At 46.0% G+C, this 57,671-nt stretch carries 54 protein-coding genes and 1 riboswitch (1 of these 55 running past the window's edge); of the genes, 44 read left to right on the top strand and 10 right to left on the bottom strand.

Annotated features, from left to right (window positions below; genetic code table 11):
- The 5 genes from FE296_RS09320 to FE296_RS09300 all read left to right on the top strand — a co-directional run.
- Positions 1 to 404: the 3' portion of an Lrp/AsnC family transcriptional regulator gene (locus tag FE296_RS09320; protein WP_024628343.1), read on the top strand. The gene continues 97 nt to the left of window position 1, outside the view; 404 of the gene's 501 nt are visible here — the last part of the coding sequence; its start codon lies beyond the left edge, outside the window; the stop codon is at positions 402 to 404.
- Positions 405 to 417: 13 nt separating this feature from the next.
- Positions 418 to 1,626 carry an aminotransferase class I/II-fold pyridoxal phosphate-dependent enzyme gene (locus FE296_RS09315; protein WP_150364811.1) on the top strand — a complete coding sequence of 403 codons (1,209 nt, stop codon included), beginning with the start codon at positions 418 to 420 and terminating at the stop codon, positions 1,624 to 1,626.
- A 188-nt stretch (positions 1,627 to 1,814) separates the two neighbouring features.
- Entirely contained in the window at positions 1,815 to 2,036 is a 222-nt protein-coding gene (locus tag FE296_RS09310; RefSeq protein ID WP_190945119.1) for an aspartyl-phosphate phosphatase Spo0E family protein, read from the top strand.
- A gap of 122 nt (positions 2,037 to 2,158) precedes the next feature.
- Entirely contained in the window at positions 2,159 to 2,710 is a 552-nt protein-coding gene (locus tag FE296_RS09305) for a type 2 periplasmic-binding domain-containing protein (RefSeq protein WP_124113700.1), read from the top strand.
- Positions 2,711 to 2,747: 37 nt separating this feature from the next.
- Positions 2,748 to 3,290 carry a bifunctional adenosylcobinamide kinase/adenosylcobinamide-phosphate guanylyltransferase gene (locus FE296_RS09300; RefSeq protein WP_076209196.1) on the top strand — a complete coding sequence of 181 codons (543 nt, stop codon included), beginning with the start codon at positions 2,748 to 2,750 and terminating at the stop codon, positions 3,288 to 3,290.
- A gap of 80 nt (positions 3,291 to 3,370) precedes the next feature.
- Here FE296_RS09300 and FE296_RS09295 read toward each other — a convergent pair whose 3' ends face one another.
- Positions 3,371 to 3,991, bottom strand: a complete 621-nt coding sequence (locus FE296_RS09295) for a DedA family protein (protein WP_124113701.1) — start codon at positions 3,989 to 3,991, stop codon at positions 3,371 to 3,373.
- Between the two features lie 148 nt (positions 3,992 to 4,139).
- On the opposite strand from FE296_RS09295, the gene FE296_RS09290 reads away from it, so the two are divergent.
- The 8 genes from FE296_RS09290 (at position 4,140) to FE296_RS09255 (ending at position 11,494) form a co-directional block, all read left to right on the top strand.
- Positions 4,140 to 4,715: a cob(I)yrinic acid a,c-diamide adenosyltransferase gene (locus tag FE296_RS09290; protein WP_150364810.1), complete on the top strand. Its 576-nt coding sequence runs from the start codon at positions 4,140 to 4,142 to the stop codon at positions 4,713 to 4,715.
- Positions 4,712 to 5,695, top strand: coding sequence for an RluA family pseudouridine synthase (locus FE296_RS09285; protein ID WP_150364809.1), 984 nt, complete (start codon positions 4,712 to 4,714; stop codon positions 5,693 to 5,695). Before FE296_RS09290 ends, FE296_RS09285 begins: the two co-directional genes overlap by 4 nt.
- Before the next feature lie 442 nt (positions 5,696 to 6,137).
- Positions 6,138 to 6,503, top strand: coding sequence for an arsenate reductase family protein (locus tag FE296_RS09280; RefSeq protein ID WP_150364808.1), 366 nt, complete (start codon positions 6,138 to 6,140; stop codon positions 6,501 to 6,503).
- Between the two features lie 138 nt (positions 6,504 to 6,641).
- Positions 6,642 to 7,535, top strand: coding sequence for a 5'-3' exonuclease (locus FE296_RS09275; RefSeq protein WP_017689620.1), 894 nt, complete (start codon positions 6,642 to 6,644; stop codon positions 7,533 to 7,535).
- 5 nt (positions 7,536 to 7,540) lie between these two features.
- Positions 7,541 to 8,647, top strand: coding sequence for a phosphodiester glycosidase family protein (locus FE296_RS09270; RefSeq protein ID WP_301291341.1), 1,107 nt, complete (start codon positions 7,541 to 7,543; stop codon positions 8,645 to 8,647).
- A gap of 30 nt (positions 8,648 to 8,677) precedes the next feature.
- On the top strand, positions 8,678 to 9,364 hold the full coding sequence (locus FE296_RS09265) for an MOSC domain-containing protein (protein ID WP_150364807.1): 687 nt from the start codon (positions 8,678 to 8,680) through the stop codon (positions 9,362 to 9,364).
- Positions 9,365 to 9,436: 72 nt separating this feature from the next.
- Positions 9,437 to 10,315, top strand: coding sequence for an ROK family protein (locus FE296_RS09260; protein ID WP_047842269.1), 879 nt, complete (start codon positions 9,437 to 9,439; stop codon positions 10,313 to 10,315).
- A gap of 177 nt (positions 10,316 to 10,492) precedes the next feature.
- On the top strand, positions 10,493 to 11,494 hold the full coding sequence (locus FE296_RS09255) for an HRDC domain-containing protein (RefSeq protein WP_047844208.1): 1,002 nt from the start codon (positions 10,493 to 10,495) through the stop codon (positions 11,492 to 11,494).
- Positions 11,495 to 11,564: 70 nt separating this feature from the next.
- Here FE296_RS09255 and corA read toward each other — a convergent pair whose 3' ends face one another.
- Positions 11,565 to 12,500, bottom strand: a complete 936-nt coding sequence (gene corA / locus FE296_RS09250) for a magnesium/cobalt transporter CorA (protein ID WP_062833460.1) — start codon at positions 12,498 to 12,500, stop codon at positions 11,565 to 11,567.
- A 450-nt stretch (positions 12,501 to 12,950) separates the two neighbouring features.
- Positions 12,951 to 13,074: riboswitch (SAM riboswitch) on the top strand.
- A 236-nt stretch (positions 13,075 to 13,310) separates the two neighbouring features.
- Here corA and metA point away from each other — a divergent pair.
- From metA to FE296_RS09220, 6 genes are all read left to right on the top strand, one after another.
- A complete protein-coding gene (gene metA, locus FE296_RS09245; RefSeq protein ID WP_036610071.1) occupies positions 13,311 to 14,228 on the top strand; it encodes a homoserine O-acetyltransferase MetA in 918 nt (305 codons plus the stop codon).
- 24 nt (positions 14,229 to 14,252) lie between these two features.
- On the top strand, positions 14,253 to 15,440 hold the full coding sequence (locus FE296_RS09240) for a PLP-dependent transferase (protein WP_076252424.1): 1,188 nt from the start codon (positions 14,253 to 14,255) through the stop codon (positions 15,438 to 15,440).
- On the top strand, positions 15,437 to 16,609 hold the full coding sequence (locus tag FE296_RS09235; protein WP_036669808.1) for a trans-sulfuration enzyme family protein: 1,173 nt from the start codon (positions 15,437 to 15,439) through the stop codon (positions 16,607 to 16,609). The genes FE296_RS09240 and FE296_RS09235 overlap by 4 nt, the downstream gene beginning before the upstream one ends.
- 241 nt (positions 16,610 to 16,850) lie before the next feature.
- On the top strand, positions 16,851 to 17,987 hold the full coding sequence (gene mqnC, locus FE296_RS09230) for a cyclic dehypoxanthinyl futalosine synthase (RefSeq protein ID WP_124113707.1): 1,137 nt from the start codon (positions 16,851 to 16,853) through the stop codon (positions 17,985 to 17,987).
- 231 nt (positions 17,988 to 18,218) lie between these two features.
- Positions 18,219 to 19,196, top strand: coding sequence for an aldo/keto reductase (locus tag FE296_RS09225; protein WP_150364806.1), 978 nt, complete (start codon positions 18,219 to 18,221; stop codon positions 19,194 to 19,196).
- Positions 19,193 to 20,206: a zinc-binding alcohol dehydrogenase family protein gene (locus tag FE296_RS09220; protein WP_150364805.1), complete on the top strand. Its 1,014-nt coding sequence runs from the start codon at positions 19,193 to 19,195 to the stop codon at positions 20,204 to 20,206. The genes FE296_RS09225 and FE296_RS09220 overlap by 4 nt, the downstream gene beginning before the upstream one ends.
- Before the next feature lie 83 nt (positions 20,207 to 20,289).
- Here the strand turns inward: FE296_RS09220 and FE296_RS09215 are convergent, their stop codons facing one another.
- From FE296_RS09215 to FE296_RS09200, 4 genes are all read right to left on the bottom strand, one after another.
- Positions 20,290 to 21,195 (bottom strand): YitT family protein, encoded by a 906-nt coding sequence (locus tag FE296_RS09215; RefSeq protein ID WP_124113710.1) that lies wholly within the window; start codon positions 21,193 to 21,195, stop codon positions 20,290 to 20,292.
- 113 nt (positions 21,196 to 21,308) lie between these two features.
- The gene (locus FE296_RS09210) at positions 21,309 to 22,547 is read right to left on the bottom strand and encodes a cation:proton antiporter (protein WP_076289901.1); all 1,239 of its coding nucleotides are present in this window, start codon (positions 22,545 to 22,547) and stop codon (positions 21,309 to 21,311) included.
- 4 nt (positions 22,548 to 22,551) lie between these two features.
- Entirely contained in the window at positions 22,552 to 23,046 is a 495-nt protein-coding gene (locus tag FE296_RS09205) for a cation:proton antiporter regulatory subunit (protein ID WP_036610059.1), read from the bottom strand.
- A 293-nt stretch (positions 23,047 to 23,339) separates the two neighbouring features.
- A complete protein-coding gene (locus FE296_RS09200) occupies positions 23,340 to 23,744 on the bottom strand; it encodes a hypothetical protein (RefSeq protein ID WP_150364804.1) in 405 nt (134 codons plus the stop codon).
- A gap of 180 nt (positions 23,745 to 23,924) precedes the next feature.
- On the opposite strand from FE296_RS09200, the gene FE296_RS09195 reads away from it, so the two are divergent.
- The 16 genes from FE296_RS09195 (at position 23,925) to FE296_RS09120 (ending at position 42,285) form a co-directional block, all read left to right on the top strand.
- Entirely contained in the window at positions 23,925 to 24,869 is a 945-nt protein-coding gene (locus FE296_RS09195) for a putative sporulation protein YtxC (protein WP_124113713.1), read from the top strand.
- 414 nt (positions 24,870 to 25,283) lie between these two features.
- Positions 25,284 to 27,221 (top strand): threonine--tRNA ligase, encoded by a 1,938-nt coding sequence (gene thrS, locus FE296_RS09190; protein WP_150364803.1) that lies wholly within the window; start codon positions 25,284 to 25,286, stop codon positions 27,219 to 27,221.
- Positions 27,222 to 27,649: 428 nt separating this feature from the next.
- Positions 27,650 to 28,189: a 3D domain-containing protein gene (locus FE296_RS09185; RefSeq protein WP_081595013.1), complete on the top strand. Its 540-nt coding sequence runs from the start codon at positions 27,650 to 27,652 to the stop codon at positions 28,187 to 28,189.
- A gap of 111 nt (positions 28,190 to 28,300) precedes the next feature.
- Positions 28,301 to 28,516, top strand: coding sequence for a hypothetical protein (locus tag FE296_RS09180; RefSeq protein WP_150364802.1), 216 nt, complete (start codon positions 28,301 to 28,303; stop codon positions 28,514 to 28,516).
- Between the two features lie 198 nt (positions 28,517 to 28,714).
- Positions 28,715 to 29,743, top strand: coding sequence for a cell wall-active antibiotics response protein LiaF (liaF, locus tag FE296_RS09175; protein WP_124113716.1), 1,029 nt, complete (start codon positions 28,715 to 28,717; stop codon positions 29,741 to 29,743).
- Positions 29,744 to 29,746: 3 nt separating this feature from the next.
- The gene (locus tag FE296_RS09170) at positions 29,747 to 30,772 is read left to right on the top strand and encodes a HAMP domain-containing sensor histidine kinase (RefSeq protein WP_124113717.1); all 1,026 of its coding nucleotides are present in this window, start codon (positions 29,747 to 29,749) and stop codon (positions 30,770 to 30,772) included.
- Positions 30,773 to 30,790: 18 nt separating this feature from the next.
- Positions 30,791 to 31,453: a response regulator gene (locus FE296_RS09165; RefSeq protein ID WP_124113718.1), complete on the top strand. Its 663-nt coding sequence runs from the start codon at positions 30,791 to 30,793 to the stop codon at positions 31,451 to 31,453.
- A 148-nt stretch (positions 31,454 to 31,601) separates the two neighbouring features.
- Positions 31,602 to 33,266, top strand: coding sequence for a S1C family serine protease (locus FE296_RS09160; protein ID WP_150364801.1), 1,665 nt, complete (start codon positions 31,602 to 31,604; stop codon positions 33,264 to 33,266).
- A 172-nt stretch (positions 33,267 to 33,438) separates the two neighbouring features.
- Positions 33,439 to 34,128 (top strand): response regulator transcription factor, encoded by a 690-nt coding sequence (locus tag FE296_RS09155; protein WP_091014684.1) that lies wholly within the window; start codon positions 33,439 to 33,441, stop codon positions 34,126 to 34,128.
- Position 34,129: 1 nt separating this feature from the next.
- Positions 34,130 to 35,590: a sensor histidine kinase gene (locus FE296_RS09150; protein ID WP_124113720.1), complete on the top strand. Its 1,461-nt coding sequence runs from the start codon at positions 34,130 to 34,132 to the stop codon at positions 35,588 to 35,590.
- 67 nt (positions 35,591 to 35,657) lie between these two features.
- Positions 35,658 to 36,611: a 4-hydroxy-3-methylbut-2-enyl diphosphate reductase gene (locus FE296_RS09145; protein WP_124115489.1), complete on the top strand. Its 954-nt coding sequence runs from the start codon at positions 35,658 to 35,660 to the stop codon at positions 36,609 to 36,611.
- Positions 36,612 to 36,901: 290 nt separating this feature from the next.
- Positions 36,902 to 37,966 carry a 3-deoxy-7-phosphoheptulonate synthase gene (gene aroF, locus FE296_RS09140; RefSeq protein ID WP_150364800.1) on the top strand — a complete coding sequence of 355 codons (1,065 nt, stop codon included), beginning with the start codon at positions 36,902 to 36,904 and terminating at the stop codon, positions 37,964 to 37,966.
- A gap of 413 nt (positions 37,967 to 38,379) precedes the next feature.
- Positions 38,380 to 39,804 (top strand): type I glutamate--ammonia ligase, encoded by a 1,425-nt coding sequence (glnA, locus tag FE296_RS09135; protein ID WP_074094318.1) that lies wholly within the window; start codon positions 38,380 to 38,382, stop codon positions 39,802 to 39,804.
- Between the two features lie 362 nt (positions 39,805 to 40,166).
- Entirely contained in the window at positions 40,167 to 41,255 is a 1,089-nt protein-coding gene (gene serC / locus FE296_RS09130; protein WP_150364799.1) for a 3-phosphoserine/phosphohydroxythreonine transaminase, read from the top strand.
- 140 nt (positions 41,256 to 41,395) lie between these two features.
- On the top strand, positions 41,396 to 41,863 hold the full coding sequence (gene trmL, locus FE296_RS09125) for a tRNA (uridine(34)/cytosine(34)/5-carboxymethylaminomethyluridine(34)-2'-O)-methyltransferase TrmL (protein ID WP_017689589.1): 468 nt from the start codon (positions 41,396 to 41,398) through the stop codon (positions 41,861 to 41,863).
- A 167-nt stretch (positions 41,864 to 42,030) separates the two neighbouring features.
- On the top strand, positions 42,031 to 42,285 hold the full coding sequence (locus FE296_RS09120; RefSeq protein ID WP_036610032.1) for an AbrB/MazE/SpoVT family DNA-binding domain-containing protein: 255 nt from the start codon (positions 42,031 to 42,033) through the stop codon (positions 42,283 to 42,285).
- A 101-nt stretch (positions 42,286 to 42,386) separates the two neighbouring features.
- Here FE296_RS09120 and FE296_RS09115 read toward each other — a convergent pair whose 3' ends face one another.
- Positions 42,387 to 43,304, bottom strand: coding sequence for a serine hydrolase domain-containing protein (locus tag FE296_RS09115; protein WP_150364798.1), 918 nt, complete (start codon positions 43,302 to 43,304; stop codon positions 42,387 to 42,389).
- A gap of 472 nt (positions 43,305 to 43,776) precedes the next feature.
- Between FE296_RS09115 and FE296_RS09110 the strand changes: the two genes are divergently transcribed.
- The 6 genes from FE296_RS09110 to FE296_RS09085 all read left to right on the top strand — a co-directional run bounded on the left by FE296_RS09110 (position 43,777) and on the right by FE296_RS09085 (position 51,440).
- Entirely contained in the window at positions 43,777 to 44,541 is a 765-nt protein-coding gene (locus tag FE296_RS09110) for an alpha/beta hydrolase (protein WP_076318319.1), read from the top strand.
- 11 nt (positions 44,542 to 44,552) lie between these two features.
- Entirely contained in the window at positions 44,553 to 45,512 is a 960-nt protein-coding gene (locus FE296_RS09105; protein WP_017689585.1) for an ABC transporter permease, read from the top strand.
- An 18-nt stretch (positions 45,513 to 45,530) separates the two neighbouring features.
- Positions 45,531 to 46,433, top strand: coding sequence for a carbohydrate ABC transporter permease (locus FE296_RS09100; RefSeq protein ID WP_150364797.1), 903 nt, complete (start codon positions 45,531 to 45,533; stop codon positions 46,431 to 46,433).
- A 53-nt stretch (positions 46,434 to 46,486) separates the two neighbouring features.
- The gene (locus FE296_RS09095; RefSeq protein WP_124113724.1) at positions 46,487 to 48,082 is read left to right on the top strand and encodes a type 2 periplasmic-binding domain-containing protein; all 1,596 of its coding nucleotides are present in this window, start codon (positions 46,487 to 46,489) and stop codon (positions 48,080 to 48,082) included.
- Between the two features lie 98 nt (positions 48,083 to 48,180).
- Positions 48,181 to 50,346, top strand: coding sequence for a beta-glucosidase BglX (gene bglX / locus FE296_RS09090; RefSeq protein ID WP_124113725.1), 2,166 nt, complete (start codon positions 48,181 to 48,183; stop codon positions 50,344 to 50,346).
- A gap of 77 nt (positions 50,347 to 50,423) precedes the next feature.
- Positions 50,424 to 51,440 carry a LacI family DNA-binding transcriptional regulator gene (locus tag FE296_RS09085; protein WP_150364796.1) on the top strand — a complete coding sequence of 339 codons (1,017 nt, stop codon included), beginning with the start codon at positions 50,424 to 50,426 and terminating at the stop codon, positions 51,438 to 51,440.
- Between the two features lie 298 nt (positions 51,441 to 51,738).
- On the opposite strand, the gene FE296_RS09080 is transcribed toward FE296_RS09085, so the two are convergent.
- Both FE296_RS09080 and FE296_RS09075 read right to left on the bottom strand, forming a co-directional pair.
- Positions 51,739 to 52,803, bottom strand: a complete 1,065-nt coding sequence (locus FE296_RS09080; protein ID WP_124113727.1) for a phosphodiester glycosidase family protein — start codon at positions 52,801 to 52,803, stop codon at positions 51,739 to 51,741.
- Positions 52,800 to 53,210 carry a uroporphyrinogen-III C-methyltransferase gene (locus FE296_RS09075; RefSeq protein ID WP_017689578.1) on the bottom strand — a complete coding sequence of 137 codons (411 nt, stop codon included), beginning with the start codon at positions 53,208 to 53,210 and terminating at the stop codon, positions 52,800 to 52,802. The genes FE296_RS09080 and FE296_RS09075 overlap by 4 nt, the downstream gene beginning before the upstream one ends.
- 439 nt (positions 53,211 to 53,649) lie before the next feature.
- On the opposite strand from FE296_RS09075, the gene FE296_RS09070 reads away from it, so the two are divergent.
- The 3 genes from FE296_RS09070 to FE296_RS09060 all read left to right on the top strand — a co-directional run bounded on the left by FE296_RS09070 (position 53,650) and on the right by FE296_RS09060 (position 56,484).
- Positions 53,650 to 54,306 (top strand): response regulator transcription factor, encoded by a 657-nt coding sequence (locus FE296_RS09070; protein WP_017689577.1) that lies wholly within the window; start codon positions 53,650 to 53,652, stop codon positions 54,304 to 54,306.
- Between the two features lie 136 nt (positions 54,307 to 54,442).
- A complete protein-coding gene (locus FE296_RS09065) occupies positions 54,443 to 55,666 on the top strand; it encodes an aminotransferase-like domain-containing protein (RefSeq protein ID WP_036610015.1) in 1,224 nt (407 codons plus the stop codon).
- Between the two features lie 191 nt (positions 55,667 to 55,857).
- Complete coding sequence (locus FE296_RS09060) at positions 55,858 to 56,484, top strand: FMN-dependent NADH-azoreductase (protein WP_053061505.1); 627 nt, start codon at positions 55,858 to 55,860, stop codon at positions 56,482 to 56,484.
- A gap of 108 nt (positions 56,485 to 56,592) precedes the next feature.
- Here the strand turns inward: FE296_RS09060 and FE296_RS09055 are convergent, their stop codons facing one another.
- Entirely contained in the window at positions 56,593 to 57,438 is an 846-nt protein-coding gene (locus FE296_RS09055; RefSeq protein ID WP_150364795.1) for a DUF2161 domain-containing phosphodiesterase, read from the bottom strand.
- Between the last annotated feature and the right edge of the window lie 233 nt (positions 57,439 to 57,671).

Here is a 57,671-nt window from a genome sequence, read left to right as displayed (position 1 = left end):
CGGAAGACAAGATTAAGAACGCCGTGGCACAGCTAGAACAAGACCACGTCATCGTAAAATACGCAACCGTCGTGAACTGGAGTAAAATAGATGATGAGAAAGTAACGGCCCTGATTGAGGTGCAGATCACGCCGGAGCGTGGTCGTGGTTTTGAAGGGATTGCCGAACGCATTTATCTCTATCCGCAAGTGAAGTCCGTATATCTCATGTCTGGTGCATACGATCTGCTCGTTGAAGTGGAAGGTGGCAACCTGCGTGAAGTCGCTAATTTTGTGTCGGAGAAACTTTCTCCGATAGACTCTGTACTTTCAACCAAAACGAATTTTATTCTTAAAAAATATAAACAGGACGGGATTATCTTTGAAGACCATCAGGAAGACAACCGTCTCATGATCTCGCCGTAAAGGAAGATGTGTCATGATAGTGAATGAACAGACAACCGGGAACAACAAGAAAATGACATCTTATCTGGCACCCCTCGTGCAGCAGATACCTCCATCCGGAATTCGCAAATTTTTTGATCTGGTTGGAGACAACAAGGATATTATCACATTGGGTGTGGGTGAACCTGATTTTGTTACACCTTGGCATATGCGTGAAGCTTGTGTATACTCGCTGGAAAGAGGTATGACCAGCTACACATCCAACGCAGGTATGCCGAAGTTGAGAGAAGCCATCAGTGAATATCTGGATACTCAGTTTGATACCAAATACGATCCCAAGGATGAGATTATTGTTACCGTGGGGGGCAGTGAAGCGATTGACTTGGCTTTGCGAGCATTAATCGTACCTGGCGACGAGATTCTCATTCCTGAACCTTCGTACGTGGCCTATTCACCAATTGCTTCAATCGGTGGCGGTATACCGGTTGGTGTTGAAACCTACGCGAAAGATCAGTTCAAGTTAACGGCCGAAGCTCTTGAAGCTGGCATCACACCGAAGTCGAAAGTGGTTATTCTGTGTTATCCGAGTAATCCAACAGGGGCCATCATGACCTATGAAGAGTGGCTGCCGATTGCTGAAGTGATCAAAAAGCATGATCTGATCGTGATTGCGGATGAAATATATGCTGAATTGACCTATACGCAAAAGCATGTCAGCTTTGCTGCTACTCCTGATATGAAGGAGCGGACCATTCTCGTAAGCGGATTTTCCAAAGCTTTTGCAATGACAGGCTGGCGGATTGGGTATATGTGTGGTCACCCTGAACTTATTGCAGCCATGCTTAAAATCCATCAGTATACGGTAATGTGTGCGCCGGCCATGGGCCAGGTTGCTGCACTTGAGGCATTGACGAATGGATTGGGTGAGAAAGACCGGATGGTAGAATCGTATAATCAACGCAGACGTTTGATTGTGCAGGGATTCCGAGATATTGGACTTGACTGTCACGAACCTCAGGGAGCATTCTATGCATTCCCGAGTATTCAAAAGACAGGCATGAGTTCCGACCTGTTTGCTGAGCGATTGTTAACGGAGAATAAAGTGGCTGCTGTTCCGGGCAATGTTTTTGGTCCTCAGGGTGAAGGCTTCTTGCGTTGTTCTTATGCTACTTCTGTAACCCAATTAAATGAAGCTTTGGAACGAATCGGAAACTTTGTTTACAAACTGCAAAAAGAGGGTTAATACTAAAGTAGAATCTTTTTACAAATGTGACATTTTTATTATTGGGAAAAAATAACTTTCTTTTACAAAATAATGTGATATAATTTCAATTTGAAATAAGTTTTCATAAATTTGGAAACCATTTTTCCAAGGAGGGGTTAGCTTTGTTTTGTGTTGAATATGATTTACCGACGAATCGTGGGCACTATCTGGCAGAAGGCGATCATGGCGACCGATGGTCGGTGAAACCCGATAACGCATCTTTGCATGACATTTCCTTGGAAGATGAAATTCATATGCTTCGTCTCAAGATGGAACAGATCTTCCTCGAAGAGAAATCATTCACATCCGATATTGTAATTGAAATCAGCAGTTTGCTGGATTTAAAGATTAATGAATATATGAAGGCTAACCCGATTAAAGGAAAATAACGTTTATGCTGGAGTGAAACGTTTCATTAATCGAATTCGAAAGGGAGACCTGAGAGGGTCTTCTTTTTTTGCGTGGAACAATTGTGATATATTGGACATAGGAGACTAAAGGGGGAACTGGAATGAAGAGATTTTGGGGGCTTACTGCGATCATTTCTGTTATTTTTTTGTTGGCTGGTTGTGGGGGTAAGGATGGATTTTCCGTTTTTATCATTGATAACCAAGGAAATCCATCTGTGATCTCGGAGCAGTTGCAGGCCAATCTGCAACAGAAACTTGGCGAGGAGCCCAAGGTGGAAGTGATCACCAGTGCGATGTATGATGTTCAGAAAATTATGGTAGAGTACGCGGCTGGGGGACATGATATCTTCATATTGCCTGAATCCGACATGAAACAATACGGAAGTAATGGTTCCAATGTTCCGCTGGATGATACCTTTGATCCCAAGAAGTATGAACGTGGTGTGTTTGAAGGTGGGGTCTTAGTGGAGCAAGGTGAAGGAGATGGAGGTTCAGATCTCAAGCAAGAATCACATCTTTACGGCATTCCACTCGAGGATATGAAAATGTTTAAAGATGTAGAATATGCTGCGAGCAATTTGTTCGCCACCATTCCAGTGTCATCTTCCAATGTCGAAGAATCCAAAAAAGTGCTGAAGGCGCTGACAGAGTAAAGAAAATTCAGAATGGCTATGGAAGGAGGGAAGCGGATTGCTGATTACGGTCACAGGCGGCATAGGTAGTGGTAAAACCCGGTTTGCCCTCAAGTACGCAGCCGGAATTAGCCGGGAGGGTGTATATTTATCCACCGGTGATCATGATCCCGTTATTCCCGAATTGCCATCCGCTCATTATCGTGCCATTCATGCCGGGAACGGTCAGCATCTGACAGAGGTGATCACCCAGATTAATCGGGAATCCAATCTGTTTTTGGCGGATCAGCGAATTGTAATTGTAGACAGTCTGACCTCCTGGATGGCTGCCGGTTTCAGGGCAACAGAGGATCTGGATCATCAGCGTTCAGAGACACAGCTTTTGCTTGATGCTTTATTGTCTTATCAGGGGAAGTTGCTTGTGATTACCAATGAAATGCATGGCACATTGCATCCTACCGAAGAAGAACGAATATTTACAGCGAGAATGGCTTCGGTTAACCGGATGCTGCAGATACATGCTGAAAAGATGTACATGCTTGTATCTGGTCTGGCTATCGATCTTAAGAGTCAGGGCATGCGAAATGAAGATGAACGATAGCGAGATGACATAAACGGGTGACATAAAGAAGCCTCCTTAACCACGAATTGGTGGCGAGGAGGCTTTATTTATTTATTTATTTATTCTTTTGATTTCTGCTTTTTGCTACGTCTGATCCACCAGATGATACATCCGATGACAATGATGGCGAGAATGACATACACTACAATGGAATAGACGTCCATAAAGTGCAAAATACTCTCCCATGATGCGCCAAGCGCAGCACCAACGCAGACCAGAATGACATTCCAGATCAATGTACCAATGGTTGTAAAGAGAAGGAATAAACCAAATTTCATATTGGACATGCCTGCGGGAATGGAGATAAGACTACGGACGAGGGGAACCATTCGGCAGAATAATACGGTCCACATGCCATATTTGTCAAACCATGCATCGACACGGTGGATATCCTCTTTTTTAATGCGCAGAACATGTCCCCAGCGTTCCACAATTTTCTCAAGGCGTTCGACGTCAATGAGTAGTCCAATACCATACAGGAGAACAGCACCAAGGACGGAGCCAATAGTTGCGGCGATAATAACTCCTGGAAGAGTGAGACTGGTATAGGTGGTCATGAATCCGCCAAACGGCAAGATGATTTCGGATGGAATCGGGGGAAATACGTTCTCAAGAGCAATAATGAGTGCAATGCCTATGTAGCCGTATTGTTCCATGAAATCGGTTATCCAGTTTTGCATAATCGTCTCCTTTACTTTTGGTTTCCTTCGATTTGTCGTATACTCGGCAGAGCACACCAATTCTTATATACGTGTAAAGCGATAGACGGGTTTCTGAAAAAATGGCATTCCCGTATTCATTATTATATTACCAATTGGAGGGATAACGATGGGCATATATACACGAACAGGTGACGAAGGACAGACTTCGGTCATCGGTGGACGCGTCATCAAGGATGATGACCGAGTTGAGGCTTATGGCACGATTGATGAGTTAAACTGTTTTGTAGGCCAGGCGATCAGCCTTATTGACTCTGCTCAAGGGAAATTTGAAGATCTGCGTGAGCATCTGCTGGAAGTTCAGCAGGAACTGTTTGATTGCGGGTCGGATCTGGCCTTTGTGAAGATAAGTGAGACCAAATATAAGGTGAGAGATGAAATGGTCACACGTTTGGAACAATGGATCGACCAGTATGATGCAGAGAATCCAAAAGTGGAACGATTCCTTATTCCAGGTGGCAGTCAGCTGTCTTCTGCTCTTCATGTGTGCCGTACTGTATGTCGTCGCGCAGAGCGTCGCACGGTAACACTTGGACAACATACAGATATTAATCCGTCTGTACGACGGTATCTAAACCGACTGTCTGATTACTTCTTCGTGGTCGCACGGACGGCCAACGCGAGACAACAGGTGGCGGATATTGAATATGTGCGGAGCAAAAAAGTCTTCCGCCGCAAAGAATGAGCCAATATTATTCGCCGATTGTCTACACGGTGACCGAACAAGAAGATGGCTGGCTGCTGAAGACCGTGCTTCAGCGCCGGTTGCTGGTGTCGCGTAAGCTTTTGTCTAAAATTAAGCTGACTGAGCAAGGTGTCATGCTTAATGGAGAGCGCGTGTGCATTAGCGTCAAGGTAGCTGCGGGTGATGTCGTTGAAGTTCGGATGGAGCAAGAGGAATCGGATGATATTTTGCCTGAACCTATTCCCTTTACCGTTCTGTATGAAGATGAGCACTTGCTTATTGTCAACAAGGATGCGGGCATCATCGTTCATCCGACACATGGACATTACACGGGTACTTTGGCAAATGGCGTTGTCCATTACTGGAAATCCAAGGGCGAGCGCTTCCGGTTCAGACCGATTCATCGACTTGATCAGGAAACGTCAGGTGTGCTGGCCATAGCCAAGAACCCTTATGTGCATCAGCATGTGTCCGAACAGATGATTGCAGGAACAGTGGATAAGAAATATATTGCACTTGTGCACGGCAGCCCTGTCCCCGAACAGGGGTCAGTAGATGGCCCGATTGATCGCGATCCTGAAGAGCCACACCGCCGAATCGTTACACCTGATGGCTACGCTGCAAGAACGCTGTACACAACCTTAACACGCTGGGCAGAAGGCAGCGCCAGTGCGATAAGTCTCAAGCTGGAAAGTGGCAGAACCCATCAGATCAGGGTACATATGACGTCCATCGGCTGTCCATTAATCGGTGATCGAATGTACAAGACACTACCTGTCCACGAGATCGATGAGCAGACCATGGCTGTCCGGGAAGTACGGGACAGCTGGATCGAACGTCAAGCCTTACACGCCTGCGAATTGACGTTTGAGCATCCAATTCTACAGGAACGCATGACGTTCCATGCCCCTTTGCCAGCAGATATGGCCGCGCTAGAGAATCGTTTGAATGATGAGGCAGCTCCAAGAGAAGAACTGTAGGAAGCCTGCAACGAGGCTCTTAGATTTCCTTAGATACGCCCTCTGTGTAGTAGGTGTCGTAGTTTTTTGTACGGTCCATCCTGCTAGGCCCGTTCTGCTTAAGTTTCAACGCTAGTAAGCTATTCCATTGTGAGGGATGCTTCCTGCACCCGAACAGTATGCCGTAGGCTAATCTTTATGGTTTAATGTATTGATGTTTACCCATTTCATGTTAAATATTTCATGAATTCAAATCCCAAAAGCTTTTAAGGATATAAAAGCTGTAAGACTTTGACCCAAAAAATATAGCGAATGTGTGTTTTGAACATATTCGCAAAAAATCAGTAAAATTACATGGCGATGGTATCGATTTGGAGCGACTTTTGGATTTGCGAAGCAAACCAAGGGAAGCGAGAAGTCGAGACCGGAGCCACACGAAACCGGAGCATTTGGAGGTAAATAAATGAGCAACTTAAAAGTATATCAGTATGCCAAATGCGGCACATGCCGCAAAGCTGTAAAATGGCTTGAAGCGCAAGGACATGAGCTGGAGTTAATCCCTATTTTTGACTCACCGCCATCAGAATCTGAACTAACAGAACTCATCCAAAAGAGTGGACTGGAAGTGAAAAAGTTCTTTAATACGAGCGGGGAAGTGTACAAAGAACAACAATTGAAGGACAAGCTTCCGGGCATGTCCGCTGATGAACAGATTTGTTTGTTGGCTTCCAATGGTCGGCTGATCAAACGTCCGATCGTTACGGATGGAGAAAAGGTGACGGTTGGATTCAAGGAAGAAACGTACGAGCAGGAATGGAACAACGCATAAACACGCTGAATATCAGCCTTGAATTGTTCAAAATTCAGGGCTTTTTTGGCTGAACGATGGTTGGCGGAACTATGCTATAATGATAGAATTAGTTTCGTATTTTATATGCTAGATTTAGATAGGAGAGAACAAATTCAAGTGAATCAACGTAATGAACCTACTTTGTTGCTGGTAGACGGTATGGCGGTGTTGTTCCGTGCTTTTTATGCGACATCTGCAAGCGGATATATCAGACGTACAAAGGCAGGATTGCCTACCAACGCAGTCTACGGATTTATCCGTTATTTCTGGGATGCGGTTCAGACTTTTGGACCAAGTCATGTCGTGTGTTGTTGGGATATGGGCGGTAAGACGTTCCGCGGTGAAGAATATGCAGCCTACAAAGGCAACCGGGCCGAAGCTCCGGATGACCTGATTCCCCAGTTTGCCCTGATTCGTGAAGTGATGGATAGCCTGGGTATTCCGAATATAGGTGCACAAGGATTCGAAGCCGACGATTGTATCGGGACGCTTGCGAAGTATTATACCGAAGAGACAGATATGAATGTTATGGTACTGACGGGTGACCACGACATGTTGCAACTGATCAATGACCGCACGAGTATCATTATTATGAAAAAAGGCCATGGCAACTACATGGTGTATAATCCTGAAACGCTCATGGCAGAGAAACAACTTACACCTCGTCAAGTGATTGACATGAAGGGTCTGATGGGAGATGCCAGCGACAATTATCCCGGAGTGCGGGGAATTGGTGAGAAAACAGCGTTGAAGCTTGTACAGGAATACGGCTCCATTGAAGGGATTTTGAGCAACATGGATAAACTGACCCCTTCGGTGCGTAACAAGATTGAGAACGATCTGGACATGCTTCATCTGTCCCGCAAACTGGCAGAGATTCATTGTGCTGTTCCGGTTGCCTGTGCGCTGGATATCTGTGAATTGCGTCTTGATCCGGATATGGTGATGGACAAGTTTGAACAACTTGAGATGAAGAGCCTTGGCTCTTGGATGGGAGTGGCAATAGGGTGAGCAACATGAAGAACGTACGAACAGGCAAAAAGTGGTGGACAGGGGCTATGGCCCTCGTCCTGGCCTTGCCCGTAATTCTTTCGGGAGCAGTAAGTGCACCACAGACAGTGGATGCCAAAGCAGCAATTAGCACCAAAGTACAGAAAGTAAAAGCAGCAGGGCGTAATTTTACCGTACAGACCGTTTCGATTCCGAAGGGAACACCGGTTACCGTGGGACTCGCGAAGAAGCAAGTTGGCCAGACGGCAACATTGCCATCGATTGTGAAAGCCTATGGTGCACAAGCAGCCATTAACGGAGCATTTTTTGAAGCATACAACGGAGCACCAGATCCATATGGCATGTTAATAGCAAATGGTAAGGTCATACATATTGGAAGATACGGGACATCCATCGGATTTAAGGAAGACGGCTCGGCGATCATGGATTCACTTCAGGTGAGTTTGACAGGTAAAGTAACGGATACAAAAGGTAAATCACGGAGTTGGTATGCAACCTTTATTAATCGAACACCTTCAGCGAACGCAAGCATTACGATGCTGTATACCCCTGAACGAGGTGCCACAGTCGGGTTCAAAGGTGGCACTGCGGTTGTCATGGAGAAAGGTATCGTGACCAAAAAAGTGCCCAATACCAATGTAGCGATTCCTAAGAATGGCTCGGTACTGGTTTTCACAGGTAACCAAAAGTCCTCTTCGGATCGTTTCACCGTTGGTTCAACCGTAGAAATGAATTATAAGTATACGAATGCAGCAGGCAAAGAGATCCCTTGGCAAGATGTAGTGACTGCCGTGGGAGCAGGACCCCGTCTGGTGAAAGACGGCAAGGTAGCTGTCAATCCGACGAGCGAAGGTTTCAAGGATGCCAAGATTCTTAATGCTTCCGGAGCCAGAAGTGGTATCGCCATCATGGCGGATGGTTCCGTAATGCTGGCTACTGTTTCCGGAGCAACAATCAAGGAGTGGGCAGCGGTGATGCAGAAGCTTGGTGCCAAACAGGCCATGAATCTGGATGGCGGTGCTTCCTCGGGTATGTATGCCGGGGGCAAAATGCTGACTTCTCCAGGCCGGCTTTTGAGTAATACACTCGTATTTGGCGGCTCTGTGCGTTAAAAGAAAGTGATTATGGGAGGTATGACGCAAATGACACTCACATCTGATCGAAAGCCAGGGGAGGGCAATACAGCTGTTCTGGCCATTAATGTAGGACTGCCGCAGCCGCTCCCTGGGCAGAAGCGTGAAGTGCTGAGCGGCATTGTGAAACATCCTGTATCCGACGCGGTTTTCCTGTCATTCACTGGAATGACAGGGGATGCGCAGGCGGATCTGGTGCATCATGGTGGGCCTGACAAAGCCGTTTGTGTATACGATTACAGTCGTTATCCGGCGCTGGAACAACTGATGGATCGCAAGCTGGATTGGGGAGCTTGTGGAGAAAATCTGACGGTTGAAGGCTGTGCCGAAGAAGACGTCCGGATTGGTGATGTTTACGAGTTGGGCGAAGCCACAGTGCAGGTCAGTCAGCCCAGACAACCTTGCTTCAAGCTGGGTGCGAGGTATGACTATAAGGAGCTGCCTGTTTATTTTCAGGAGAGTGGATATACCGGCTTTTACTTTCGTGTACTGCAAGAAGGTGAGGTAGGCCCTTCATCGATATTTCGACGGATCAGCACCGATCCTGCATCAATGACGGTTCTTGAAGCCAATCGAATCATGCATCAGGAGAAAGAAAATGTCGAAGGTATTCAGGCGTTGCTGGCCATTCCTGCGCTGTCAGACAGCTGGAGGCAAACGTTAATGAAACGATTGTCCAAGCTGGAGAACAAGTAGCAGGGTAATTATAGTGTCATCAAGTAAAGTAATCCGAATTCCTTTTTAAACTAACTTGGGAGTGTGACTAACATGACGATCTTAGGCGCAATTGAAGCAGGCGGAACCAAATTTGTATGTGGTATTGGCACAGAAAACGGAGAAGTTTTGGAACGCGTAAGTTTTCCAACAACAACACCGGAAGAGACAATGGCTCAAGTGATTTCATTTTTTGAAGGCAAAGGCATTGAAGCTCTGGGTGTAGGTTCATTCGGTCCGATTGATCCGATTGAAGGAAGCCCGACATATGGATATATCACAACAACACCAAAACCACATTGGGGACAGTATAACGTGATTGGCAAGCTCAAGGAGCATTTTGATGTGCCGATGACATTTGATACGGATGTGAATGGTGCGGCACTTGGAGAAGCAACCTGGGGCGCTGCACAAGGTCTTGAGAGCTGTCTGTATATCACTGTGGGTACAGGTATTGGTGCAGGTGCTGTGGTTGGCGGTAAAATGGTCCATGGATTGTCACATCCAGAGATGGGACATATCATTGTACGCAGACATCCTGAGGATACATACGAGGGTTTCTGTCCGTATCATGGTGACTGCCTCGAAGGCCTTGCAGCAGGACCGGCCATTAACAAACGTTGGGAGCAACCGGCTTATGAACTGCCTGCAGATCATAAAGCTTGGGAGATCGAAGCGCATTACCTGGCACATGCACTGATGAACTATGTTCTGATTCTCTCTCCGCAGAAAATTGTCATGGGTGGCGGAGTAATGAAGCAGGAGCATCTGTTCCCGATGGTTCGTAGCAAACTGCAGGAGTTGCTGGCGGGATACGTTCAGCATCCGGCACTTCAATCCGACATTGACCAGTATGTTGTTTCACCAGGACTTGGCGACAATGCAGGGCTGTGTGGTTCGCTGGCGCTTGCCAAGTTGGCATTGAATAAGTAGGTCATTAAGGGATTGACGAATTTTACCATTGTGGTATGATATGGGCAACAGCATAGTACGGTTAATGAGGAAGCACCTCTCTTGCATGGATTTTGCAGGAGGGGTGTTTTTTTTGTGCTGCCTATAGGTAGTATCTCTAACTCGTATAAGCTGAATATTCAAAGGGAGGGAACGAAAATGGAAGTCATTTTCATGAACAGATTGTCCAGAATGTCAGATCAGAATGCAGAGTATGCACAGTTATGGATTGGGGAAGAGGAAGATAGTTGGCAGCTGGGATGGAGTCGCTACGAGGAAGGAGAGCGTGAGGACAGCATCTGGTATGAAGGGACTTCTTGGGAGGAGCTGCTTCATATCTACCGTCATCAGCTTGCCATACAGATGAGTGAGGGGTACCGACCGCAGTTGCAGGGGTTATTTCATGAGAATGATGACCTGAAGTCCCGCAGTTATGGTGGACAGCGGCTCCATTGTTACAGTGAGTTATACGGCAATGAGCAATTATATACGGATCTGTGCACATGGCGCAGGAAGAGAGCTGTGTCTGACCGGAAGGCACCGTATTTTATTGCAACAAATCGTTTGCTGCGTTTGATCAGTGCCTTTGTTCCGCAATCGCTGGATGAACTGATGCAACTGCCGGGCGTAGGAGAGAGCAAAGCAACTGAGTATGGTACGGAATGGATGGAGATTACAAACGGGTTGGAGCGTTCAACGACATTCCCGCTGGACTGGGTATACACGGCGCTGAAGGAAGAAGAGTATGAGAGTTGGTTATACAAGCAGAGAGAGCAGAAGTATAAGCAGGAACTTGATAAGTTCACCACGCGTAAGCAGGTGCTTGAAGGCATGAAAGAAGGGTATACGTTAGAGGAGATTGTTAATCGATCCGGATTATCCCGACGTGAGTTGGTTGAGCTGTTAGAGGCACTGGATCATGAAGGTTATGACACCGATTGTCTTCTTGATGTGGAGCTGGCAGTGATGCCAGAGAACGAGCAAGAGGCCGTATGGAGTGCGTATGAGGAGCTGGGAGATACGTTCCTGAAGCCAGTATTACATAAGGTGTATGGAGGAGAGAAACCCGATGGAGGAAGTCTGGAGCAGGTCTATGAAAGACTGCGCATGATTCGAATCCGCTTTCGTCGGCACGCAGAGACAGAGAAGAATGTTGGTTAATGATCAGAAATGAAAAAAGACGAGGCGTTTCTCCCGGAGGAGCGCTTCGTCTTTGTTATTTCATACGAGTTCATACCCAGTCTTTCTTGCGGAAAATGAAGAACATGCTCAGGCCCAGTGTAACCATTAGGCCAATCACAACAAAATAGCTGTATTTCCAGTTAAGCTCTGGCATATTCGTAAAGTTCATACCGTATATGCCGGTAATGACCGTCAGCGGCATGAAGACCGTGGTAATGGCGGTAAATACACGCATGATCTCATTCGCCCGGTTCGCAATACTGGATTGGTAGGCTTCTCGCAAGTTGCCCATCAGGTCGCGATAAGTCTCAAAGGTTTCAGATATTTTTACAGCATTCTCATAGATGTCACTGAAATACTTTTGCAGTTGATCATCAATGAGACGCAGATCTTTTTTGTTCAAGGTGTTAATGACCTCTTTCTGAGGTCCGAGCACTTTTTTCAGCCACAGAATCTCACTGCGTAGCCCGATAATTTCATTCAGATGTGACTTTTTGGTGTGCATCAGAATGTCTTCCTCAAGCTTCTCGATCCGTGCTTCAATTCGGTCACCTACGGTGAAATAATTATCAACAATCAAGTCAACCAGCAAATACAGCAGACGATCCGGTGTACTGATTTCCTGTTCCCACAGGATTGGTTTCAGTGTGCGCAATTCGCTGACCTTTTGCTTGGTAACACTAATAATGAAATGTCTGCCGAGGAATAAGTTCACCGCACGTAGAAATATCTCTTCATCATCGAAACGGATGCTATTAATCACAATAAAATAATGGTTCTCATAAATTTCAATCTTCGGACGTTGTTCTTCGTCACTAAGACAGTCTTCCACAGCCAGATCATGCATCAAGAACAGCGGCTGAAGTACCGCCAAATCGTCTACGTCTGCATCAATCCAGTAGAATCCTTCCGCTGGTGGAGTCAGCGCTTGCTGAATGTCGTCCACCGGAATAAATACACCGTTGTTTACCAACCGGATTTTCATCGTTAATCTACTCCTTCTGCACCCGCCAACTTGGCGGATATTATCATTATGGGCGCAAAAAGAACAAATCAGCCGGTCGGCAGCGGAGCCTGGAGATCAGGGCTGCGTACACTATATAATCAAACGGAAGTCACGTCCCGCTGCCGGCATGCTGATGTCAATTCTCTATGCAGTTTGTCGGAATTCGGCTGCCAGTCAGGCCTCGGGTCGCCATCCATTTAATATGTCACCTCTCACATAAGGGTTTATAACACCTTGTTTAGTATACCGCTGGTACAAGGTGCTTTCAAGCGCAAAAATGTGTCTATTTCGCGCCCTGAGGCAGTGTATGACAACGGATGATGAACGGTTCCGATCTGGGAAGCGACATCGAACTGCATCTTGACGTGAGGGCATTAATGTAATAAAGTAGACGGTGAACCATATTAAATTACAATCTAATACAGCGAAATCTTATCAAGAGTAGGTGGAGGGACTGGCCCGATGAAACCCGGCAACCGGCGGTATACCGCACGGTGCTAATTCTTGCAGCGACTAAGTGTCAAGTGGCACTGTTGTAACTGAGAGATGAGAGAGGCGCATATCTATTTTACATATGACCTTTCTCGAAATCCGAGGAAGGTCTTTGTCATATGCCCCGACTTCTCAGCAGTGATTTTCGCTAAGGAACTTGAGGTTGTTTGTAACGTTGAATGAAAGAGCAATTCAATGTTTTTACAAGCTCAAGGCAGTCTATAACTGTATTGATGTGAAGACATCAAGCCAGGGACGGCTGCATCTATCTATGCACAAGGAGGAGTTAGACTTACTATGCCAATCAAAATACCCGATACTCTACCAGCAAAAGAAGTACTTGAAGGAGAGAATATCTTCGTCATGGATGAAACTTCTGCATATCAGCAGGATATTCGTCCACTCCGTATCGCTATATTAAACCTGATGCCCACAAAGGAAACGACCGAAACACAATTGCTTCGTCTGGTGGGAAACACGCCTATTCAGGTGGATGTCGTTCTCGTACATCCCAAATCCCATACGTCAAAGAATACGTCTCAGGAGTATTTGGATTTGTTCTATAAAACCTTCGATGAGATTGAGCACCGCCGTTTCGATGGAATGATTATTACGGGTGCCCCGGTGGAACAGATGGATTTCGAAGACGTGAACTATTGGAATGAAATCCAGGAGATCTTCGAATGGACCAAAACCAATGTGACTTCAACCCTCCACATATGTTGGGCTTCCCAGGCAGGTTTATACCATCATTTTGACGTACCCAAGGTTGCACTTGATGAAAAGTGTTTTGGCGTTTTCCCACATACCATTAATAAACCACATGTTCCGTTGTTGCGTGGATTCGATGAAGTATTCAACGTTCCACATTCCCGTCATACGGAAGTGAGACGCGAAGATATTGAAAAGAATGAGAATTTAGAGATTTTGGCTGAATCCGAGGAAGCGGGGATCTTCCTGGTTGCTACCAAAGACGGCAAACAGATTTTTGCCACAGGACATGCCGAGTATGACCCGTTCTCATTAAAGTGGGAGTATGACCGGGATGCAGCCAAAGGGTTGGATATCGCATTGCCTAGACATTATTATCCGAATGACGACCCTTCCCGTGTGCCACCGGCTACTTGGCGCGCTCATGCCAACTTATTATTCTCTAACTGGCTCAATTACTATGTGTATCAAGAAACACCTTATGATATTGGTCCGCAAATCTAATCGAGATTACAGGAGGATGCAGCAATGGAAGACAACAACAAGTTGAAAATCGAAAGCCGCTTAGCACAAATTGGGTCCATCAATGAACCGGTAACAGGCGCCATTAACTTTCCGATCTATCAATCCACTGCGTTTCGCCACCCGAAGCTTGGACAAAGCACGGGGTTTGATTATATCCGTACGACTAATCCAACCCGTAAAGTATTGGAAGAAGCCGCCGCAGCGTTGGAGTCCGGTGATGCAGGGTTTGCCTGTAGCTCGGGAATGGCCGCGCTGCAAACGATTTTTGCCATGTTTGGTCAAGGGGATCATCTGATTGTATCGCTGGATCTGTATGGTGGAACCTATCGTCTGCTGGAACGTATTCTGTCCCGTTTCGGCGTAACTGCAAGTTATGTGGACACGAATGACCTTGTAGCACTGGAGAAGGTTCGTCAGCCGAATACCAAAGCTGTATTTATTGAGACACCAACCAATCCACTGATGATGATCACAGATGTGGAAGCCGTTGCTTCCTGGGCGAAAAGTTACAACCTGTTGACCATTGTTGACAACACGTTGTTGACTCCATTTTTCCAACGTCCGATTGAACTGGGTGCCGATATCATCATTCATAGCGCTACCAAATATCTGGGTGGACACAATGATGTGCTCGCTGGACTAATTATTACCAAAGGTGAAGCGTTATCTGCAGAGATGGCGTTCTTGCATAATTCCATTGGAGCGGTATTGTCTCCAAGTGACTCCTACCAGTTGATGAAAGGCATGAAGACGCTGGCTCTTCGCATGGAGCGTCATGAGCACAATGCACTTACTATTGCCAAATACTTGCTTGAGCACCCAGCGGTGGTTGAAGTGTATCATCCAGGCCTATCCGATCATCCGGGGTATGAAATACAGAATAAACAATCCACCGGTAACACAGGTATCTTCTCTTTCAAAGTGAAGGATGCACGTTATGTTGAACCGTTGCTGCGTCATATCAAACTCATTGCTTTTGCCGAAAGTCTCGGCGGAGTCGAATCACTCATGACTTATCCGGCAGTACAGACTCATGCGGATATTCCGCTTGAAATTCGTGAAGCCGTAGGTGTGGATGACCGTTTGCTCCGGTTTTCTGTAGGCATTGAACATGCGGATGATCTGATTGCAGATCTCGGCAATGCTCTGACAGCTGCACAGCAGGAAGTGGAAGGAGGCGTGCACTCATGAGTGAGTCCAACAACAAGCCCAATTCCGAGTTGAAATTTGATACCAAATTGCTCCATTTTGGCGATGAGATTGACAAAACGACCGGAGCCTCCAGTGTACCAATCTACCAAGCATCAACATTCCATCATTTTGATATCTTCAATCCGCCTCAGCATGATTACAGTCGTTCGGGTAATCCGACGCGTCAGGCTTTGGAAGATTACATCACATTGCTGGAGGGCGGTGCACGAGGCTTCGCCTATTCTTCGGGGATGGCTGCGATATCAAGCGTGTTCATGATGTTCTCCGCAGGGGATCACATGATTGTAACAGAAGACGTATATGGAGGTACGTATCGTTTGCTTACTTCCATATTAAGCCGTATGCAGATCGAGACAACCTTTGTAGACATGACCAATATAGATGAAGTAAAAGCGGCACTCAAGCCAAACACCAAGGCAGTTTATATGGAGACACCGTCCAACCCTACACTGCGAATTACGGATATCGCTGCTGTAACTGACTGGTCGAAGGAACATGACCTGATCACGATTCTGGATAACACCTTTATGACACCTTACTATCAGCGTCCGATTGAGCTTGGTGTGGACATCGTCGTACATAGTGCTACGAAGTTTCTTGGAGGTCACAGTGATGTACTTGCAGGGTTAGCTGTTGCTCGCACGGAATCACTTGGCGTACAACTGAAACAGTTGCAAAATGGACTCGGAACTGTACTCGGGGCACAAGAATCCTGGCTTCTGATGCGCGGGATGAAAACCTTGGGGGCTCGCATGGCTCATAGTGAACGGAGCACAGCCAAACTGGCGGCATGGCTTAATGAGCGCAGTGATATTACTGCTGTCTTTTACCCTGGACTGGAGGATCATCCGGGCCGTGAGGCACATGAGCGCCAGTCCACAGGATATGGAGCTGTCGTTTCTTTTGACGTCGGTTCAGGTGATCGTGCAAAAGCAGTTCTTAACCGGGTGAAGCTCCCCATTGTTGCTGTAAGCCTGGGAGCTGTCGAGAGTATTCTGTCCTACCCAGCGATGATGTCTCATGCGGCAATGCCAGCTGAGGTCCGCCGTGACCGTGGCATTACAGATGGGCTGCTGCGTTTCTCCGTAGGTCTGGAAGATATCGAAGATCTCATTGTAGATTTGGAGCAAGCACTTCAGGAATCCTAGTAAAAGTGGATGACCGAATACCCCCATGCGTATCACTTAATCTCGAATAAATTCCATTCCATATGTAAAAATTTTTACTTATTTTTAAAGCACCTGTACATAAGGTGCTTTTTTTCACATGTAACCTGTGTTACGATATGTGGAGTACAGAAATACGATGTTGCCACCAGAACTTGCTTCTCTTGAACAAGTTGGGACGGATCGTTATATAATTTCTCTTCATGAGGGAGGCTTTTTTACGATGAGTACGGTAGACCGTATCTTAGATAAAGCCCTTCGGGGCGAACGTTTGGACTTGGAAGACACGATTCAGTTATTTGAATCCAATGAAGTGGACAAAATCGGGGCAGCTGCTAATGTCATTATGAAACGCATGCACCCTGAACCATACAGAACATTTGTAATTGGGCGTAACGTCAACTACACAAACGTGTGTGATGTGTACTGCCGTTTTTGTGCTTTCTACCGCAGACCTGGTTCGGATGAAGGTTATGTGCTTCCAGACGAAGTTATTTTCCAGAAGATTCAGGAAACGGAAGATGTGAATGGTACCGAGATTTTGATGCAAGGTGGAACGAATCCAAACTTGCCTTTCAGTTATTATACAGACCTGTTGAAAGCCATCAAAGAGCGTTTCCCAAACATCACGATGCACTCTTTCTCACCCGCTGAGATTATGAAAATGGTTGAAGTATCCGATGGCCTTACATTGGAAGAAGTTGTTCGTGCCATTCACGAAGCTGGACTGGATTCCTTGCCTGGCGGCGGCGCTGAAATTCTCGATGACCGCACACGTCGGAAGATCAGCCGTTTGAAAGGTTCATGGCGGGATTGGATGGACGTTATGCAAACTGCACACCGCATCGGTATGAACACTACGGCAACGATGGTTATCGGACTTGGTGAATCGATGGAAGAGCGTGCATTACACTTGCTCCGTGTACGTGAGGCTCAGGATGAATGTATTGCGAACAAGTATGACTCCGAAGGTTTCTTGGCATTCATTCCTTGGACTTTCCAGCCAGACAATACCAACCTTAAGCTGGAGCGTCAGACTCCGGAAGAGTACTTGAAGACTGTAGCTATTAGCCGACTGGTGCTGGATAATATCAAGAACATTCAATCCTCTTGGGTAACGATGGGTCCTGAGATCGGTAAGAAGTCGCTTGAATTTGGCTGTAATGACTTCGGTAGCACGATGATTGAAGAGAACGTTGTATCTGCTGCTGGTGCAACTTACAAAGTTAACATCGAATCGATTCTGCGTTTAATTCGGGAGTCCGGTTATATCCCGGCACAACGTAATACCCGATATGACATCGTGCGTATGTTCGACGAAGAGAATTCCGTGCATGAAGATTTCGTAATGCAGAACTAATCCTGATTATTTGAATACTACTCCCATAAATGCTGATCGTTAGATAGTATTTATGAAGCCAAGCCCGCTGACTACTCCGTTTGGAGAGACGGCGGGCTTTTTGATTTCTTTCTAGCGGTTCGAGGTCATCAAACAGTACATGTTACGCAATTGGCGATATTTTATATTGAAATTGAACTGTTACAATGAAAGGGAACTTGTGTAGTCAGACACGCTGGAAGGGGTAAACCGATGAAGAGAAGAATACTTGGCAAGACGGAACTGAACGTACCTGTATTGAGCTTTGGAGCATCCTCACTCGGTTCTGTATTTCGTGACATTGACCGGGACGAAGGGATTCGCACTGTACATGCGGCCGTAGATGCGGGGATGAATTACATAGACGTTTCGCCTTACTACGGGCTGACAAAGGCGGAGACAGTGTTGGGTGAGGCCATTCGCAGCTTGCCGCGCAGTTCATATATGTTATCAACCAAAGCCGGACGGTATGGGGAAAATGAGTTTGATTTTTCACGTCAGCGAATTCTGAATAGTGTGCAAGAGAGCCTGGATCGACTGCATACAGACTATATCGACATTCTGTTCCTGCATGATATTGAATTTGTGCCAGCAGAGATTATTATCGAAGAAGCTTTTCCAACGTTGCTGCGTCTGAAAGAGCAGGGAGTTATACGACATGCGGGCATTTGTGGCTTACCCTTGCCATTGTTCGAGAAGGTTCTGCCACAGATCAATGCGGATGCAATCATCTCGTATTGTCATTATTCATTGAATGATACCTCATTGTTATCTTTATTACCGCTGTTGGAAAAGAAAGAAATTGGCCTCGTCAATGCTTCGCCTCTTTCTATGGGTTTGTTGAGTACCCGAGGGGCTCCTGCCTGGCATCCAGCAGATGATCGGGTGAAAGAGCTCTGCCTGAAGGCTGCCCGCTTCTGTGCAGAACAAGGCAGTGACATTGCCAAGCTGGCTGTGCAATTCTCCACGTCGAATGAACGAATTCCGACAACACTGGTGAGCAGTGCCAGCCAGCGCAATATCCTAAATAATGCAGCCTGGATAGAGGAACCGATCGATCAGAGCCTGCTGGATAAAGTGCTGCGCATTCTGGCTCCATTGCATAACGAGACGTGGTCAAGCGGACGACCTGAATATAATACGAAGCCAAGCAACACGACAGCAGAAGCATCCAAGGGGGAACAACAATGAGAGCCATTGTATGTGAAGAAATAGATCAATTGAAGCTCCAGGACCTGCCTCAACCGGAACGAGCAGAAGGAGAGGCGTTGGTTGCCATTCGGCGGATTGGAATCTGTGGAACGGATCTGCATGCATACAAAGGCAACCAACCTTTCTTTACCTATCCTCGTGTTCTGGGTCATGAACTGGCAGCTGTTATTGAAGAAATCGGTCCGAACGAGGCTGGGTTACAGCCTGGGGATCAGGTAAGTATTATTCCGTATCTGCACTGTGGTCACTGTATTGCATGTCGCAGTGGAAAAACCAATTGTTGTGCGTCCATGCAAGTCATGGGTGTGCACGTAGACGGAGGCATGAGAGAAAAAATCAGCGTGCCTGTCTCACATTTGCTCTCAGCAGAAGGTTTGACGCTGGATGAGACGGCAATGTTAGAACCATTAAGCATTGGAGCCCATGCCGTCAGAAGAGCAGGAATTAAACCTGGTGAGCATGTGGTTGTGATTGGAGCTGGCCCTATTGGATTGGGTGTGATGGCATTTGCCAAACAGGCGGGGGCGCGTGTTATTGCCGTTGATCGTAATCTGGACAGGCTGGAGCTTAGCCGGACTTGGGCTGGAGCGGATGACTTGGTTCAGGCTAATGAACATACTGTACAACAAGTGGCTGAAATCACGGGAGGCGACTATGCTACGGCTGTCTTCGATGCAACAGGTAACGTGAATTCGATGAATGAGGCCATTCAATATGTTGCGCATAGTGGTCAACTCATTTTTGTTGGACTGGTGAAAGCGGATATTACCTTTCATGATCCTGAGTTTCACAAGCGGGAGATGAGCATCCTGGGCAGTCGAAACGCAACCCGTGAAGATTTTGAACAAGTCTTGTCGACCTTGCGTCAAAAGAAATTAAGCATGGATGGGTATATCACACATCGAGTGGAGTTTGATGAGTTACCTACTGCAATAGACCAATGGTTATTGCCAAATTCACATGTAGTCAAAGCCATCGTTGAACTATAATCACAAGTAAATCGGATAACAAAAAAACGCTCTCTGACCTTGGTGGACAATACCATCCATCCATAGGGGAAGAGAGCGTTTTTTTATTTTTCCGGATTTGTCACAATACCCGCATGTGGATCAATGTGACGCACAATGGACTTCAACCAGATCATCTCCAGCACATGTACCTCATAATAAAGTGCACCTGGGATCTGCCTGATCCATCCTTCAGCCATCACAAGTTGTGTTGAGTCAGAAGTGGCTTCCAGCGTTCCAGGTTCACGGCGCAGCCGTTTGCGTACAGCTTTTTCAACTTGAGAGCTTTGTGTGGTCAAAATGCATACTTTGCGTTTGGAAGAGAAGCCCCTGAACGCAATGTACACCATTTCATAAGCAATAAGATAGGCGATTACGGAATACATCGCTTGGTCCCAGCCAAAGACAACACCAGCGGCTGTCAGTATCAACAAGTTAAGCAGCATGATTATTTTTTCGATAAGCATCCGTTTTCCGCTAAATACACGTTCAGGTGGGCGGGAAGACGGATCACCGATTTCCAGCGTATCCAGTGTCCCACCATATCGCACAACGAGCCCAATTCCGAGTCCGAGGCATAGTCCCCCAAACATGGCGGCAGCCAGCGGATGCTCTACAAGTGGCGGCATGGGATGAAGCACAATGGCACCGATCGAAAAGACAACCAGACCCAGAACAGTAACCAGTACAAATTTCTTCTGCACAATCTTGTAAGACAGAAATATAAACGGAACATTGAATAAAAATAGGAACAATCCAATCCTCATTTCGGTCCAGTGGGCGAAGAGTGAGGAAATGCCTGTAATGCCTCCAATAATAATCTTATTGGGGTGTAAGAACAATTCAAGTCCCACGGAGGCCAGAATTCCGCCCGCAATAACGAGAAACAGGTTTAACCAGCGGCGGGTAGACGATATCCTGGTCTTGGCGGTGTTTGGCACCGGATTAGCCGATATCAGAGGTGCTTTCATAGGTCATCCTCCTTAGTGCGGCTTTCGAGCCATTCTCCCTGGGTTAGTCACAGAAAGATCGGCTTAACAGCCGCGAAGTACGTTAGTATGTCTGTTCTGTACAGACATAGGGATTATCCTTCTTTCTGCAGAACCTTTGGTTCTTCTTTCTTTTTCCGAGGATCTTTGAACTTGAATATTTTATCCAATAAACGGAATACATGTTTGGACTCTTTGGTTAATAAAGGACCCAGAATGGCCAGAATTAGGACATACAGCGCGGCAAACGGTTGAATCATTGGCAACAGTCCCCCGGCTTTACCCATGTTGGCCAAGATGATGGAAAATTCCCCCCGTGACACAATGGTTAATCCAATATTGGCCGATGCTTTGGGCGATAGTCCTGCACTGCGTCCGGCCATCATACCCGCCAGGAAGTTACCGAACAATGTAATAACAACTGCAATCAGAGCTAACCATACGGCTTCGCCACCCAAGGACAACGGATCAATGGACAATCCAAAGCTGAAGAAGAAGATTGCTCCGAAGAAGTCACGGAACGGTAGAATCAAGTGCTCAATCCGTTTCGCGTGTTCTGTTTCAGCAAGCACCAGACCAACCAGTAATGCACCAATTGCTTCGGCAACATGAATGGTTTCAGAGAAACCAGCTACCAGGAACAAGGCTCCGAATACAACGAGAGAGAATAGCTCATTCGATCGAATTTTAAGCAATTTGTTTAGTAGCGGTGTTGCTTTGCGTCCAAGGATAATCACGATAAGCATGAATCCGAGGGCAATAAGTGCGGACATGATGACGCCTCCGATGGAGGATGAATCACTAAGCACAAGTCCGGATAAGATCGATATATATACAGCGAGGAATACATCTTCGAACATAATAATACCCAATATCATCTCTGTTTCCGGGTTGGCCGTTCGTTTCAAATCAACGAGTACCTTGGCCACAATGGCACTGGAAGAGATGGTAGTTATACCTGCGATAATAAGTGCTTCTGCAACTGGGAAACCGGACATAAAACCAAATATTAATCCCAGCGTAAAGTTAATGCCGATGTAGATCGAGCCGCCAACTGCAATAGAGCGACCCGATTTAATTAAACGACCTACCGAGAATTCAAGTCCAAGGTAGAAAAGAAGGAACAGAATACCGATCCGACCCATAAATTCAATAAAAGGCTGACTCTCAATAAAACGGAAGTCCAGATGCCAGATTTTCATGGCATGTGGCCCAACGGCCATCCCGATCAGAATATAAAACGGAACGACCGAAAATCTTAGTTTTGCCGATAAAAGGCCGGCTGCCGCAATGAGCACAAGGGCCAGACCTACTTCGAATATCAAATGATCCATCTATTTACCCCCTTCCAGTCAGGAGGAGGGATTTAAACAGTTTCTGCTGATTGCGTTCGCCAACGGCTACCACCGTGGATTCTGCACTGATAACTACCTCCGGACCTGGGCTGATATGTTTTTTGTGATTTTTCTCTACAACGGCGATAACCGTTGCCCCAGAGTTTTGACGTACGTCCAATTCACCGATGGATTTGCCGATACTCCCAAAGGATGGTTCGATTTTGTACCACTCGATAATCAGGTCGTCAAACGTTACTTCAATATTTTCAAGCTGCTTTGGTTTGTAAGTTAATCCGCCAACAATAGCAGCAATCTGTCGTGCTTCGTAATCGTCAAGTGTGATCATCGAGATGCTTTGATCGGGATCATCATACTCGAAGTGGTACATTTCCCGGCGACCGTCATCGTGAATAATAATGACAATTTTATCACCGCTGCTTGTTTCAATCTGAAATTTTTTGCCGATTCCCGGCAAGTCTGTTTCGCGTACATCCATGGATTGTTGCCTCCTTATAATTAGGGGCTGGCCACAGAAGACAGGCTTATTTCCCGAAAATTATTAATCTGCTGCTCAAAGGAACATCAAAAGATGCGGGTAAACAGAGCCAGAAATTCCTGACACAGCCATATGATTTGAATTTGTCGGTGTGGGTATAACAAAAATAGGTACTTTCATAAACATGGGTTTATCTAACGTTTGCTAAAAGGGTTATAAGTTATGCACAAGCACACCGTCTTTAAATACAGAGGTGTCTCCATGCAAAGCAACCTGTAAATACGACGTAACGGCTAGTGAAGAGCGTTCACGTATTTTGGTGCTATAGGGGTGAGGGACACATACATGCTGGTAAACTTAATAGGTAGCAGAAATAATCTGCGTTTAAACAGACAATACCACGGTTTAAAGGACAGACCCGTTGTAGGGATTCGCAGCATCAATAACAATGCGAGGACAAGAAAGACAGGCTTATTATGCGTAACCGCAATCAGCTTGGACATGACTTGTGGGTATTTGCGAATGACAGGTTTCTGCTGGGATTCGGGTATTTGCAACAGCACTTCCTTGTTGGAAGTTGCTTCTACAGACACCCCAACGGCAGATTCGGTCTGCATCGGAATAGGGAAGCACAAGGCTTGGAAAACGCACAAAATGATAATGATAGTGTAGTGGAGTATTCTAGGTTGTTGTCTCATTTTGGCTTCCCTCCTTTTCCGTGAAACATACTGTTATTAAAATAATAACACATTTTTGTCTTAACTCCAAACCTCTTCATAATATACTGAGAAATCATGACACGCTTTCCATCAATCCGCTTCGTATATCCCCATCGGCCTTGCCATATACTTTGAACAGGAAGGAAAGGAGTGATTCTTGTGGAACTGTTTGCTGTATGGACTGATGTATCGGGGCAAGAGGAAGCGGATCAATTTTATCGTTGTGTCAAGGAAAAAACCAAAGGTTTACATATAAGTAAAAGAGGATTCCGGCTCACCTTCAAACATAATGATGGAAGAGCAACCTGGGTGTGCAGAGGGAATGAGAATCACGAAGACTTCCAGCAATGGCTTCCCCGGATTAGTGATCTGCTCTCCCTTGGACTCGCCGACTTCATTATGGAGACACAAGAACGGAGCATGGTGGAGGATATGATCGCCAAGGCGTGTTCTGTCATGGATGAGCATGAGGTGGAAAAGGTCAATCGAATCTGCATGCCACTTCTATTAAATGGTGATCTGGATCAGCCCGGACTTCGGGAGCGCCGCCGTACTACGTTAGCCAGTGGCCTACGGCAGGACCTGGAGGATGTTCACTTTTTTCACCTTGAAGGCATTATCAATTTCCGTATACGGCCATATAAGCAGGAACTTCAGGAATTAGTGGAGTATGCGTTGGATGAATTTTGGATGGATCGGCAGTATGAAGAGTTTATGGGGCTGTTAAAATATTTTGTGTTTTTTCAAGAAGCCAAAGTACCTCTGGTTCATCTTGTACACAAGGGAATGCATGAATTTCAGGTCCTGGATGCTGGACTTAATCTGTTACCCGTGCAAAAGGATGAACAGGTTGTTGTGGAAATGCCGGGTCTGGAACTGGAGATGGATATTGAAGATATGATTGTAAGTACACTCATCTCGATCTCTCCTGAGAAGGTCATGCTCCATACACGCACCCCGGATCTGCCAATCATCTCGACCATATGCCAGATCTTTGAAGACAAAGTGCAAATATGTCATCATTGCCCGGAATGCGAAGTGCTGCGCTCAGGATTGTTGACAGGTCTTGACGCAAGTGATCTCGGCAATTATAATAACTGTTGATCCATGAATTTTTCATGTGAACCATTGAAACAAAAGCGTTGACAAAGACAACAACCACACGAAAGATCGGTGCAGAGAGAGGAAACTAGGCTGAAATTTCCTCCGGATATCACGTATGGTTTACCCCTTTGTAGCTGCAATTTTGAAAGTGGAGTTAGAATATCGCCTTTATTGGGGATTATCCGCGAGTAAGGATCTGCCGGGTCATGCCCGTTATCGTCATGCCAATGAGGGCTGTATTTCCGAATATGGATGAATCAGCTGAATTAGGGTGGAACCACGAGTATATATCACTCGTCCCTTTGCCGGGACGGGTGTTTTTTGCGTTCCTTTGCAAAATGACTGGAATAGCAATAGATAATCAGTCCATAAATATCTGGACACGAGGTTACATTAACAGGAGGAATGAGACAAATGGCAGTGAACATTAAATTACCGGATGGTTCGGTACGTGAGTACGCGGAGGGCAGCAGCATTGAGGACGTAGCCGCTTCAATTAGCAGCGGATTACGCAAAAATGCCGTAGCCGGCAAGCTTGATGGTATCGTGGTGGACTTGTCCACAACACTTCATGAGGGAGCATTGGTGGAGATCGTAACTCTGGATTCACCAGAAGGACTTGAAGTGATGCGTCATAGTACAGCTCACTTGATGGCTCAAGCAGTGAAACGTTTATATGGTAATAAAGAGGTACGCCTCGGTATCGGCCCTGTCATCGAGGATGGTTTCTACTATGATATGGACCTCGAACATGCGCTCAATCCTGAAGATCTGCAAAAGATCGAGAAGGAAATGGAACGTATTGTGAACGAGAACTTGCCAATTGTACGTAAGGAAGTTAGCCGCGAGGACGCGATCAAAACGTTCGAAGAAGTGGGCGATCCTTACAAACTTGAGTTGATTCGTGATTTGCCAGCGGACAGCGTGATCACGATTTATGAGCAAGGTGAATTCTTCGACTTGTGTCGTGGTCCTCACGTACCATCAACTAGCAAAATCAAAGTGTTCAAACTGATGAATGTCGCGGGTGCTTACTGGCGTGGAGATAGCAAAAACAAAATGCTTCAACGCATCTATGGTACGGCTTTTGTGAAAAAAGCACAGCTGGACGAGCATCTGCACTTCCTCGAAGAAGCTCGCAAACGGGATCACCGTAAGCTGGGTAAAGAGTTGGAAATGTTCACATTCTCCCAACTGGTCGGCCAAGGCTTGCCAATCTGGTTGCCTAACGGTGCGAAGCTGCGCCGTACTCTGGAGCGTTATATTGTGGATCTGGAAGAAAGCCTTGGATACCAACATGTATACACACCGGTTCTGGGTAACGTGGAATTGTACAAAACATCTGGACACTGGGAGCACTACCAGGAAGATATGTTCCCGAAAATGGTTATGGATAATGAGGAACTCGTTCTCCGTCCAATGAACTGTCCTCACCATATGATGGTGTACAAGTCCAGCATGCACAGCTACCGTGATTTGCCAATCCGTATTGCAGAGCTTGGTATGATGCACCGTTATGAAATGTCGGGGGCATTAACAGGTCTGCACCGTGTACGTGCAATGACACTGAATGACTCACACATTTTTGCACGGCCGGATCAGATCAAAGAAGAGTTCGCTCGTGTTATCGAGTTGATTCAAACCGTGTACAAGGATTTCGGTATCAACGAATACCGTTTCCGTCTGTCCTATCGCGATCCGAAGGATACCGAGAAATACTTCCAGAACGACGAGATGTGGGAGATGTCCCAACGCATGCTGCGTGAAGTTGTGGAAGAGCTTGACCTTCCATTCTATGAAGCAGAAGGTGAAGCAGCGTTCTACGGTCCGAAACTGGATGTTCAGATCAAAACAGCTCTGGGCAAAGAAGAGACATTGTCTACGGTTCAACTGGACTTCCTGTTGCCTGAGCGCTTTGAACTTGAATATGTGGGAGATGACGGACAGAAACATCGTCCGGTCGTTATTCACCGCGGTGTAATTAGTACAATGGAACGTTTCACAGCATTCTTGCTGGAGAACTTTGCAGGAGCTTTCCCGCTGTGGTTGTCTCCAGTTCAGGCAAAAGTGATCCCGGTATCCGGAAACTTTGACGATTATGCGCGTGAAGTGGAAGCGAAACTGAAACGTGCGGGAATCTCTGCTGAAGCCGATCTGCGGAATGAGAAGCTTGGATATAAAATCCGTGAGGCGCAGCTTGAGAAAATGCCTTATATGTTTGTTGTCGGTGAGAATGAGCGTAATGCAGAAGCAGTATCTGTGCGTAAGCGTGGAGAAGGCGATCTGGGCATGAAACCGATCCATGAGATTATCGCTCAATTGAAAGAAGAAATTGCTACACGTTTGGTATAAATGAACATATCAACTATCAGATAACCAGTGTATAAGTTGCGCTGATCACTCTGCATAACGCCTGAATAACATGGGATTGACCTGTGTTATTCAGGCGTTTTTTCGTAGTGTTTGCAGTAAAAAGTATAGATTAATTGCTTTTTGGAAAACCTTTGCAGTGAGGGGGAGGTTATACAATGAAAAAGCAATTCTCAATTCAAAAGAAACATATACGGGGTTTATTGGTTGGCTGTGCGATGTTCGCCGGGATGATGATTAACCTGAATCAGGCGGACGCCTATACATTTGAAGAGGAAAGTACAGTATTGCATGTCGAGAATCAGAGCAGCAGCAGTGAAGGTCCGATTATTGAAACTTCGAGCATGTCTGATCAAGAATTTCCAGAACAGGTCAGCCATCAATACAGCGATGAAGCCCAGCTGACGACCATGGTGTATATGGCTTTATTGTGGTCACCACAACCAATGGTCATTCCAAGACCTGAACTTCCAGAAAAACAAGTGGCAGATCCGTCTATGCCGGTGCTTGCTCCGCGTTCAGAACAAATTCTGGGTACACAAAAGGTCACAGCAACGGGATATACGGCCGGTGTGGAGTCTACAGGAAAAGGACCCAAACATCCTCAATACGGAATTACCTATTCCGGTGTCAAAGTACGTCGTGATAAAGAAACAGTTTCCACGATTGCAGCTGATCCGAAGTTGTTCCCAATGGGTTCCATTCTGTATATTCCGGGCTATGGATACGGAATTGTTGCAGATACCGGTTCAGCGATCAAAGGTAATAAAATCGATCTGTATTTCCCGACAACCAAGCAAGTGTACAAAGAGTGGGGCAAAAAGGATGTGGAGGTACAGGTGATCAGGCAAGGCGCTGGAAAGTGTACAGAAAAGATGCTCAGCGAGTTGGCTGATGCGATCGATGTGTACAAATCTGTACCGGATTCTTGGCTGGACAAGGCCATTTAATTTCACATGGTCAAATGAATAACTGAAGTGCTCTCTCCACATAATACTGACTGGGGACGAACCCCGCGGTGCAGCAATGCATCGTAAATATGAAGAGAGAGGTGATTCGTTGTGGCTAAAAAATCACAAGGGTTCCAAACGCCAAACGAGAAGTACAATGCAGAGTTTGGAGAAGAGAATGCAGCAGCAAAAGTGAAGCAATCCGCTCAAAACAAAGTTCAAGATAATTTCCAAACACCTGATGAAAAATTCAATGCCGAGTTCGGTGTAGAAAACACAGGCCAAACTGGCCAAGCGCAAGGCAAAGCAGGAAAATTCAAAAAATAATTGAAGATTCATTAATCTAATGATGATTCAGCACCCTGGAGCAGCAGCTCCGGGGTGTTTTACATATGCGAAGTTTTTTACATTAATATCCTCCCATCTCAGTCTCGAGACCGAGATGAATTCCATCTGCCGCCGCTGTTCTCATTGTCTTGTCTGAGTTACACTGGATACATAATACAGACAAAGGAGACATGAGCGATGAAACGATCGACGCGTGACCGCTGGTGGGTTGGCATACCTCTTATTGCTATTGGTGCGATGATCTTGTTCAGACAATTGGGATATGACATTGATGTAGGATATATTTTCAGAACATATTGGCCGTTATTTCTAATCTGGTGGGGGGTCAAAGGAATCTCCGAGATTCGTCGCAACGGGGGTTACGCCTTTATTGGACCCGTAATTGTACTGGCGATCGGTGGTTACTTTCTTGCCCGTAACCTGGGATGGATTGATTACTCCATGGGGGAGTTCATTCGTTATCTGATCCCGGTTATGCTGATTGGCGGAGGATTGTTTGTACTGATTGGACCACGACGTCGTGATCGGAAACATCATGACAAGATGCAGCCACCTCCCGCACCTGAGCAACCTTACAAACCGTTAGCTCCGGAGGATCTGGAGATGCCGTCGTCGTTTGACGAACAGTTCGAGAAAACATTTGGCAAACCAAAACAGGAACAGAAGAACGATGCACATGGCCCTCATTTCACAGGGTCAACGGATTCATCATCACAAGGGCATCAATATAAGAAGAAACATCAATCGTTTAACTCTAACGATACCGGATATGGAGAACATTATGGTGATGGCTACGGAAATGGTTATGGGGATTATGGCAGTGGCAATACCATTAACAAATCGGCGTTCATCGGTGATCTGTACATGGGGCAGGAAGTGTTCTCGTTGAAACCAATGAACATCTCGGCTTTTATCGGAGATACCGTAATTGATTTGACCAAGGCACAGATTCCATATGGGGAGACGAAGATTGTCATTTCTTCATTTATTGGGGATGTGAAAGTATTTGTACCAGAAGATATGGATCTGGGTGTGACAGTGACGACAAATTCCTTCATTGGAGATATGTCACTGTTGAACCAGAAACGCGGCGGATTCCTGAGTAGTGCCCAGGCTGAAACTGCCCATTACCGTGAAGCAAGTAAAAAGGTACGGATCATTGTAAGTGTGTTTATCGGAGACGTCAAAGTGAATAAGGTGGGTTAATGCATGATTCGAACAATTCTCAAAGCAAATAAGTGGGAACTGATGATGTATTTTGCGCTAACTGGTCTGATTACGCTGGGCGGCTTCTATCTATTGTATGGAGAGGTATTGATGGGGGCTGGTCGTCAGCGGGCATGGACCTATGTTGCCGTTGTTGTGCTGGCCACCGTTATCACCGGATATATCGCTGCATTACGACTTCAGCGTAAGATCGACCTGCTAGATCTCAACATGTTGAAAGTATCCAAGGGTAATCTGGCGGTGCGCATGCCTGAAGCGGATGACGCTTCGTTTGGTCGTGTCTATCAGGAATTCAATGTCATGATGGATTCAATTGAGAAAAAGATGAGACTGCTTCAGCGCCTCGGTGAGCAGGAAGTCATTGAGAAGGAGCAAGCCTCGGAGCGAGCTGTTCTTGAAGAGCGCAAACGAATGGCAAGGGACCTCCATGACACGGTTAGCCAGCAGCTGTTTGCCATGCATATGTCGGCTTCGTCCTTACCGCGTCTGCTGGAGATGAATCCGGAACATGGCGGTAAAGTACTGGAACAGTTAATCCAGATGTCACATATTGCACAGCGTCAGATGCGAGGACTTATTGCCCAACTTCGACCGGTGGAGCTGGAAGGGCGTGACCTCACCGCAGCACTGGATAGTTGGTTTCCTGATTATTGCAGGCAGAATGGTCTTAAAGGTGTGAAAGAGCTGGAACTGGATGGCGGAATCTCGGATGCCATTGAGCACCAGCTGTTTCTTGTTATTCAGGAGGCGGTTGCCAATGTTGTGAAGCATGCAGAGGCGGGAGTGGTTAGTCTGTCCATACGGGAGAGTGAACATCAGATCAGCATGAGCATCAGCGATGATGGTCAGGGATTTTTGCAGCAAGCGGAACGTCCGGGTTCATACGGGTTATCTACTATGCGTGAACGGGCGGAGAAGCTTGGGGGGCAAGTTCAGATTATATCGAAGCCGGGAGCGGGAACGACGGTACGGGTATTGATCCCGAAATTTCCGAATGTATCTGAATGAACTAGAGGGGGAGACGGAATGAGTGGGAAAGTAAACGTTATGATTGTGGATGACCATGATATGGTGCGCATGGGGTTGAAAACGTATCTGATGCTGGAACCTACTTTTCATGTGATGGGAGAAGCGGGCCACGGGCAGGATGCGCTTGATCAGTTGCGTAAGTTAAATGACAGTGATATGCCGGACCTGATCCTGATGGATCTGATGATGCCGATAATGAATGGCGCTGAAGCAACAAAAGCCATCATGAATGAATTTCCAGGGATGAAAATTGTGATGCTCACCAGTTTCCTGGAGGATGATCTTGTTGTGCAAGCGATTGAAGCGGGTGCGGTAAGTTATGTACTGAAGACAGTCTCTGCTGAAGAACTGATCTATGCTCTGCAAGGGGCCTATAGAGGCATGCCTGTTATGACAGGTGATGTGTCGCAGGCGTTAACCCGGGGAATCAGACAACGTACAGCTAGAGAGAGTGAATCGGGTCTAACTGAACGGGAGAAGGAAGTGTTGCTGCTTATTGCAGAGGGAAAGACCAACAAAGACATTGGAGAAGAATTACATATCAGTATCAAAACCGTCAAAACACATGTGAGCAACCTGCTTATGAAATGTGAGATGGACGATCGTACACAATTGGCCATCTATGCGCATCGTCAGGGTTGGGTGAAAACGAAAGGGTAAAATGCTGTCATGACGGGGAAAAGAGTCTATTCTTACGTGCTTTTATCTCCTTTTTAATTGTTTTTAAGGTACGGTTAAGGTTTAAAGTACAAAATAAGGACAGTTAAAGAATATCTCTTGGGAATAAGAGATTGGGAGGTAGAGAGGCATGGACGAACGCAACTATAGATCGAACCGTCAAGACGAGGAAAACGAAACCAAACAAACGGAGAACCGCAATTCTTCCGGAACGGACGAATCCTCCTATTATTATTCTTATGGACCTTTTCAGTCCGTGAATCAGGAAGATACAGCAAATCACATGGGAAGCAATAATCAGCGTGAAGAAGGAAATGTAGAGATTACAAAACCTGATCCGGTGAGACCCGTACCTACTTACTATAATAGCGAATCATCTGAACAAGCTAAAAGATCATCAGGGGGCGGTGGAAACGGCTCAGGTAACGGTGGAGATCAAGGGAATGGCGGCAAAGGCAACTGGAACTATAATAACCGCAAGCCGCGTTCTTCCGTAAGATCACTTCTATTTTCCTTTATTGCCGGTATGCTGGTCATCACCGTTCTCATGTACACAGCTGACAGAACAAACATGTTCACACCGGAGACGGCCCTTACGAACACGGACAATCAAAGTTCAGGACAGGAAGCGTCCACAAACACAGGCGGAGGCAACAATGTGACAGCGTCGTTACTGCCAACAGGCAAAGAAGATGTTTCTTCCGTCGTGACGAGTACAAGTCCAGCAGTCGTCAAAATCGAAACACTCGCAAAGCAGTCCTCACGTACAGGATTGGGTCAGGGTGGATCAAACACAAGTGATCCGCTTTACCAATACTTCTTTGGTAATGGGGGCGGAACGGAAGGCAATCAAGGCCAAAGCCAGCTACCACAAAGTAGTAATCAGCTTGTACCTATGGGCATTGGTTCCGGGTTCATTTTTGACAAAGAAGGATATATCCTGACGAATCAACACGTTGTTCAGGGTGCAGACGTAATCCAGGTAACCCTGGAGAACAACAGCAAGCCTTATGAAGCTAAACTGCTGGGAAGCAGCTTTGATCTTGATTTGGCTGTATTGAAAATTGAGAAAAACAGTGGTGACGATGCGTTCCCTGTAGCTCCACTGGGTGATTCGAACAGTACTCAAGTCGGTGAATGGCTTGTAGCTATTGGTAACCCGGAAGGATTTGAACACACCGTTACAGCAGGTGTACTGAGTGCCAAAGAACGTACAATCAGTATTCCAGATGAAGAAACAGGAAAAACACGTGAGTACAGCCATTTGCTGCAAACCGATGCTTCGATTAATCCGGGTAACTCCGGTGGTCCGTTGCTTAACCTGAATGGGGAAGTTATCGGAATGAACGTTGCAGTAAGCGCAGATGCGCAGGGAATTGGTTTTGCAATCCCATCGAGCGTCATCTCTGAAGCCGTTAAATATCTCAAAGAGAACAAAGAAGTTCCCAAAGAGCCAGTACCATTTATCGGTGCGTCTCTGATGGCTCTTACGCCTGAAGTTGCTAAACAAATGGGAACGGATGTTACTGAAGGTTCAGTGGTAGCCAGCACGATCTTCCAATCACCGGCTTACCAAGCAGATCTTCGTGCATATGACATCATCACGGGTGCCAACGGTACGCCGTACGCCACAAGTCAGGATCTGATTGATTTTATCAAGAAACAGGAAATCGGCAGTGAAGTTACACTGAATGTGGTGCGTGATGGTAAGAAAATGGATCTGAAAATCAAAATCGGCAACAAAAATGATTTTGATACTTCACAAACCACAGATACACAACAGCAGCAACCATAAATATCAGGTAAGGATTGACGTAACGGAAGGGATTGAAGGCCCTTCCGTTTTTTTGCCCTGATTGAGTAAGGTTACAATGGACCTGTACGGATTGGAGACCGCCTACTTGAAGATGCAGATTGTGCTTCTGCCTGTTACAATGGGATAAAACGTTAGGATAAGGAGAAAGACCATGCGCTCAACTATTTTGATTGTGGATGATGACGAAAAAATTGTATCCATGCTCCGCCGGGGGCTGGCTTTTGAAGGATATGAGGTACAGACGGCTTCCAACGGAGCCGAAGGCCTCAGCAAACTGATGGACAAAGAGCCGGACATCGTTGTGCTGGATGTGATGATGCCGCAGATTGATGGATTTGAGGTATGTCGCAGATTGAGAGAGGCAGGCAGCAAAGTGCCTGTGCTAATGCTGACGGCCAAGGATGAAGTACAGAGCCGGGTGACCGGACTGGACACAGGAGCCGATGACTATCTTGTAAAACCTTTTGCGCTGGAAGAATTATTGGCACGTGTCCGCGCATTGCTGCGCCGCAAGTCTGATAGTGGGGGTACGCCGGACAACCGCTTAATGTATGAAGATATCATTTTGGACAATGACTCACGTGAAGTTTTGCGAGATGGGCAGCGTCTGGAGCTGACTGCCAAAGAATTCGAACTGTTGAATCTGTTCATGCAAAATCCAAGACGGGTACTGTCCCGTGATCTGATTATGGATAAAATCTGGGGTTATGATTACAGCGGTGAGTCTAACGTGCTTGAAGTGTACATTGCCATGCTCAGACAGAAGACCGAAGAATACGGTGGCAAGCGTCTAATTCAGACCATCCGGGGAGCCGGCTATATCCTGAGAGGTGACTCCTGATATGTCCATCCGGTTAAGACTAACCGCATGGTATTCTGGCATTTTGGCGGCTGTTCTTATCTTTTGGGGCGTTGTCATCTATGCCTTTGTGTATTTTAACTCCTACCAGGAAGTCGAACAGCAATTGAAGGTGAAGAGTGCACGGATTACGGAGCAAATTGGTGTTAATCCTCTTTCACAGTCGTTGGATCTGGACCCATTTACAGAGAGCCAGCTTCAGGAGGCTCAAATCTATATTCAACTCTGGGATTATCAGAGCCGTTCGGGCATAATTTCCGGCAATATGAAGAAATTGCAGATTCAGTTTCCGGTATTGAAATCCAATGAAATTCTTGAAAAGCGTGGCATATCCAAGATCTATGTGGATGGGACACCGTTTCTGGTGAATCAGCTTCCGCTTTCTCTTCAGGGTACCAATGAAGTACGTGGGATCCTTCAGGTAGGAGCCAATGTAAGTTCACAGGAGCGCTTGCTGGAAGCGTTGCTTAATATTTTGGTTTTTGGCTGGCTGGTAGCGATGGCATTGGCTATAACCTCAGGCCTTGTGCTGGCCCGCAAGTCGATGCGTCCGCTCGTGAATGTCATTGATGCTGCGAATCAGATCCAATCGGGAGATGACTTAAGTGTACGTATTCAATATGCGGGGCCTAAGGATGAGATTGGTCGTCTGATCGAAACGGTGAATAATATGCTTGAGCGTACAGAATTGTCATTCCGCGGTTTGGAGGAGACAAATGCTGCCCAGCGCCGCTTTGTATCCGATGCATCGCATGAACTGCGTACACCGCTGACCACCATTCGCGGGAACGTAGACTTCCTGAAGAAGCTGTGGGATCAAGAGGGTACCGACCGACCGAATCTGGATGAGGAGACCGTCAAGCAAATGTCGTTGGAAGCCATTGAAGATATGGCGGACGAGGGAAAACGTATGAGCAGGCTGATCAGCGACATGTTATCGCTGGCGAGAGCGGATACGGGGCAGAAAATTGAACTAAATCCGATCCCGCTGCAAATTCTCGTACAGGAAGTGGCACGCAGAGCACAATTTCTGGACCGTGAGGCAGAATGGCTACCAGGAGACTTTGCCATTCTTAATGGTATTTATGTGAACGGTAGCAAGGACTATCTGCAACAGATGTTATTTATTTTCATCGAAAATGCGTTTAAATACACACCTGAAGGCTCTGTGACGCTGGATGCCGTATTATACAAGGGCCAGGTGGGACTACGCATCAGCGACACCGGTATTGGCATGGATCGGGACGAAGTGCCGTTCATCTTTGATCGCTTCTATCGGGCAGATGAATCCCGCGGGGCTACACCGGGCATCGGTCTGGGACTTTCGATTGCGAAGTGGATTATTGAAGAACATCACGGATCGGTTGAGGTTGTGACCAGACGTGGAGAAGGAACCACCTTTATTATCTGGTTGCCGGTTGTCTTTGCTCCGCCTATCGAATAAAGGTATAATAGACAGGACTGCAATTACATCGGCAACGTTGCCGAGAAAGAAAGCGGGTGGCAACCAAGTGGAAGTACTGCGAATTTCGCCGCGGGGATATTGTTACGGCGTTGTGGATGCGATGGTGCTCGCGCGTCAAGCGGCACGCAATCTGGATTTACCACGACCTATTTATATATTGGGTATGATTGTGCATAACCAACATGTGACGGATTCCTTTGAAGATGAAGGTATTATTACATTGGATGGTCCGAACCGGATGGATATTTTAAGCCAAGTGGAGAGTGGCACGATTATTTTCACAGCTCATGGTGTATCTCCTGAAGTGCGCAAGTTGGCACGGGACAAAGGATTGACAACAGTGGATGCAACATGCCCTGATGTCACCAAGACCCATGATCTCATTCGGGAGAAGACGGCAGAAGGTTATCAGATCATCTATATCGGCAAAAAGAATCACCCTGAACCAGAAGGTGCCGTAGGGGTTGCACCAGATCTCGTTCATCTGATCGAGAAGGAAGAAGAGATCGAAGAACTGAACGTACCTCCAGGCAAAATCCTTATTACGAATCAGACAACGATGAGCCAGTGGGATATCAAACACATTATGAGCCGTCTGCTAGAGAAGTTTCCGGGAGCTGAGATTCATAATGAAATTTGCCTCGCAACTCAGGTTCGTCAGGAAGCTGTTGCTGAACAGGCAGGTCAAGCGGACCTGGTTATCGTGGTGGGTGACCCTCGCAGCAATAACTCTAACCGTCTGGCACAAGTGTCGGAGGAGATTGCGGGTGTTACGGCCTACCGTGTATCCGATGTTTCCGAGATTCAGCAAGAATGGCTGAAAGGTGTAAATAAAGTGGCGGTTACTTCGGGTGCATCAACACCAACACCGATTACGAAGGAAGTCATCCTTTACCTGGAGCAGTATGAACATGACAAGCCGGAGACGTGGGAGATCAAACGTACCGTGAACATGAGCAAACTGCTGCCTCCAGTTAGAGAAAAAACACGTACACCTTAGGGCACAGCTAATGTAAAAGTAAGTCTAAGTGTATGTGAATTGCAAACGAGACGTGAATGAGAAGAATCCTGTTACACAGATCCGAATGTCGGAGCCTGTGGAGCAGGGTTCTTCTTGTATATGGATAAGGAATGTGTACCTTGACGCAACAGGAGATCTATGGTATATTCACTTTAACGGATAAAAGCTTAAAAGCGAACAAGCGTTTAAGCGCGACAGAGTTTATATATTTAATCAGACGCACACTAAGAACTTATTGTGCTCTCATACAGGGAAGGATGGGAATTAATATGATCGTTATTGCAGGCAAAGCCACACCGGAGGAACAGATTCAGGATATCGTAGCAGTTATTGAAAAAGAAGGGCTTCAGGTGCATATCTCTCGCGGAGAGGATCGTACTATTATTGGGTTGATTGGCAAAGTTGAACCTAAAATGCAAGAGCATCTTCGCCAAATGAAAGGTGTCGAGAATGTCGTTAAAATCTCGAAGTCCTACAAGTTGGCAAGCCGCGACTTCCATCCGGAAGATACGGTGATCTCCATCAAAGGTGTAGATATCGGCGGAAAAGAACTTGTTGTTATGGGCGGACCATGTGCGGTTGAATCCGCTGCACAGATTGATGAGATTGCCGGGCTTGTGAAAGCTGCTGGTGGGCAAGTGTTACGTGGAGGGGCATTTAAGCCTCGTACGGGTCCTTACAGTTTCCAGGGAACGGGCGTAGAGGGATTGATCATGATGGCGGAAGCAGGCAAGAAACATGATCTGCTGACCATTACAGAAGTCATGACACCTGAGTATGTGGATATTTGCGCCGAATACGCAGATATTCTGCAAGTAGGTACACGTAACATGCAGAACTTTGACCTGCTCCGCAAATTGGGCGAGTGTGGTAAACCGGTATTGTTGAAACGTGGCTTCAGTGCGACATACGATGAGTTGTTGAATGCGGCAGAATACATTCTTGCGGGTGGTAATCCAAATGTCATGCTGTGTGAACGTGGTATTCGTACGTTTGAATCTTACACACGTAATACGCTTGACCTGTCAGCGATCCCTGTTCTGCAGTCTCTGAGCCATTTGCCGGTTATTTCTGACCCGAGCCATGGTACTGGACGACGTGAACTGGTGGAGCCGATGACAAAAGCTTCCGTTGCTGCGGGTGCCAATGGCCTGATCATTGAAATGCATACCGATCCGGATAACTCCATGACAGGAGATGGTGTGCAATCCTTGTTCCCTGATCAATTCGCGAACCTGTTGCAGGATCTGGAGAAATTGGCACCAATCGTGGGTAAATCATTCAGTACAGCTAAACAACCAGCAGCATTCTTCCCGGCACGTGTAGGCGTGTAATAAGAATTTCATAGTCAAGGTCTGGAACATCATCCGGGCATCTCATCTGGTCTCGTTTATTGCGACGGAATCAGATAGATGCTCGGTTTTTTGCATATTTTGCAGTTTTGAACGTATTTATTAATCAATAGTGATAAGAAACATTTATGATGTGAAGTTTTTTCCATGATTTAGGATAAAAAAGGGGTCGCTTTACCGCATTAAACCAGTTAAATGCGTATCAAATTTGTTGTTATGTGAATTTATGTTATTTATAAAATGTGAGTATAGCTAACATACTCGCAAAAAATACCTTACATAAGTATTGACGATGTCAGGTTTTAAAATTTATAATGACGACAGAAAAAAATTCGAATTTAGACATTTTCTTAGTGGGGTTGTTTAATGTTCGGAATATTTGGGAGGACGAATACATGTCGGTTGAAAACGTATTGAAATCAATTCAAGAGAACAACATCGAGTGGGTAGATTTTCGTTTTGTAGATTTAGCTGGTCGTGCACATCACATCTCGTTGCCAGCTTCGGCTGTTGATGCAGACACGTTCGTAAATGGAGTAGCTTTTGACGGTTCTTCTATCCAAGGTTTCCGCGGAATTGAAGAGTCCGATATGGTTATGATGCCAGACCCTGAAGCGACTTATGTCGATCCGTTCACTGCACACCCTACATTGAATGTTATGTGTGATATCTTCACTCCGGATGGCGAGCGTTATGAGCGTGACCCACGTAGCATCGCTGTTAAAGCAGAAGCTTATTTGCAAGAGAGCGGTGTAGGTACAGCGGCATTCTTCGCACCTGAATCCGAGTTCTTCATCTTCGACGATGTACGTTATGAGAGCGGCACGAACAGCTCTTCCTACTACGTAGATTCCGAAGAAGCTTCATGGAACACGAACCGCAAAGAAGAAGGCGGAAACCTGGGCTTCAAAGTACGCACTAAAGGTGGATATGTTCCAGTAGCACCAGTGGATACACAACAAGATATTCGTAGCGAAATGTGTCGCCTTTTGGAAGAAGCGGGCCTGTCGATCGAGCGTCATCACCATGAAGTGGCGACAGCGGGTCAAGCTGAAATCAACTTCCGTTTTGATACACTGAAGAAAACAGCAGATAACCTGCTTGCATACAAATACATCGTGCACAACACTGCACGTCAATATGGTAAAGTAGCAACATTCATGCCAAAACCATTGTTCGGTGATAATGGTAGCGGAATGCACGTTCACCAATCCATCTTTGATGGCGATTCCCCATTGTTCTATGACAAAGCGGGATATGCTAACCTGAGTGAAATGGCTCTGCACTACATCGGAGGTATCCTGTACCATGCTCCGGCACTGATCGCTTTGACTAACCCGAGTACAAACTCGTTCAAACGTCTTGTACCTGGTTACGAAGCACCAGTTAACCTGGTTTACTCCAAAGGTAACCGTTCCGCAGCAGTTCGTATTCCGGTTGCAGCTGTGACACCAAAAGGTTGTCGTATCGAGTTCCGTACACCAGACTCCACAGCTAACCCATACTTGGCATTCTCCGCAATGTTGATGGCTGGTCTGGATGGAATCAAACGCAAAATCAACCCAACTGAGCTTGGATATGGTCCGCTCGACAAAAACATCTATGACCTGTCTGATGCAGATAAAGAAAACATCCGCAGTGTGCCAGCGTCCCTCGAAGAAGCACTGGATGCATTGGCAGCGGATAACGAGTTCTTGACTGAAGGCGGCGTATTCACAAAAGAATTCATTGAAAACTACATCAACCTCAAGCGCGATGAAGCGAAAGCAGTAGCGATCCGCATTCATCCGCACGAGTACAGCCTCTACTTCGACTGCTAATCGGTCGGGGTCGGAACAGAACTTGTTCCAACTTAAAGCCTCCGGGACACATTCTCGGGGGCTTTTCCTTGAATTAAACAATGTAGTGCTTTAACTTTGCAGGGTGATAAAGGAATTTGATGACCTGAATTGAACACTTCAGTGCATATTGCCCTTGAAGCAGATAGAGAATACTGATATCATAGCGATAATATTCACTTTGAGTGCATTTTGCACAAATCCATAGAGCGACTTTCAATAAGTAAGATATAGATCAAAATGATTCAATTTGTCTATATCTTATACCCGTGAGCGATTCTAATCGAATTTTGCAAAATGCCGTTTGTATGACAGAGTTACGGATGGAAAGGGCGGGGGATTTTGTGACAAAAAGAGCGTATAACTTTAATGCAGGACCTGCGGCGTTACCACTTGAGGTACTGGAGCGTGCACAGGCGGAATTTGTAGATTTTCGTAATACAGGCATGTCGATTATGGAGATGTCTCATCGTGGAGCGGTGTATGAGTCTGTACATAATGAAGCTCAGGAGCGGTTGTTGGCGCTTCTAGGCAATCCAAAAGGATACAAGGTTCTCTTTCTGCAGGGCGGTGCAAGCACTCAGTTCGCGATGTTGCCAATGAACCTGCTCGGTGCAGGGCAGACTGCAAGTTACGTGATGACTGGCAGCTGGGCCAAAAAGGCTCTGTCTGAGGCGAAGTTGATGGGCGAGACACATGTTGCTGCATCTTCAGAAGCAGAGAAGTTTATGAAATTGCCGGACGTTTCGAATCTGAGTTTGCCAGAACGTACGGCTTATGTACATCTGACTTCCAACGAAACAATTGAAGGTACGCAATTCAAGTCGTTCCCGGATACCGGTTCAGTACCTCTGATTGCGGACATGTCGAGTGATATTTTCTGTAAACCATTTGATCTTAATCAGTTCGGCATGATCTACGCGGGTGCACAGAAGAACCTGGGTCCATCCGGAATTACGGTTGTAATTGCTCGTGAGGAACTGGTGAGCGAATCGCCTAAAACGATTCCAACCATGCTTCGTTACAGCACACATGTAGATAACAACTCCCTGTACAATACGCCGCCATCCTTCTCGGTATATATGGTGAATGAAGTATTGAAATGGATTGAAGAACAGGGCGGACTGGCTGGTATTGAGCAAAAAAATACGAAAAAAGCGGAATTGCTCTATAACACAATTGACGCTTCCGGCGATTTCTACCGTGGTTGTGTGGAAACGGAAGATCGTTCCCTGATGAATGTAACCTTCCGTCTTGCTTCTGAGGAACTGGAGAAAAAGTTCATCAAGGCATCAGAGGAAGAAGGATTTGTAGGTCTGAAAGGACATCGCAGTGTGGGTGGTCTCCGTGCCTCCATTTATAATGCTGCTCCTTATGAGAGTGTTAAGGCACTGACAGACTTTATGAACCACTTCCAGAAGATAAATGGATAATTAAGTATAGGTACGGTGTAATGGACCTTCGTGTCTAATCCTGTGCCTTACCAGAGCCTTCCACATTGACGTGTGGAGGGCTTTTCTTTAAGATTAGAGGGTTGTCGTCAACATGAAAATGAAAAGGAGATTGAACACATATGGCTTTACACATCGTTCTGGTTGAACCAGAGATTCCGGCGAACACAGGCAATATTTCGCGTACTTGTGCGGCAACCGGTACCCATCTGCATCTCGTACGTCCACTTGGATTTCGAACAGATGATGCTACATTGAAACGTGCAGGGCTGGACTACTGGCATGCTGTTCATATTGAATACCACGACTCATTTGCTGAGGTTCAGGAAAAATATCCGGAAGGTCGTTTCTTCTACGCAACTACGAAGGCCAAGAACCGATACAGTGATTTTAATTTTCAGGATGGAGATTTCCTCGTGTTTGGTAAAGAGACTAAAGGCCTGCCACCTGAATTAATTGCTGCGAATCCCGATACATGCATGAAAATGCCAATGACTGGTGACGTTAGATCATTAAATCTGTCCAATTCGGCAGCAATTATTGTATATGAAGCGTTGCGCCAGCTCAATTTCCCGGGGTTAGAAGGATAAATTGAGATTATAAATGACGGCTAGAATTCGGTAAAAAAACATTTTTCAAAAAAAAGGACAAAAAATGTTTATTTCCAGCAGGATTCGACAAAATCTTGGCGAATCTATAAACATAGTACAAATGTACCTAGAAATTTAGAGTAAGATAGGAGAGGTGTGCCGTAGCTATGAAGCCAGCTGGAGTAGTTCGCAAAGTTGACCAATTAGGTAGGATCGTATTGCCTAAATCTTTGCGTAAAAGGTATCAAATGAATGAGGGAGATCCTGTAGAAATCTTAGTACAAGGGGACCATATTATCTTGGAGAGATATCGTCCAAAATGTATTTTCTGCGGATCCATCGAGGAAGTCAACGAGTTCAAAGAGCGTTACATATGCGCACAATGTTTAGATGAAATGACTCAGCTTCCACAACACGGATAAGAAGTAACGCCATGGGGTTTATGACCCCGTGGCGTTTTTTTGTTTTATTCTCAATCGGACGGCATAAATTGCAATTTGAAAAAAAAGATAAAATAGGTATACTAACGCTGGGTGTAAAGGGGTAAAACCTCATTCCAGACGGCATTCAGGATGCCCTGCATATTTTCTTCCTCACTATTAATACATATGACAGCTTCCTTTGAGGGTATTACGATACACAATTGACCATAGGCTCCATCGGCGCGATAAGCGCCATGAGAACACATCCAGAACTGATACCCGTAACCTTTTCCCCAATCTCCGCCTCCAGTCGTTTCGATCTGCTGGGACGTAGCCTGTCTGATCCAATCGGCAGGTACAAGCTGTGTGCCTTCCCAATGCCCCTCCTGCAGCAGTAACTGTCCAAATCGACTCAATTCCTCATTGCTTATCCAAAGACCTGCACAGCCAAGTGTTACCCCCAATGGAGAGGTTTCCCACTCTACATCATGAATGCCAAGTGGATCAAATAACCGTGGAGTCAGGTAATCTTTCACGGTTTGGCCGGTAGCAGCCTGTAGCATGGCTGAGATCATAAATGTATCCCCACTGCTATATGTAAATTGTACTCCAGGTGCCCGATCCAGAGGCAGCGACAAGTAATATTTCGCCCAGTCCTTTTCGGTCAATGAAGCTCGTTCATCAGCCCAAAGAGGGGGAGAGTCATGGCCCGAAGACATTCGGAGAAGATCACGCAGCTTCAATTCCTGCGGCGATGGGAGATTACGTTGTGCAACGGGTACATGATCATAAGAGAAATAATCACCAAGTGTCGCATCCAGATGTAACAGACTTTCTTCAAGCGCAAGACCAACGGCCATACACATGAAGGATTTACTGATGGAATGTTGTACCCTGCGCTGATCCTTATCCCGGTCCCAATGGGCAAGCAGATGCCCTTTTTGTAATATGCGAATGGAAAAAACATTCAATTGCTGCTCAGTAATCGTATGAATGAAACCTTTGAGTTGCTCAGACATATTAACCTCCCTAATATCAGGTGAAACCTGAGTAAAATCGGTTGGTGAAACGTTTCCGTAATTCGAATGCAAAATCAGAACTCATGTTAGTATAAACCTGGTTTGGTGTCAATTAAAGTTGTAATAGCACTGACTAAATTTTCATTTTTTCGTAATAATAGTGTCTTTCGATGCAAATTTAGACTTAAAAAAGCATTTTTTCGAGAAAAAAACGCGAAATTTGTAAAAAGGTTATTGACAGGATTTACTCATCGGGCTTATGATTTATTCGAAACGATTCGAATAAATCGCTTCCACATAAAAAGTGTTGTAATGAAGTCCATGTGAATCAACGTTGGCTATGTTTTGAAACGATTCGAGAAAATCGTTTCGATAACCCATCGTAATACAAGGGAATCTACAACAGCCTGCAATCCAACGCCAGAGAAACGAATGAGTAAAGACAGCAGGCGATGATGAGAGGGGTTACATTATGGCACATATAACGATCGAAACTGGATCGCCAACCTTATGCATGAACACCAGCATACATGTTGTGTCCAGTGACTCCGGAGAGACTTCAGGCGGTACACTATATCTGTTGCACGGGGCAGGCGATAATGCGAGTACCTGGCAGCGGTTAACCACAATTGAGATGTATGCAGCGCAATATGGCTGTACTATCATTATGCCGGAAGCGAATCGAAGCTATTACACCGATATGGAATACGGCCTGAATTACTTCCACTACATCACTCAGGAGTTACCTGAAATATGCAAGCGTCTGCTCAATCTGAATCCTGATCCGGAGAAAACATACGTCGCCGGTTTATCCATGGGTGGATATGGTGCACTGAAATGTGGACTAACTTATCCAGAGCGATATCGCAAAGTAGTGTCTCTATCCGGCGTAACGGATATCCAGACACGACTTCATGATCCCCATATGCCAGCGACCATGATCAAGGAAATGAAAGCGGTTTTTGGAGAACGTTTACAGGTGAAAGCCGATCAGGATATTTACGCACTGTCGGCCAAGCTGCTGGAACAGGGTGTTCCTTTACCGGATATCCTCAGTTGTTGTGGCGATAGTGACCCCTTCGTAGAGATGAATCGCGACTATGCGAAATACATGCAGGGGACTGCCTTTGATTTTCGGTATGTGGAGACGCCGGGGGCTCATGAATGGAGATTTTGGGAGCACCACCTGAGAACGATGTTTGATTTTCTGTACAACGACAAGACCATAGTAGAGTGAGGAGATGCAATGTGAAACCTGCAGCCGAAGGACCTAGCAAAAAGCTGAAGGGAAACGTGAAGGGCAATTCGCTCTGGACTGAAATCTGGAAGCACCGAATGACATACACCCTGCTTATTCCGGGGCTTGTCTGGCTAATTCTGTTTGCCTACATGCCGATGGGTGGCCTGTCTCTGGCATTCAAAGATTACAAGGCCAACTTGGGCATCTGGGGAAGTCCATGGAGCGGATTCGAGAACTTCAAATATGTTTTCCGTGATCCAACCTTTATCGACGCAGTATGGCGTACGCTGTACATCAATATTCTGAAACTGATTATTCAGTTCCCATTCCCGATCATTCTGGCCCTGTTGCTGAATGAATTGCGGATGCGCAGAGGGAAAAAATTATTCCAAACCGTTCTTACATTCCCACACTTCCTGTCCTGGATCATCGTATCCGGGGTAGTCATCAATGTGCTGGCTTATGACGGACTGGTTAACAGTGCGCTCGGATTACTCGGATTGCCAACGATTAACTTCCTGGGGTCCGAATCCAACTTTGTACCAATGTTGCTGTTGACTGATATTTGGAAATCAAGTGGATGGGGCGCGATTATATTCCTGGCTGCCATTTCCGGTATTGACCAGGATCAGTATGAATCAGCACAGATTGACGGGGCTTCCCGTATGCAACAGATGTTCAAAATTACGTTACCGAACATCCTTCCAACCATCACAATCATGTTTATTCTGTCGGTTGGTGGATTGATGTCTTCCGGGTTTGACCAGATCTTCAACTTGGCAAATGCCGCTACCAAAAATGTATCGGAAGTACTCGATGTATATATCTATCGGATTACGTTCCAGTCATCAACCGATTTCTCATTCTCGACAGCGGTCAGCTTGTTCCGTTCCCTGGTGAATATGGCCTTGCTGCTTCTTGCTGACAGATTTGCCAAGTGGCTTGGCGGAGACGGTTTGTTCCGATAAGAGAGGAGGAAAAATGAGATGAGCAAGAAAGCCAACAAAAAACCGAGAATTGGTACAGAAAAAATGACACTTCTCGATTACATTATTTTTACCGTATTACTCGTGCTTGCCCTGATGATCCTGATTCCGTTCTGGAATGTCATCATGATCTCGTTTGCAACACAAAAAGAATATGCTGACAATCCATTTTTGATGTTCCCTAAACAATGGACATTGGATTCCTACAAGGCATTGTTCGCTGACGGAACGATTCTGTCGGGGTACAAAAATACAATTATATTGCTAGTCATCGGCTTGCCACTCAGCTTGTTCCTGACAACAAGCATGGCATATGGCCTTAGTCGCAACAAATTTCCGTTTAAGAAATTTCTCTTTTTCCTGGTACTGTTCACCATGATCTTTAATGGTGGTATCGTACCGCTGTATCTGATCATGAAATCTCTCCATCTTACAGGTACGCTGTGGTCTGTTATCCTGGCGGGAAGCTTCAGTGCTTTTAACATGATTCTGATGATGAACTACTTCTACACCTTGCCTGAATCACTCATGGAATCGGCGAGACTGGATGGAGCAGGCGAGTGGAGAATTTTGTTCTCCGTTGTTCTTCCGCTGGCTACACCAATTATGGCTACAATCACGTTGTTCTACGGTGTGGCTTACTGGAACAGTTGGTATGATGCGATGATATTCCTTCGAAAAGCGGATCAGTTACCGCTCCAGAATGTACTCCGAAATATTATCGTGACATCTACAACGAATGCATCCAATGCATCCAGTGTGGATGCTGCCCAGGCAAGCAACTTCTCAATGGGCATGAAGATGGCAGCCGTATTTGTCACCATGGTACCAATTATGTGTTTCTTCCCAATGCTGCAAAAACACTTTGCCAAAGGGGTATTAACAGGGGCAATCAAGACCTGATATACGTATAGGATTTTGCAATAAAATTCTACTAAAAAACATGGGGGTAAAACATGAAAACGAACAAAAAGTTGTCAGTAAGAGCTCTCTTTGCCATCACGCTTAGTGTAGTTATGCTGATGGTGACCGCTTGTTCCAGCCAAGGAGCTTCAGGTGGTAACGAAAAAGATGCAGAGGGAAATTACAAAGACAATCTGACCATCTCTGTAGCTAACCTGACAGAAATCAAAAACGGGAACCTGGATAATGACTTCCACAAGTTCTGGACAGACAAATTCAATGTAACTTGGGACTACAACTATATCGATTGGGATTCATGGGGCGAGAAGCTTCGTCTGTGGATCAACTCTGGCGACTTGCCGGATGTAGCGGTATGGAACTACGTACATGGCGATGCCATTAACAGCATTGAACAAGGTTTGTTCTACAAATTCCCGGATGACTGGAAAGAACGCTGGCCTAACGTGGCAGCAGCTTACAATTTGACGGGTCTTGGAGACAAGTTGGAAGAATTGACGGGTGGAACATATGTCCTGCCTAGACCAATCTACTTCGAGAACAAACCAGCTGACCCACTGACGAACCAAATTGGTGTCATTGCGCTTCGTAAAGACTGGGCTGAAGCGGTTGGTTTTGAACTGAAAGATGCTTATACAACAACCGAATTGAATGAATATGCTGCGCTAGTGAAAGAAAAAGATCCAGGCAAAGTGGGTAACAAACTTGTACCACTGTCCTACAATGCGGCAGATGCCATGACAAACATGATTATGCCAAACAGTGTGCATGCCATGACTGACTCTCCGTTCTACAAAGGTGAAGATGGTAAGTTTCACTGGGGACCAGCAGATCCTGAAACGCTGACAGGACTTAAATTGATGCAAAAAGCCTATAAAGATGGACTGCTCAATCCTGAGTTCTACACATGGAAAAACAATGAAGGTCAAAACAACTTCAAAGTAACAGGTACAGCTGCTGTAACAAGTCTGGGCGGACTGGCTTCGTACAGACAAGGTCTGGATTCCGATATGAAAAAAAATCTGGGTGTAGATAGTGATGAACTGGTACACACAGCAATCGTAGTAGGCGATGACGGTAAATACCGTAACATGGAGCAAGCCAACTTCTGGTCGGCATTGATCTTCAATCCGGACATTAGTGACGAAAAATTCGAACGGATCATGGATCTGATCGATTACTCCGCAACAAAAGAAGGACAGTTGCTCATCAACATGGGCTTTGAAGGAAAAGATTGGAAATATGATGAAAACAACGAACTCGTTAGCTTGTTGCCGGAAGGAACGGTATTGGAAGATAAATATCCAGCACGTTTCGAAGGTCTGTATCTGCTTGGTGACGACTTCAGTGTTGTAAACCCTGCAATCAAAAAAGATTACCGTGATAGAGCCGTGAAATTGTTCGAAGAAAAAGCAAAACTCGGTACAGAAGGCAAATCGCTTGCACCATACGATTGGGATGTCAACCTGTACGATTCCAAAGCTAAGAGTCAGGCTTCATTCGACTACCAGAATGAATATGCCAACTTGATCCTCAAAAACGGAGATCTGGAGGCAAACTGGAAAGAATGGGTAAACAGTAAAATGTCCCTGGTTCAACCTTATCTGGATGAGCTAAACGATAAATTCTAGTAATCATTCAGGAATTAATTTTGAACCCGGTGCGCGGTCTCTCCCCGAACGCAGCCGGGTTCTTTATTTCAACAACTTGTAGTGGAGGATACGATAAGATGAATAACGAGCAGTTGTTAGAACTGGTAAAACAGATGACGTTGGAGGAAAAAACAGCTCAGCTTCTTCAGTTGACTGCCAACTTTTATGAAGGAACAAATGTTGAAGGTCAGATCACAGGGCCTATGGAAGAGATGGGAATTACGGAGCAGTCCGTGGATGCCAGTGGGTCCATTTTGGGGTTGTCCGGTGCGCAGGCAATCATTGATGTACAGCAAGCTTATATGAAAAAAAGCCGTTTGGGCATTCCGCTTTTGTTCATGGCTGACGTAGTTCATGGATTCAAAACCATTTTCCCGATTCCATTGGCGATCGGTTGTTCATGGGACACAGAACTGGCGGAGAAAAGTGCTGAAATTGCAGCACGTGAATCAGCTGTATCCGGTTTGCATGTTACCTTTGCACCGATGGTGGATCTGGTTCGTGACCCGCGCTGGGGCCGTGTGATGGAAACGACAGGAGAAGATCCTTATCTGAACAGTTTGTTTGCGGCTGCGTTTGTACGTGGATATCAGGGCGATAGCTTGAAGGATGAGCCAGATCGTCTTGCAGCCTGTGTTAAACACTTTGCGGCATATGGAGCGGCTGAGGGTGGTCGGGATTACAATACGGTGGACATGTCTGAGCGTAACCTGCGTGAGTATTATTTGCCAGCGTACAAGGCAGCATTGGATGCGGGCGTGGAGATGGTTATGACTTCGTTCAATACGGTTGACGGTATTCCGGCAAGTGGCAATGAGAAGTTAATGCGCGGCATTTTGCGTGACGAGTGGGGCTTTGATGGTGTATTAATCTCGGATTGGGCTTCCATTCGCGAGATGATTGCGCATGGTGCTGCGGAAGATGATCGTGAAGCGGCATATCGTGCCATTCGCGCAGGAGTAGATATGGAGATGATGACACCTTGTTATGTGCATCATTTGCCTGAACTGATTGAGAGTGGTGAAGTGGAAGAGAAGCTCATTGATGAAGCCGTTCTGCGAATTCTGCAACTGAAAGAAAAGCTGGGATTGTTTGATAACCCACTTCGTGCAGCTGATCCGGAACGTGAACGTGAGATTGTATTCTCCAAAGAGCACCGTCAGGTATCGTATGAACTGGCAACCAAATCGGCTGTCCTGTTGAAGAATGATGACAGCGTGCTTCCACTTCAACCTGACGCTAATGTAGCCCTCATTGGTCCTTTTGCACAGAGTCCTGATATTCTGGGCTGGTGGTCCTGTGAAGGAGTTAAGGAAGATGCAGTTAAGTTGGGAACAGCTCTGCAAGAACGCCTGACAGGTGGGAAAGTTCAATTTGCTCAAGGCAGTAATGTTCATACGATTACAGCTGAGCAGATTGCTGAAGCCCTGGAAGTGGCAAGCAAAGCAGATCTGATTGTCCTTGCTCTTGGTGAAGACTCCGAGATGAGTGGGGAAGGTGGCTCGCGCACGGATATTCGTCTGCCAGCAGCCCAATTGGAATTGGTTAAACAGCTCAAAGCAGCGGGAAAACCTATTGCCAGCGTTATTTTTAACGGCCGTCCATTGGATCTGCATGGTGTAATCGATGAATCGGATGCTGTTCTTGAAGCCTGGTTCCCAGGTAGTGAAGGCGGGGCAGCGATCGCAGATGTTCTGACAGGTGTAGTGAATCCATCCGCACGTCTGACGATGTCCTTCCCGCAGTCCGTAGGTCAGATTCCGGTCTATTACAACCATTTCAATACAGGTCGTCCACTGAACCCGGAGAAGACGGAAGAACGTTACGTATCCAAATACATTGACAGCCCGAATGAACCTTTGCTTCCGTTCGGTTATGGTCTCTCATACACTTCGTTCTCTTATGGTGATCTAGAAGTGTCAAGTAATGAGATGACTGCCGAAGAGTCCCTGAGCATTCAAGTACGTGTAACGAACACGGGTGAGCGCGCAGGCGTGGAGACCGTTCAGTTGTACGTTCGTGATGTAACGGGTGAAGTCGTTCGTCCTATGCGTGAGCTGAAAGGATATGTGAAGCTTGCACTGGCGCCAGGCGAGAGTGGTACAGCCACGTTTACGTTAAATGAAGAACAGCTTCGTTATCACCATTCCGACTTAAGCCACCGCAGTGATCGGGGCGAGTTCCATATTCTTGTGGGTGCAAACAGTCGGGATACTCAGATGAAATCATTCAGACTTGTTTAATCCGGTGAATGGAAAGAGTAATGTGTCAGGCCTTTTGTTATGGAAGGCCTGATGAACATAACAGGGGAGCGAAGAATGTGGTCAGTATCAAGGATATCGCCAAACAGGCGGGAGTTTCCATCTCTACTGTGTCATATGCGCTGAATGGCAGCAACAAAGTGACCGATGAGACGAGTTCCAAAATTTTGGCCATTGCCAAAGAACTGAACTATGTTCCAAATGCCGCAGCAAGAACACTGAAGAAGAGGGAATCCAAAATTCTAGGAGTATTCTTGACCGATTTTAGAGGAGATGTGTATGGAGACTTGCTGAGTGGCATGAAAGCCGTATGTAATGCTCAAGGCTATGACCTGATCGTGTGCAGTGGAAAACAATCCCATCGCATGCTTCCAGAGAGGATGATTGATGGTGCGATCATTCTGGATCATACGTTTGCAAGTGAGGAACTAATGCAGTATGCCGATCGTGGGCACAAAATCGTTGTATTGGACCGTGAGATGGATCATCCCAACATTAATCAGGTTCTGCTGGATAATAAGGCCGGGGCAACACTTGCGATGGAACATCTTATTGATCAGGGACATAAGAAAATCTACGTGGTGACAGGACCGGAAGGTTCGTTTGACTCTGTGCAGCGGTTAAAGGCTGTGAGACAGGTAGCCGAACGTGAAGCTGATGTGGAATGGATTGAGATCACGGGAGATTTTGAGAAGAGTGGTGGAGAACAAGCAGCAGATCAGATTGTGCAGGTGTATGATGGACCCGCAGCGGTATTCTGCCTTAATGATGAGATGGCTATTGGCTTGTGTGATCGTCTGGCAGACAGTGCACTTGGTGTTGGTCAGGAGATTGATGTCATCGGATTCGACAATATTGAATTGAGCAAATACGTGCAGCCTAGATTGGCAAGCATTGATTATTCCAAACGCAAGTGGGGATCGCTCGCTGCTGAACAATTGATCAAAATTATTGCTGGAGAACCCGTCGATCATGAGCGAATTTATGTGACATTAGTTGAGGGTGGGTCGGTGAGTGGGCCTATTCCGTCTGATTCGGTTATAGCTATGCGGAATGACCAGGCGGTTAGCTATTGATCCCGAATACAGCAAGAGACAAGGCTTAGAAGAATCGAATCATTCTTTTAAGCCTTGTCTCTTGCTATTTCGAGGATGAAGCAATAGAAAAAGCCTCTCCGGAGAGAGGCTTGGCCTTTACAAGCCTTTTGTTTTGTCATTGTTGTAGGATGAAGTGAGAATGCCTGTAATGAAGAGAGTCAATACGATTGCAATAATCCAGAATGTCAGTGAAAATGACATACCCTTCGCACCTCCTGCACAAGCTCATTTTCTTCTATTATAACCATTATAGGTAGAAAAGAAATGCTTCACCCTATTATTTGTAAAATAAAAAGTGTGTGGGGACCGGTCTGAGGCTGCCATCTGAAGGGTTATTCACGACCCGATTATTCAGAATAAGCGATGATGATCCACCTCCATCCAGATTATAGGCGTCGATCACCCCAAGCTTGTACAACCGCCCTTGCAACTCTTCAAGGGTAGCACCGGAACTTCCGCCCTCATTATATCCGTCAACTACAATAATCAATAACTGATCATCCTTATAATTGCCAATGACTGTTCGTGGTGCTCGTTTGGGTGATACTTTCCATTTTTCGGGAATTGCGGTTTTACGTCCATTCTGTAGCAGCACGGGTACAAACGTAGCCCCAAATTGTGGTTGCAGGCGATCCAGTGAGTTTTTGTCGAAGAACTTGCCTCCAACCAGTTTGCCGGCATCGTTAAGTCCTACAAAAAACAGATCTTTGAAACTGGCCTGGAAACCGTTCACGTATTTCCCGTCCATGACGGTTGTGCTAAGTGGATAACGTTTGCCGCCACTGTCAGCAAATCCACCTGCGTTGATTCCGGCAATTGCGCCGTTACGCTTCACGGCCTGCATGGTCGTCTCAGAACGCCCAGGTTCACTGTCTAGAGCCATCTGCATGGCCGTAGGGTCTTTTAGCTTGATCTTCATGGCATAGCCCTTATAGCTGCCAGGATTCACTCTGTACATTTCAATCGTTAGCCGGTCACTGTTTACCCGTTCAAATGGAACGCCAAGCTTGGATGAAATCCGTTTGTTGTAGATCGTTTCCGGACGATCCGCTTGGGCGGAAGCCTTCTGCACAAGTGTAGACATCGTACTTGTTGTTTTATTATAGAGCTGTGTCGTTCTTTTAATAGAAGAAGAAGTCTGGACAGCAGCATCTTTTGCCCCTGCAAGCTCTTGGCTAATTGCTTGGGTCCGGGGTGTAATCGTATCCTCTGACAGTTCGGTAGGCATCAAACCTCCGGGTTCAAGTGGAGGACGAAGCAGCAGCAGGCATAATATCAATCCAACAAAAGGAGCGAGTGCAAGCATAAAAAAACGATTAACCTGTTTGACGGGTGTAATCATTTGAGCAGGTCCATCTTTTTCTGGAGTGTCTCCAGTTGTTTTTTGACTTCGCTCAGCTGGGTATACAGTTTGTTGCTGTTATCCGTTTTGTCACTTGCATTATCCTTGGTGAAAGTCAGCAATTCATTGAAGGATTGAACCTGGCCCTGCAGGTCTTCTACTTCCTTTGATATCGTTGTTAGCTGATTTTCGTAGTCGGTTTTTAGCGCTGCAATCTGCTGCTGATTATGGGCTTGAAGCTGGTTAATCATCTGTTGCTGGAGATGGTTACTATAATAGTAGGTTCCAACGACTCCTAGTGCAATGAGAACAATCCACATTACCAGAAACAGCTTGATTGAAGATCCAGCCTTGCCTTTGGCGCTCCGGGTGTGATGGATGTCAGAGGACGGGGCAGATGGTTTCATATCATCACTCCTGGTCATTAATAGGTACAAAAAAATTTCCAGTCCTCATTCTATCATGCCCCTATTGATTACGCAAAAATGAAATTCTTTACTTAATAGAGCAAAAAGAGATTGCATCGGAAGGAAGTCCTAGGATACAATTTCTTATAGATGCAATAAGTAGGAACTTTGGGCAGGTTTTTCGACTTTTTTAGATAGAAATGCAGGAAATTTATACTATATTTTGACCTTTCCGGGGATGGGAAGATGGACGTCATGGTGTTTTTATAACAAAATACAGTGAAAATAGAGCTTTTTTATCGGCTACCTCCTGTATTTTTCTGTTTTTCGACATAATCCGACCTATGCTTCTTCTATACTCGGACTGTCGCATAGACAATGGAATTATCATGACAGAAGCTAGAAGTTATTTGTCCAATACATAACAGGGGGAACAACAATGAAAAAAGTATGGCAGGTGGTCATCATAGATATCCACCCCACCAGCATGCTCGGTACAAAATTGATTTTGGAAGAGCAGCAAGATCTGACGGTACGTGGCATGACTTCGACCGGAACAGAAGGGCTCGATCTGGTGAATATTCACCAGCCTGATCTGATTCTCATGGATTATCGTCTTCCAGAGGGCCAGGCAGATCAATATATTGCCCAGATGAAGAATCTGTCAGCTCACAGTCACATCATCATTTTGACGGATGAAGACAATGTGAAGCTGTTTCGTCATCTGATGAGTCTTGGTGCAAGTGGCATGTTATCCAAACAGGCTTCCCCTAGCCAGCTGATTCATCTGATCTCTGGGTTACGTGAGGGCCATGTGTCCATTCCATTGTCGTGGTTAAACAGTGCGGAGTGGGCGCAACCTGTGGAGTCTCCGACAGAAGCGCGTGTCATTGAATTAACAGAAACCGAAACTTTTATCATGGAAAGAATTGTTCAGGGTGTAACCTATGATAAAATAGCGAATGAGATCAACGTTAGCAGACGTTCCATTGATAATTACCTGCGTAAAATATACGTGAAGCTGGAAGTAAGCAGTAGAGCACAGGCCATTGAACGTTATGCCTTGCATGCAAGACAAGTGAAGACGGGATCCTGACGAAACAGTTTTGTTCTTCCCATGATCACAACAGTTCTGTATGCATCCGGTCATATTCGATGGTGAGCAGGAATAGGTTGTAGGGCTGTGGACTGCGAGTACAGTTTCGGAATAGGGACGAAAGGGGAACGGATCGATGAAATATTTCTTTGCTTCCCGTACCAACAGGCTTTTGTCATCACCACTGAGGGATATACGTGAGATGTCTGGCAGGGATTATTTCATTTCTCTGGCAGAAGAATTGCCTGCTGAGGAGTTGTTTCCTTTCAAATTGTTGGAAGAAGCAGCCGTGTCTGTCTTTAGTTCAGGCCCCTCCGCATTGCAATATGGAGAGCCAGCAGGCTACACGCCCCTAAGAGAGTGGTTGAACAAAGACTGGAATGCACGCAAAGGCATACGAACGGTACCCGAGCAGATTCTGTTGACCACTGGTACCCAGCAGGCCATTGATCTGGTGATGCGTCTATTGCTTGAGCCAGGAGATTCTGTACTGGTTGAACATCCCACATCTCCAGGCTGTCTTGAGGTATTGGAGATGCAAGGAGCCAAGATTGTGCCCGTAATGGGTGATCGGGACGGCATACTGCCAGACCTTTTGGAGCATCACATGCAGCAGGTTAGACCGAAGCTGCTTTTTGCTGCACCCAGTTTTTCGAATCCGACCGGTGCTTTGTGGAGTATGGAGCGGCGGGAGGCTGTCCTTGAGCTGTGTTCGCGCTATGGTGTACTGCTTGTGGAAGATGATTCTTACGGAGAGCTCCATTTCGATGGTCTTGAGCCAACGGAATTCTATCGTAAATATCCTTCACTTTTTGCCCTGGATACTGCCGATCAGGGTGGACATGTTCTCTACATTGGTTCGTTCAGCAAAACGGTAGCGCCCGCTCTTCGAACCGGATGGGCTGCTGGACATCCTGCGCTGATTCAGGCCATGGCCTCGGTTAAACGAATTGCTGATGGTCAGTCCAGTCCGATGAATCAGCGGCTGTTGTATCAATTGCTTGCCCATTCCCCTTTTCGTTGGAGTGATCACTTATCCATGTTGAATCGGGAGTATAAGACAAGACTCAAACTGATGCTTGAACTGTTGAAAAGACCTGGCTGGAAAGGGTGTCAGTACAACATCCCTGAGGGCGGAATGTATCTGTGGGTACAGTTGCCGGAAGGACTGGATAGTGGCGCTCTGCTTAAGGCGGCTTTACCCAAAGGTGTATCTTTTCTTCCTGGATCACTATGCTCAACAGGTGTACAGGATCAACGTTACATCCGATTGAACTTTAGCCATCCGGGCCGGGATGAATTGCTGCTTGGCATGAACCTGATCAGTGAAGCCATTTCCGAATTTACGGCTCGTAGCTAATTCAGATCAAAAATAGATTTTGTAGCAAAAATTAAAATTGGTTCATGACCAAAGTGATTACGTTATTGCATCCACTAACATTTTTATATATAATATGAATTAATGAGTTGTTGGTTTCTTTATATAAGCTGCAATGGTGGCCGGTTCAGAAAAAGCACTCATATATCTTATCTAACGGGGGAAAATTCAACATGTCTAATATTTTATTTGTTAAAGCAAATGACCGTCCTGCTGATCAAGCAGTCAGCGTTAAATTGTACGATGCATTCTTGAGCGCATACAAAGAGTCCCACCCAGGTGACACAGTTACTGAGTTGGATCTCTACAATACAGATATTCCTTACTATGGCAACACTGTAATTACTGGTGGCTACAAAGCTGCAAACGGCATTGAAGCAACTGCCGAAGAGCAAAAAGCTGCAGCACTGGCTGCACAATTGCAAGATCAATTTTTGGCAGCAGACAAAGTGGTATTTGCATTCCCGCTCTGGAACTTCACTGTTCCGGCTCCATTGGTGAACTACATTTCCTACCTGAGCCAAGCTGGTAAAATGTTTAAATACACAGCTGAAGGCCCTGTAGGTCTCGTAGGCGACAAAAAAGTGGCATTGCTGAATGCTCGTGGTGGCGTATATTCCGTAGAGCCAATGGCATCTGCTGAAATGTCCGTTAAATATGTAACTAACGTATTGAACTTCTGGGGCATTCAAAACCCTGAGCTTGTAATCGTTGAAGGTCACAATGCTTCTCCTGACCGTTCCCAAGATATCGTGGATGCAGGTCTGAAATTGGCTTCCGAAGTAGCAGTAAGCTTCTAATAGCAAACTTCTATATAAAACACATAAAAACACCTGTAGTCTCCACTGGAGATTACAGGTGTTTTTGCATTCTCATTTTTCATATCACTTTCTTTAAGTGATCCCGTATCAGATATGGCCTGTATTTTTCAAGTACTGCTCCGCTGTTTCAGCGATGTGTGCAAGGTCGTCCTTATTTTCACCAGATACAGAATACGTTACATCAAGTTCATTAATGGTTCGTTCAATCATATCATTATCCTCAAGCATGTGTGCATGCTCGGTTAACGCCTGTACTCCCTTAATTGTCAGAATATACTTTCCGCGGGAGAGGCGTTCAAACCAGCCATAATAATTTTTTTGCAGAATCGCTGCTGCAGAACCTACACCTGTCTGTCTGGCAAGGTTGGCCGGAGAGGCTTCTCCGTTTGTTCGTAGAGCGGATGCGACACGTAAAGCCTTCTCACGATATGCTGTGACCAGCTGTCTGCGTGTGCTGCCTCCCGTATTGTAGTCTCCGCTGCGTTCATCGAATTCCTTAAGCAAGCGTTTCCGTCGAACACCGCTCTTGCGGGCAACTTGATTGGCGTTAGTAGGGGGCGTCTGGGCGGAAGGTTCGCACAGTACATCAATCAGGGGGGCTTTGGTTTTGTAAAATGTGACAGTTAGCAGCCCCAGACCAAGTTGTCTGCATAGTGCAGCCAGTTCGCTCCAGCGCTGGTTCACGGCTCCGCGTTTGCTACGGTTGCGCTCGACGGCCAGGTACACGAACGGGCTAAGCTTCAAGCGCTGCATACCCTGTAACAACAGGGAGAGGTTAAATGTTTTTTTCATCTCCACAATGAGTGGTTCGTCCTGGTCCGATCTGACCCCTACGAGGTCACAATGTCTGACTTCCGCTTTGACGTCGAAGCCACGCTGCTCGAAGAAAGCCTTCACAGGCGAATATAATTCGGTTTCGTATTTCACTGCCATCGTCCGTGCTCCTTTCCAGAAGTGCCTGTCTCTGACCATGTGTTGTCCGTTATCCTGAATTTAGAACCCTCATTATATCATATTCGTTCTTTTTTTTCTGAAGGCACAAGATGTCTGATAGAACAGGGGAAAGCCAAAATTCGAAGCGGTTGATTGAAAAAAAGAGGTCAACTTATCCGAATTGCCGCATAGGTATGTAATACACTTTTCACAACAAAACAAGACGTTTGGAC

It is taken from the genome of Paenibacillus sp. UASWS1643 (assembly GCF_008693195.1).
In the GTDB taxonomy this organism is placed as follows: Bacteria; Bacillota; Bacilli; order Paenibacillales; family Paenibacillaceae; genus Paenibacillus; species Paenibacillus amylolyticus_B.
The sequence above is the reverse complement of the archived record's forward strand: the minus strand, read 5'-3'. Positions and strand labels throughout refer to the sequence as shown.

Excerpts from the sequence above, each read along its gene's own strand:
- FE296_RS09315 (WP_150364811.1), top strand. The coding sequence starts at position 418 with ATGATAGTGAATGAACAGACAACCGGGAACAACAAGAAAATGACATCT.
- FE296_RS09305 (WP_124113700.1), top strand. The coding sequence starts at position 2,159 with ATGAAGAGATTTTGGGGGCTTACTGCGATCATTTCTGTTATTTTTTTG.
- FE296_RS09295 (WP_124113701.1), bottom strand. The coding sequence starts at position 3,991 with ATGCAAAACTGGATAACCGATTTCATGGAACAATACGGCTACATAGGC.
- FE296_RS09290 (WP_150364810.1), top strand. The coding sequence starts at position 4,140 with ATGGGCATATATACACGAACAGGTGACGAAGGACAGACTTCGGTCATC.
- FE296_RS09285 (WP_150364809.1), top strand. The coding sequence starts at position 4,712 with ATGAGCCAATATTATTCGCCGATTGTCTACACGGTGACCGAACAAGAA.
- FE296_RS09280 (WP_150364808.1), top strand. The coding sequence starts at position 6,138 with ATGAGCAACTTAAAAGTATATCAGTATGCCAAATGCGGCACATGCCGC.
- FE296_RS09270 (WP_301291341.1), top strand. The coding sequence starts at position 7,541 with ATGAAGAACGTACGAACAGGCAAAAAGTGGTGGACAGGGGCTATGGCC.
- FE296_RS09265 (WP_150364807.1), top strand. The coding sequence starts at position 8,678 with ATGACACTCACATCTGATCGAAAGCCAGGGGAGGGCAATACAGCTGTT.
- FE296_RS09260 (WP_047842269.1), top strand. The coding sequence starts at position 9,437 with ATGACGATCTTAGGCGCAATTGAAGCAGGCGGAACCAAATTTGTATGT.
- FE296_RS09255 (WP_047844208.1), top strand. The coding sequence starts at position 10,493 with ATGGAAGTCATTTTCATGAACAGATTGTCCAGAATGTCAGATCAGAAT.
- corA (WP_062833460.1), bottom strand. The coding sequence starts at position 12,500 with ATGAAAATCCGGTTGGTAAACAACGGTGTATTTATTCCGGTGGACGAC.
- metA (WP_036610071.1), top strand. The coding sequence starts at position 13,311 with ATGCCAATCAAAATACCCGATACTCTACCAGCAAAAGAAGTACTTGAA.
- FE296_RS09240 (WP_076252424.1), top strand. The coding sequence starts at position 14,253 with ATGGAAGACAACAACAAGTTGAAAATCGAAAGCCGCTTAGCACAAATT.
- FE296_RS09235 (WP_036669808.1), top strand. The coding sequence starts at position 15,437 with ATGAGTGAGTCCAACAACAAGCCCAATTCCGAGTTGAAATTTGATACC.
- mqnC (WP_124113707.1), top strand. The coding sequence starts at position 16,851 with ATGAGTACGGTAGACCGTATCTTAGATAAAGCCCTTCGGGGCGAACGT.
- FE296_RS09225 (WP_150364806.1), top strand. The coding sequence starts at position 18,219 with ATGAAGAGAAGAATACTTGGCAAGACGGAACTGAACGTACCTGTATTG.
- FE296_RS09220 (WP_150364805.1), top strand. The coding sequence starts at position 19,193 with ATGAGAGCCATTGTATGTGAAGAAATAGATCAATTGAAGCTCCAGGAC.
- FE296_RS09215 (WP_124113710.1), bottom strand. The coding sequence starts at position 21,195 with ATGAAAGCACCTCTGATATCGGCTAATCCGGTGCCAAACACCGCCAAG.
- FE296_RS09210 (WP_076289901.1), bottom strand. The coding sequence starts at position 22,547 with ATGGATCATTTGATATTCGAAGTAGGTCTGGCCCTTGTGCTCATTGCG.
- FE296_RS09205 (WP_036610059.1), bottom strand. The coding sequence starts at position 23,046 with ATGGATGTACGCGAAACAGACTTGCCGGGAATCGGCAAAAAATTTCAG.
- FE296_RS09200 (WP_150364804.1), bottom strand. The coding sequence starts at position 23,744 with ATGAGACAACAACCTAGAATACTCCACTACACTATCATTATCATTTTG.
- thrS (WP_150364803.1), top strand. The coding sequence starts at position 25,284 with ATGGCAGTGAACATTAAATTACCGGATGGTTCGGTACGTGAGTACGCG.
- FE296_RS09185 (WP_081595013.1), top strand. The coding sequence starts at position 27,650 with ATGGTGTATATGGCTTTATTGTGGTCACCACAACCAATGGTCATTCCA.
- liaF (WP_124113716.1), top strand. The coding sequence starts at position 28,715 with ATGAAACGATCGACGCGTGACCGCTGGTGGGTTGGCATACCTCTTATT.
- FE296_RS09170 (WP_124113717.1), top strand. The coding sequence starts at position 29,747 with ATGATTCGAACAATTCTCAAAGCAAATAAGTGGGAACTGATGATGTAT.
- FE296_RS09165 (WP_124113718.1), top strand. The coding sequence starts at position 30,791 with ATGAGTGGGAAAGTAAACGTTATGATTGTGGATGACCATGATATGGTG.
- FE296_RS09160 (WP_150364801.1), top strand. The coding sequence starts at position 31,602 with ATGGACGAACGCAACTATAGATCGAACCGTCAAGACGAGGAAAACGAA.
- FE296_RS09155 (WP_091014684.1), top strand. The coding sequence starts at position 33,439 with ATGCGCTCAACTATTTTGATTGTGGATGATGACGAAAAAATTGTATCC.
- FE296_RS09150 (WP_124113720.1), top strand. The coding sequence starts at position 34,130 with ATGTCCATCCGGTTAAGACTAACCGCATGGTATTCTGGCATTTTGGCG.
- aroF (WP_150364800.1), top strand. The coding sequence starts at position 36,902 with ATGATCGTTATTGCAGGCAAAGCCACACCGGAGGAACAGATTCAGGAT.
- glnA (WP_074094318.1), top strand. The coding sequence starts at position 38,380 with ATGTCGGTTGAAAACGTATTGAAATCAATTCAAGAGAACAACATCGAG.
- trmL (WP_017689589.1), top strand. The coding sequence starts at position 41,396 with ATGGCTTTACACATCGTTCTGGTTGAACCAGAGATTCCGGCGAACACA.
- FE296_RS09120 (WP_036610032.1), top strand. The coding sequence starts at position 42,031 with ATGAAGCCAGCTGGAGTAGTTCGCAAAGTTGACCAATTAGGTAGGATC.
- FE296_RS09115 (WP_150364798.1), bottom strand. The coding sequence starts at position 43,304 with ATGTCTGAGCAACTCAAAGGTTTCATTCATACGATTACTGAGCAGCAA.
- FE296_RS09110 (WP_076318319.1), top strand. The coding sequence starts at position 43,777 with ATGGCACATATAACGATCGAAACTGGATCGCCAACCTTATGCATGAAC.
- FE296_RS09100 (WP_150364797.1), top strand. The coding sequence starts at position 45,531 with ATGAGCAAGAAAGCCAACAAAAAACCGAGAATTGGTACAGAAAAAATG.
- FE296_RS09095 (WP_124113724.1), top strand. The coding sequence starts at position 46,487 with ATGAAAACGAACAAAAAGTTGTCAGTAAGAGCTCTCTTTGCCATCACG.
- bglX (WP_124113725.1), top strand. The coding sequence starts at position 48,181 with ATGAATAACGAGCAGTTGTTAGAACTGGTAAAACAGATGACGTTGGAG.
- FE296_RS09080 (WP_124113727.1), bottom strand. The coding sequence starts at position 52,803 with ATGATTACACCCGTCAAACAGGTTAATCGTTTTTTTATGCTTGCACTC.
- FE296_RS09075 (WP_017689578.1), bottom strand. The coding sequence starts at position 53,210 with ATGAAACCATCTGCCCCGTCCTCTGACATCCATCACACCCGGAGCGCC.
- FE296_RS09070 (WP_017689577.1), top strand. The coding sequence starts at position 53,650 with ATGAAAAAAGTATGGCAGGTGGTCATCATAGATATCCACCCCACCAGC.
- FE296_RS09065 (WP_036610015.1), top strand. The coding sequence starts at position 54,443 with ATGAAATATTTCTTTGCTTCCCGTACCAACAGGCTTTTGTCATCACCA.
- FE296_RS09060 (WP_053061505.1), top strand. The coding sequence starts at position 55,858 with ATGTCTAATATTTTATTTGTTAAAGCAAATGACCGTCCTGCTGATCAA.
- FE296_RS09055 (WP_150364795.1), bottom strand. The coding sequence starts at position 57,438 with ATGGCAGTGAAATACGAAACCGAATTATATTCGCCTGTGAAGGCTTTC.